Source organism: Scandinavium sp. UTDF21-P1B, from assembly GCF_040750395.1.
Taxonomy (GTDB): Bacteria; Pseudomonadota; Gammaproteobacteria; order Enterobacterales; family Enterobacteriaceae; genus Scandinavium.
The window spans coordinates 285,960-342,980 of sequence record NZ_JBFLVD010000011.1; the positions used below are offsets into that span (position 1 = coordinate 285,960).

Sequence of the window (57,021 nt, forward strand, 5' to 3'; positions counted from 1 at the left end):
ACAGCTTATTGTTGCCCATAACGCTTAGCGCGGGCTGCTCGCATTGCGGCATCACATTGCCGGGGTTGCGCAGACTGACCATCACCGAGTCACTGAATCCTGCCAGACGCTGAGCGAAAAAAGCGTTCAACTGCTGCGTTAAATCCTGCGCAAAGGCCACCGGGCTCATCAGCATCAGCGCCAGCGTGAGCGTGTTTTTCAGGTTTCGCATGCGTGACTCCGGTTTATCAGCAATGCGCAAATTTTACCTGGATGTGAAGAACATCAACGCAACAAATAGCGCTGCATTTTGCTTTTATTCCGACGATGGGGGGATGAAATTGGGATTAATCTGAACGCTGAATGAACTATTGCCATCAGCGGAGGAGACATGCTCGATAAACTCGACGCCGCGCTACGTTTTCAACAGGAAGCGTTGAACCTGCGCGCCCAGCGTCAGGAAATCCTGGCTGCCAACATTGCTAACGCCGATACCCCTGGTTATCAGGCGCGCGATGTGGATTTTGCTTCAGAACTGAAAAAAGTGATGGATCGCGGACGCGCGGAGACCACCGGCGTGTCGCTCACGCTGACCTCAGAACGCCACATTCCAGCCCAGGCGATTTCTGCCCCTTCTGTAGACCTGATGTATCGGGTCCCCGATCAGCCCTCTATGGACGGTAACACCGTGGATATGGATCGGGAGCGCACGCAATTTGCCGACAACAGCCTGCAATACCAGACCGGCCTGACCGTGCTGGGCGGGCAAATCAAAAGCATGATGACCGTGCTACAGGGGAATTAATTCATGGCTTTACTGAATATTTTCGACGTGGCGGGCTCGGCGCTGACCGCGCAGTCCAAACGTCTGAACGTGGCGGCCAGTAACCTCGCCAACGCCGACAGCGTCACCGGACCGGACGGGCAGCCTTACCGTGCCAAACAGGTCGTGTTTCAGGTGGATGCGCCCGTCGGGGCAGCCACCGGCGGCGTGAAGGTGGCCGACGTGGTGGAAAGCCAGGATCCGTTCAAGCTGGTTTACCAGCCGGGAAATCCGCTGGCGGATGCCAAAGGTTACGTGAAGATGCCTAACGTCGACGTGGTGGAAGAGATGGTCAACACCATGTCCGCCTCCCGCAGCTACCAGGCCAACGTGGAAGTGCTCAATACCGTCAAGAGCATGATGCTCAAGACGCTGACCCTTGGTCAGTAACGGAGAAAACGATGTCTATTGCCGTGAACGTCAACGATCCAACCAATACCGGTGTTCAGAAGAGCACCTCCAGTGGGGACTTAACCAGCAGCAGCGCTTCCGACCTGCAAAGCAGTTTCCTGACGCTGCTGGTGGCCCAGCTAAAAAACCAGGATCCCACCAACCCGATGGACAACGCGCAGCTGACCTCTCAGCTGGCGCAGATCAGCACCGTCAGCGGAATTGAAAAACTCAACACCACGCTCGGCTCTATTTCCGGGCAGATCGACAACAGCCAGTCTTTGCAGGCGTCGAACCTGATTGGTCACGGCGTGATGATCCCGGGCTCCGTGGTGCTCGCCGGTTCCGACACGGACGGCAAAGCCAGCACCACGCCGTTTGGCGTTGAGCTGACGCAGGCCGCCGACAAAGCGACCGCCACCATTACTGACAGCACGGGCAAAGTGGTTCGTACCCTGGATCTGGGCAGCCAGACCGCAGGGGTTCACACCTTCACCTGGGACGGTACCGCCTCCGATGGCTCTACCGTTCCGGACGGCGCATACAGCGTCTCGATTGCCGCCAGCACCAACGGCACGCAGCTGGTCGCCCAGCCGCTCCAGTTCGCACTGGTGCAAGGGGTCACGAAGGGAAGCAGCGGTAATCTGCTGGATCTCGGCACGTATGGCACCACCACGCTCGACGAAGTTCGTCAGATTATTTAACCTCATCAGGAGTTAAGACATGGCCTTTTCTCAAGCGGTCAGCGGCCTGAACGCTGCTGCCACCAATCTCGACGTGATTGGCAACAACATTGCCAACTCCGCGACCTACGGTTTCAAAGCCGGTACCGCTTCGTTCGCCGATATGTTTGCCGGCTCCAAAGTGGGTCTGGGCGTGAAAGTGGCAGGTATCACCCAGGACTTCAACGACGGCACCACGACCAGCACCGGTCGCGCGCTGGACGTGGCAATTAGCCAGAACGGCTTCTTCCGCCTGGTGGACAGCAACGGCTCCGTTTACTACAGCCGCAACGGCCAGTTCAAGCTGGACGAAAACCGTAACCTGGTGAACATGCAGGGCCTGCAGCTGACCGGCTATCCGGCCACCGGCACGCCGCCGACCATCCAGCAGGGCGCAAACCCGGTAGGGTTAAGCATTCCAAACACGCTGATGGCGGCAAAAGCCACCACCACGGGATCTATGCAGATCAACCTGAACTCCACGGACGCCGTTCCGTCGACAGCGCCGTTCGATGCTACCGATGCGGATACCTACAACAAGAAAGGCACCGTGACGGTGTTTGACTCTCAGGGTAACTCCCATGACGTCAATCTGTATTACGTAAAGACCGCAGACAATAAATGGGATGTCTATACCCAGGATTCCAGCGTAGCAGGTGCAAAGGCGGTCAAAGCCGCGCAAATGAGCTTTAGCGACAATGGAACGCTGGATACCGTTACGGGTTATACCTACCAGCTTTCCGATCCAGCAGACCCGGCCAGCGAGAAGGTACCGGTTCTGAATGCCACGGCTAATGCTCAACCCGCTTTCGATATTGCTCTGGCGGGCTTGAACGGGTCGGCAAGCGGCAGCTTCACGCTAAGCCTCGCCAACTCCATGCAGCAGAACACCGGCTCCAACGACATCGTGGCGACTAACCAGAACGGCTATAAGCCTGGCAACCTGGTGAGCTACCAGATCAACGATGACGGCACCGTGGTCGGCAACTACTCCAACGAACAGACCCAGTTGCTGGGGCAGATCACGCTCGCTAACTTTGCCAACAACGAAGGGCTGCAGTCCGAAGGCGATAACGTCTGGTCGGCAACGCAGTCTTCCGGCGTCGCGCTGCTCGGCACCGCAGGCACCGGCAACTTCGGCACCCTGACCAACGGCGCGCTGGAAGCCTCGAACGTCGATCTGAGCAAAGAACTGGTGAACATGATTGTCGCGCAGCGTAACTACCAGTCGAACGCGCAGACCATCAAGACCCAGGATCAGATCCTCAACACCCTGGTTAACCTGCGCTAAGCGCCTGACGGGACGGCTTTATGGATCACGCGATATATACCGCGATGGGCGCGGCAAGCCAGACGATGGAGATGCAGGGGGTGACCGCAAGCAACCTCGCCAACGCCTCCACGCCAGGCTTTCGCGCTCAACTGACCGCGCTGCGTGCGGTGCCGGTCAACGGCGAAACGTATCAGACCCGTACGCTGGTGACCGCCTCTACGCCGGGCGCTGACATGACGCCCGGCCAGCTGGACTACACCGGACGCCCGCTCGATGTGGCCTTACAACAGGACGGCTGGCTGGCGGTGCAAACGGCCGATGGCGCTGAAGGCTACACCCGCAACGGCGGCATTCAGGTATCGTCCACCGGGCAGCTCACCATTCAGGGCCTGCCAGTCATGGGTGACGGCGGCGGTGCGGTGACGGTTCCGGAGGGGTCACAGATAACCATCGGCGCTGACGGCACGGTGTCTGCGCTGAATCCCGGCGACCCGGCAAACACCATTTCGCCAGTGGCAAAACTGAAGCTGGTCAAAGCCGCGGATAACGAGGTGACTCGCGGTGACGACGGGATGTTCCGTCTGACTGCGGCAGCGCAGGCCACGCGTGGTCAGACGTTGCAGTCCGATCCGACTATCCGCCTGCAGTCTGGCGTGCTGGAAGGCAGCAACGTTAAACCGGTGGCGGCGATGGCGGACATGATTGCCAGCTCCCGACGTTTCGAAATGCAGATGAAGGTAATCAGCAGCGTGGATGACAACGCTTCGAAAGCCAATCAGCTGTTATCCATGAGCTAGACACAGGAAAAAACATGATCAGTTCATTATGGATTGCCAAAACCGGCCTCGACGCCCAGCAAACCAACATGGACGTTATCGCCAACAACCTGGCGAACGTCAGCACCAACGGCTTCAAGCGTCAGCGTGCGGTATTTGAAGATCTGCTGTATCAGACCGTGCGCCAGCCTGGCGCGCAGTCGTCCGAGCAGACAACGCTGCCTTCTGGCCTGCAAATCGGTACCGGTGTTCGCCCGGTAGCGACCGAGCGTATCCACACGCAGGGTAACCTGTCGCAGACCGACAACAGCAAGGACGTGGCCATCAAAGGTGAAGGTTTCTTCCAGGTGCTGCTGCCGGACGGGACTTCTGCTTACACGCGTGACGGGTCGTTCCAGGTCGATCAGAACGGCCAGCTGGTGACGGCGGGTGGCTATCAGGTGCAGCCAGCGATCACCATTCCGACGAATACCCTGAGCATTACCGTCGGGCGTGATGGCGTGGTGAGCGTTACTCAGCAGGGGCAAACTAACCCGGTACAGGTCGGTCAGCTGAACCTGACCACCTTTATGAATGATTCAGGCCTGGAGAGCATCGGTGAGAACCTCTACACCGAAACACAGGCTTCCGGCGCGCCGAACGACACGACGCCCGGACTGAACGGCGCGGGCCTGCTTTACCAGGGTTATGTTGAAACCTCTAACGTCAACGTGGCGGAAGAATTGGTCAATATGATTCAGGTACAGCGCGCGTATGAGATCAACAGCAAAGCGGTGTCCACCACCGACCAGATGCTGCAGAAACTCACTCAGCTGTAAGACGTTACCGGTGCAGATGTCCTGCACCGGTTTTTTGATTCAGAAGATAAGAGCAATGCAAAAATCCTCAGCGTTTCGTTATCCGCTTTTCGTGGTCCTGGCCCTGACTCAGGCCGGATGCGCATGGATCCCCTCAAAACCGCTGGTGGAAGGGGCGACAACCGCGCAGCCCGTACCCGGCCCGGTGCCGGTGGTCAATGGCTCGATTTTCCAGAGCGCGCAGCCCATTAACTACGGCTATCAGCCGCTGTTTGAAGACCGTCGTCCGCGCAACATTGGCGATACGCTGACCATCCAGCTGCAGGAAAACGTCAGCGCGTCGAAAAGCTCGTCGGCAAACGCCAGCCGCGATGGCAAAACGAATTTCGGCTTCGACACCGTGCCGCGCTATTTGCAGGGCCTGTTTGGCAATGCGCGCGCCGACGTGGAAGCTTCTGGCGGCAACTCCTTTAACGGTAAAGGAGGGGCCAATGCCAGCAACACCTTCAGCGGTACGCTGACGGTGACGGTCGATCAGGTACTGGCAAACGGTAACCTGCACGTGGTGGGTGAGAAGCAAATCGCCATCAACCAGGGAACCGAATTTATTCGCTTCTCCGGCGTCGTCAATCCGCGCACCATCAGCGGCAGCAACACCGTGCCGTCCACGCAGGTGGCGGATGCCCGTATCGAATATGTTGGCAACGGCTACATCAATGAAGCGCAGAACATGGGCTGGCTCCAGCGTTTCTTCCTTAACTTATCGCCGATGTAACGAGGTGGAACATGTTTAAAACACTGGCGGGCATTGCCCTGGTTCTGGTGGCGACCTTCGCCCAGGCCGACCGCATTCGCGACCTCACCAGCGTGCAGGGCGTGCGGGAAAACTCCCTGATTGGCTATGGCCTGGTGGTGGGCCTTGACGGCACCGGCGACCAGACAACCCAAACGCCGTTTACCACCCAAAGCCTGAACAACATGCTCTCGCAGCTCGGGATCACCGTGCCGGCGGGCACCAACATGCAGTTGAAAAATGTGGCGGCGGTGATGGTTACCGCCCAGCTTCCGGCGTTTGGCCGTCAGGGCCAGACCATTGACGTGGTGGTGTCATCGATGGGTAACGCCAAAAGCCTGCGCGGCGGCACGCTGTTAATGACGCCGCTGAAAGGGGTCGACAGCCAGGTCTATGCGCTGGCGCAGGGGAATATCCTGGTCGGTGGTGCCGGGGCGGCTGCAGGCGGCAGCAGCGTGCAGGTGAACCAGCTGAACGGCGGGCGCATCACCGGCGGCGCGACCATTGAACGCGAGCTGCCGAGCCAGTTCGGCGCAGGCAATACCATCAATCTGCAGCTGAACGAAGATGATTTCGGCATGGCTCAGCAGATTGCCGACACCATCAACCGCCGCGGCGGCTATGGTAACGCCACGGCGCTCGATGCGCGTACCGTGCAGATCCGCGCCTCCAGCGGCGGCAGTAATCAGGTGCGTTTGCTGGCGGATATTCAGAATCTGGAAGTGGGCGTTACGCCGCAGGATGCGAAAGTAATCATCAACTCCCGTACCGGGTCCGTGGTGATGAACCGCGAAGTGACGCTCGACAGCTGTGCGGTAGCGCAGGGTAATCTGTCGGTCACGGTCAACCGTTCCGCACAGGTGAGTCAGCCGGATACGCCGTTTGGCGGAGGTTCAACGGTGGTGACGCCACAGACGCAGATCGACCTGCGACAGAGCGGCGGCGCGATGCAGAGCATTCGTTCCAGCGCCAATCTGAACAATGTGGTCCGGGCACTGAACGCGCTGGGCGCATCGCCAATCGAGCTGATGTCGATTCTCCAGTCGATGCAGAGCGCAGGCTGCCTGCGTGCCAAAGTGGAAATTATCTGATGCTGGGCGACAGCAAGCTGATGGCGAGCGCGGCCTGGGACGCGCAGTCGCTGAACGACCTGAAGGCGAAGGCCGGGAAAGATCCACAGGCAAACTTAAGGCCAGTGGCCCGGCAGGTCGAGGGTATGTTCGTGCAGATGATGCTGAAAAGCATGCGTGAGGCGCTGCCGAAAGACGGCCTGTTCAGTAGCGATCAGACGCGGCTTTACACCAGTATGTACGATCAGCAAATTGCTCAGCAGATGACGGCGGGCAAAGGGCTTGGGCTGGCGGATGAAATGGTCCGCCAGATGACCGCAGCCCAGGGTGGGCCGAGTGATGCGCCTGCCCAGGTGCCGCTTAAGTTCGATCCTGCAACCGTCACCAGCTATCAAAATTCGGCGCTGACGCAGATGGTGCGCAAGGCGATGCCGAAAGCTCCGGATGCCAGCGATGCCGCAGACGTGCCGGGCGACAGCCACGACTTCCTCGCCCAGCTTTCCCTTCCGGCAAAACTTGCCAGTGAGCAGAGCGGGATCCCGCATCACCTGATTCTCGCCCAGGCGGCGCTGGAGTCTGGCTGGGGGCAGCGGCAGATTCGCCGGGAAAACGGCGAGCCGAGCTTCAACCTCTTCGGGGTGAAAGCGTCGTCCGACTGGAAAGGCAAGGTTACGGAGATCACCACCACCGAATATGAAAATGGGGAGATGAAGAAGGTGAAAGCCCGTTTCCGCGTTTACGGCTCTTATCTGGAAGCGTTGTCTGATTACGTCGGCCTGCTGACCCGCAACCCGCGCTATGCGGCAGTCACCTCGGCGGCAACGCCAGAGCAGGGCGCTCAGGCATTGCAAAGAGCAGGTTATGCCACTGACCCGAACTATGCCCGCAAGCTTACGGGGATGATCCAGCAGCTTAAATCAATGGGCGAAAAGGTGAGCAAAGCCTACGGCAACGATATCGAAAATCTGTTCTGAAACCGCTCAAGTTCAGCTGACCGGTGCCGATAATTCTGGTCAGGACTCGTGTCTAAAAGAATAAAGGAACCTCCATGTCCAGTTTAATGAATAGCGCAATGAGCGGCCTCGGTGCGGCTCAGGCGGCGCTGAATACCGTCAGTAACAACATCGCCAGCTATAACGTGTCCGGCTATACCCGCCAGACGACGATACTTTCGGCGGCGAACAGTACGCTGGGCGCAGGCGGCTGGGTGGGCAATGGGGTAACGGTCTCCAGCGTACAGCGCGAGTACAATGCCTTCATCACCAATCAGCTGAACGCGGCGCAGAATCAGAGCAGCGGCCTGACCACGCGCTATCAGCAGATGTCGAAAATTGACGATTTGATGTCGGACACCACCAACTCCATTTCCGCAACGTTGCAGGATTTCTACGCCAGCCTGCAAACGCTGGTCAGCAATGCTGAAGATCCGGCCGCGCGTCAGTCTGTACTCGGAAAAGCGCAGGGGCTGGTAAACCAGTTCAAGACCACCGATCAGTATCTGCGCGATCAGGACAAACAGGTTAACGGCGCGATTGCCTCGTCGGTGGCGCAGATCAACAACTACTCGCAGCAGATTGCGACGCTGAACGACAAAATATCCAAACTGACCGGCGTTGGGGCGGGAGCTTCGCCTAACGACCTGCTGGACCAGCGCGATCAGCTGGTCAGCCAGCTCAACCAGCTGGTGGGCGTGGAAGTGAACGTGCAGGACGGCGGCACGTATAACATCACCATGGCCAACGGTTACAACCTGGTGCAGGGCAGTAATGCTCACCAGCTGGCGGCTGTGCCAAGCAGCGCCGATCCGTCGCGCACCACGGTCGCGTACGTTGATAACGTCGCAGGCAATATTGAAATCCCTGAAAAATTGCTGACCACCGGTTCACTCGGCGGTCTGCTGACCTTCCGCTCCCAGGATCTCGACCAGACGCGCAATAGCCTGAATCAGATGGCGCAGGCCTTTGCCGATGCATTCAACAAACAGAATGCGCAGGGGATTGATGTCAATGGTGATGTCGGCGGGAATTTCTTCAATATTGGCGACCCGACAACGCTCAGCAACACTAAAAATACAGGTGATGCCACGCTGAGTGCGAAAATTACCGATAGCACTCAGGTCCAGGCGACCGACTACAAGGTGAGCTTCGACGGCACCAGCTGGCAGGTGACGCGTCTGTCCGATAACACCCCAGTGACGCCGACGGTCGAAAGCGACGGTAGCCTGAGTTTTGACGGTCTGAACATCAGCGTCAGCGGCTCGGCGAACAAAAACGACAGCTTCACCGTGAAGCCGGTCGCTAACGCCATCGTCAACATGAGCGTGGCGCTGAGTGATTCCGGCAAGATTGCGCTGGGCGTTGATGACGCGGAAAGTGGCGAAAGCGATAACCGTAATGGCCAGGCGCTGCTTGACCTGCAAAACAGTAAGCTGGTGGGCGGCAATAAAACCGTTAACGATGCTTATGCTTCGCTGGTCAGCGACGTGGGGAACAAAACCTCGACGCTGGAAACCAGCAGCACCACTCAGGGCAACGTTGTGACGCAGCTTACCAAACAGCAGCAGTCCATTTCCGGCGTTAACCTCGATGAAGAGTACGGCAACCTGCAGCTGTATCAGCAGTACTATCTGGCGAATGCCCAGGTAATGCAGACCGCCAGCACGCTTTTCGACGCGCTGATCAATATTCGCTAAGGAGACGTGACGGATGCGTATCAGTACCTTAATGATGTACCAGCAGACAATGGGCGGCATTACTAACTCCCAATCTTCCTGGCTGAAATATGGCGAGCAGATGTCCACCGGCCTGCGCGTGAACCGTCCTTCAGACGATCCTATTGCTGCCTCTCAGGCCGTAGTGCTGTCGCAGGCCCAGGCGCAGACCGCACAGTTTGCTTCTGCCCGCAGCTTTGCCACGCAGCGTATCTCGCAGGAAACCAACACGCTTTCTTCCGTGACGACTGCCATTCAGACGGCACAGGAAAAAATCGTCTATGCCGGGAACGGCACGCTTAGCGACGATGACCGTGCATCGCTGGCGACCGATCTACAGGGTATTCGCGATCAACTGATGAACCTGGCGAACAGCCAGGACGGTAACGGTCGCTATATGTTTGCCGGGTATAAAACGGACAGCGCGCCGTTTGACTCAGCAACCGGAGCCTATACGGGCGGCACCACTAACGTCGAGCAGCAGGTGGATTCTTCCCGTTCGATGGTCATCGGTCATACCGGCGACAAAATTTTCGACGCCGTTACGCCAAATGCGGTGAAGAACCCGGATGGCACGCTGCCGGAACAAAACCTGTTTAAGCTGCTCGATAGCGCGATTGCTGCGCTGAAAACGCCGGTGGCAGACGACGATGCCGCACAGGCGACGGCTCAGGCGACCATTGATGAAACCAACCGCGGCCTGCGTAATTCACTGAACAACGTGCTGAGCGTGCAGGCAGAAGTGGGTACGCAGCTGAACGAACTTGATAAGCTCAACGCCCTGGGCGATGACCGTAAGCTGAGTCAGACTCAGCAGATGAGCGACCTGGTCAATGTGGACTGGAACGCCACCATTTCCAACTACACCATGCAGCAGGCAGCGCTTCAGGCGTCCTACAAAGCCTTTACCGATATGCAGGGCATGTCGCTGTTCCAGTTGAATAAATAGCCCGGTTTTGAACATGCCCTGAAAAAGCCATGTTCTCTGTGCCCGCGCCACTCACCCCGGCGCGGGCTTTTTTTTATCTGATTACGGGCGACAAAACGCTGCCAGGCGGCGCTGCGCTTACCTGACCTACGGGGGATTTGTAGGCCGGATTAGCGAAGCGCCATCCGGCATCAGGGATGTCTCAGGGCATAAAAAAACCGCCCGAAGGCGGTTTAGTGAGGCTTTTGTCGCTTAGTCGTTTGACTGTGGGCGAGTAGGGCCGGCGGTTGCCGTGTGGGTGGCGCTGTGGCCACCGGCTGCGCCTTTACCTTCGAAGCCGAAGGCCGGGCGAACCCAGTCGCTGTGACGCGGTGCTTCCGGCACATATTCCGGTGCTGGTGCACGCGTCATCGGGGCGGTTGCGTGTTTGTTAGCGACCACGGCTGGTTGTTCAGCAACGGCAGCCTTGACCGGCGTTTCAACTGCCGGAGCTGGTGCGGCAACTGGCGCTGGCGCTTCTACCGCCGCTGGCTGAGCTGCAGCGATAACGCTTTCCACTTCTTCCACTGCGGCGGGCTCTGCCACGGCTGGTTTCGCTTCTTCCGCTACGGTTTCTGCGACAACAGCATCCACTTCAGCAATGATCTGCGGCGCTTCATCAACAGGCGCAGCAATCACTTCCGGATGCGTGGTTTCCACAACAGGTGCTGTTACTTCAGCTTCCACTGCCTGCGGTTCTGCCACTACAGCAGGTTCATCAGCTGCGACTGGTGCAGCTGCTTCAGCAACTGGCGCTGGCGCTTCGACCGGGGCAATTTCAATGACTGGCACAACGGTTTCCTGTTCGCGAGTCTCTTCTGCCAGGTTCTCCTGAGCGCGAGCCACCGGATAGCTGATCCACACTTTACCGGAAGCCATTTCTGGCGATGCGCAGGCAACGGTCAGCGGCATGGCGGACTGGGTCGGGTAACGCTCATCGCGGTAGCGACGACGACGCTGGCCGCTCACGCGCAGGTGGCGCGGAGAACGACGGGAGCGACGCGGCATGCCTGCGGTATCACGACCTTCTGCGTTTTCGTCTTCAGCCTGTACGTCAACGACGGCTGGCAGATCGACTTTAGCAAGCTCAGTGCTGGTAGCCGGAACAGCTTCAAGCGGGGCTGCGGTTTCACCAAAAGCTGCGGTTCTTTCCGCGGTTTCTGCGGCGGTTTCGATGCGGACTTTCTGCGCCAGGTTACGCTGCTTGCGACGCGGCATAGTCTGAACGCGTTCTTCCTGTTCGGTTTCCTGAACTGGCTGCTCGGCCTGAACTTTTACGTCCGGCTGTGCCTGACGCTTGTCATCATTACGACGACGGTTACGTTCACGGCGCGGCGGCTGCTCGTCGCGGGATTTCGCTTTATCTGCGTCTTCCACCACGTTCTGCTGGCGTGCTTCACGGGTTTCAGCGTTCTGCTGCGGCTTCTCACGACGGTTGCGGCGGTTGTCTTCGCGACCTTCGCTGTTCTCACCACGATTATCGCGGTCACCACGCTCGCCACGGTTATCGCGACGGTCGTTGCGATCACGGTCATTACGGTCGCGGCGGTTAGACTGACGAGAACGGCGACGATCCTGCTGGCGCTCTGGTTTCTCTTCTTTTTTAACCGGTTCAGGCTCAGCCACGGCTGGCGCTTCGCTGCTGAACATTGACTTCAGCGCACCGAGAATGCGGGAAACCAGACCCGGTGCAGCAGGGGCTACTGCTTTTGCTTCCGGTGCAGCGGCTTTCGCCACTTCAGCGACCGGTGCAGGAGGTGCATCCGGCATCACGAACGTTGCCAGAGCAGGCTGCTCAGGGCGTTTACGTTCAGCTGGTTCATCCTCAGATGGCATTGCCATCTCTTCTTCGTGCAGTTTCGGCAGCAGATAGCTCAGGGTCTGAGTCTCTTCGCCTTTACGAACGCGCAGTACGGAGTAGTGTGGGGTTTCCATCTGATCGTTTGGTACGACGATGCAGCGCACGCCACCCTGACGGGTTTCGATGGCGCTGATGGCCGCACGTTTTTCGTTCAGCAGGTAAGACGCTACCTGAACAGGAACGATCGCGTGGACTTCCTGGGTGTTCTCTTTCAGCGCTTCTTCTTCAATCAGACGCAGAATAGACAGCGCCAGAGATTCGTTATCACGGATGGTGCCGGTGCCGCTACAGCGTGGGCAAACGTGATGGCTGGACTCACCGAGCGACGGGCTCAGGCGCTGACGGGACATCTCCAGCAGGCCGAAGCGAGAGATGTGGCTGATCTGAATGCGCGCACGATCCTGACGGACGGCTTCACGCAGACGGTTTTCCACCGCACGCTGGTGACGAACTGGCGTCATGTCGATGAAGTCGATAACGATCAGGCCGCCGAGGTCACGCAGACGCAGCTGGCGAGCGATTTCATCGGCTGCTTCCAGGTTGGTGTTGAAAGCGGTTTCTTCGATGTCGCCACCGCGGGTTGCACGCGCGGAGTTAATGTCGATAGCGGTCAGCGCTTCGGTACTGTCGATAACGATAGAACCACCGGACGGCAGACGCACTTCGCGCTGGAACGCAGATTCAATCTGCGACTCGATTTGATAGTGGCTGAACAGCGGGATTTCACCGGTGTAGAGCTTAATTTTGCTGCTGAAATCCGGACGACCGAGCGCAGCGATGTGCTGGCGAGCCAGCTCAAGCACTTTCGGATTATCAATGAGGATTTCGCCGATGTCCTGACGCAGGTAGTCACGGAAAGCACGCACGATAACGTTACTTTCCTGGTGAATCAGGAAGGGAGCAGGGCGGCTTTCGGAGGCTTTCTGGATGGCTTCCCAGTGCTTCAGGCGGAAGCTGAGATCCCACTGCAGCGCTTCGGCAGATTTGCCGACGCCTGCGGTGCGCACGATCAGGCCCATGCCGTCCGGCAGCTGCAGGCTGGAAAGGGCTTCTTTCAGTTCGGTACGATCGTCACCTTCGATGCGACGGGAAATACCACCGGCGCGTGGGTTGTTCGGCATCAGTACCAGATAGCTGCCCGCAAGGCTGATAAAGGTAGTCAGCGCGGCGCCTTTGTTGCCACGCTCTTCTTTATCGATCTGCACAATGACTTCCTGGCCTTCACGCAGCACATCTTTGATGTTCGGGCGGCCATGAGCATTGTAGTTAGCAGGGAAGTATTCGCGGGCGATTTCTTTGAGGGGGAGGAAACCGTGACGCTCGGCACCGTAGTCAACGAATGCGGCTTCAAGGCTGGGTTCAATACGGGTAATTTTGCCTTTGTAGATGTTCGCTTTTTTCTGTTCGTGTCCTGGGCTTTCGATATCCAGATCGTACAGACGCTGCCCATCAACGAGGGCGACACGCAACTCTTCTTGCTGAGTGGCGTTGATTAACATTCTTTTCATCGTAACTTACTCATTATTCTTGCATTGACGACTAAGCTACGGGCAGAGTTTTCCTTGCCGGGGGTAAACCGATGGCCTCGTGACTGTTCACGTCGCCAACCTCACGGTTGTCGCTCGCTTAAGAGGCGCAAAGTGTCGGTAGCCTGTGTTTCAAACGGAAACACAGCGCAATTATTCAGGGGAACAGCCTGGGAAAATTCTCCAGAGAAGGTTCCTTCTATACTCATAGTCTTTCAAGTTGCAGGTGCGTTGGCTTCACCTGCTTACCCCAGCCATCTACTGGAGTAGCGCCTGGAGATCCCAGGTTTGCCGCCTTCCTGCAGCTTGAAATAGAGAGTATCAACCGGTAAGGACTGCAACCCGCAGCCCGCTAACTGTCTGAAAGATAAATACGTCTTACGCCATTGCTGCATAAAAAATCGTTCAGACAAAATGGGTCATTCCGTTTACTGCTTGTACTTACAAGGACTCAGCACGGAAAACGGCATCATTATTCCCTGCTAACCTTGTTATAGCAAGATGACTTTTACCATTTATCACCCGGTTACTCACAGTTTTTTCACTTCCCGGAACCGATTGCTCTAATAAGCAGCAATCCAGTCAGTGCATCAAAAAATGAGTACCGCAACGAAGTTAATATAAGCACAGAAAAAGGAGTGGCGCGAATGCCTGTGCCTCTTTAGAATCGCCCCCCATGAAAACTGAGACACCGACCGTAAAAATGGTTGCCATCGCCGACGATGAGGCGGGGCAACGAATTGACAACTTTTTGCGCACCCAGCTGAAGGGCGTGCCAAAAAGCATGATTTATCGCATCCTGCGTAAAGGTGAAGTGCGCGTAAATAAAAAGCGCGTGAAGCCGGAATATAAGCTGGAAGCGGGCGATGAAGTGCGTATCCCGCCGGTGCGCGTAGCCGAACGTGAAGAGGACGCGGTGTCGCCGCATCTGCAAAAAGTTGCCGCACTGAGCGACGTTATCCTTTATGAAGATGACCATATTCTGGTGCTGAATAAGCCATCAGGCACGGCGGTGCATGGCGGCAGCGGCTTGAGCTTCGGCGTGATTGAAGGGCTGCGTGCGCTGCGCCCTGAAGCGCGGTTCCTTGAACTGGTACATCGTCTTGACCGCGATACATCAGGCGTGCTGCTGGTTGCGAAGAAACGTTCTGCGCTTCGCTCATTACACGAGCAGCTGCGTGAGAAAGGTATGCAGAAAGATTATCTGGCGCTGGTTCGCGGCCAGTGGCAGTCGCATACGAAAGTGGTGCAGGCACCATTACTGAAAAACATTCTGCAAAGCGGCGAGCGCATCGTGCGCGTCAGCCAGGAAGGAAAACCTTCGGAAACCCGTTTTAAGGTTGAAGAGCGATTTGAGTTTGCGACGCTGGTGCGCTGTAGCCCGGTAACCGGACGAACCCACCAGATCCGCGTTCATACGCTTCACGCCGGTCATCCGATTGCGTTTGACGACAGATATGGCGACCGGGAGTTTGATAAGCAACTGGCAGGCACAGGATTAAATCGCCTGTTCCTGCACGCCGCCGCGCTGAAGTTTACGCATCCTGGAACCGGTGAAACGTTGCGTATCGAAGCGCCAATGGACAACGGGCTCAAGCACTGTCTGAAGGTGTTACGAAGCCAGAAGTGATACCCCAGCGCCCCGAAAGGGGCGTTCTGCTATTTGTCGGTCGGGTGAGCGCAGTCCCCCGACGTTGTTCAGTCAACGTAATAGCGGATTAAACTGCTCATTACGCAGCATTTTGCATAAGGCAATCAGCGGCAACCCTATCAGCGTGTTCGGATCGCGCCCGTCCAGACGCTCGAACAGAGAAATACCTAACCCTTCGCTCTTAAAGCTGCCGGCACAGTTCAGCGGCTGCTCTTTCTGGATGTAATGATGAATCTCAGCGTCGCTCAGATGACGAAAGTGAACGTCAAACGGCTCACATTCGGTTTGCAGGTGACCGTTAGCGCTGTTATAGAGCGCCAGTCCTGTATAGAAGGTCACGACGTGTCCGCTGGCCTCACGCAGTTGGCTACGCGCCTTTTCTTCGGTGTGCGGTTTACCGGCAATTTTCCCACCCAGCACGCAGACCTGATCGGATCCAATAATAAGATGATCGGGGAAGCGTTTTGCCAGCGCCATCGCTTTGGCCTGGGCCAGCCTTAATACGAGCTGACGCGGAGATTCGCCGGGCAGGGCAAGCTCATCAACTTCAGGAGCGGCGCACTGGAAGGGGACCTCGAGCTTTTTCAGCAGTTCGCGGCGATAAGGTGAGGTGGAGGCTAGAATAAGCTGCGGCATAATTTTTTAACCAGGATCTGGTGATTCGGATTGCGACATTTTAAACTACAGGCCGCAATGTGTGCGAATAATTGGCAAAAGGCTCCCGCGGGTGCCTTTTTCTTTGACTCTATGACGTTACAAAGTTAATATGCGCGCCCTATGCAAAAGGTAAAATTACCCCTGACTCTTGATCCGGTTCGCACCGCTCAAAAACGCCTCGACTACGAGGGTGTTTACACCCCGGAGCAGGTGGAGCGTCTTGCCGAGTCTGTAGTCAGTGTGGACAGTGATGTGGAATGCGACATGACGTTCGCCATCGACAACCAGCGTCTCGCCGTTATTAAGGGCGATGCAAAGGTGGCGGTGACTCTCGAATGCCAGCGCTGCGGGAAACCGTTCCCCCTTGCCGTTCACACAACGTATTGTTTCAGCCCGGTCAAGAATGATGAGCAGGCTGAAGCACTCCCGGAAGCGTATGAACCGATTCAGGTTAACGAATACGGTGAAATCGATCTGCGGGCTTTAGTCGAGGATGAAATTATCCTCTCTTTGCCTGTGGTTCCGGTGCATGATTCTGAACACTGTGAAGTGTCCGACGCGGACATGGTCTTTGGCGAACTGCCTGAAGAGGCACAAAAACCAAACCCATTTGCCGTATTAGCCAGCTTAAAGCGTAAGTAATTGAGGAGTAAGGTCCATGGCCGTACAACAGAATAAACCAACTCGTTCCAAACGTGGCATGCGTCGTTCCCATGACGCTCTGACTGCAGTTACCAGCCTGTCTGTAGACAAGACTTCTGGTGAGAAACACCTGCGTCACCACATCACTGCCGACGGTTTCTACCGCGGTCGCAAGGTTATCGCTAAGTAATCACGCGCAAGCGTGATGAAGCTTAGTGAGGATTTCCCCGCGCAAGCGGGGGATACACCGAACCAGGCGGCGACGAAACCTTGACACGTCTGACCTTAGCGTTGGATGTCATGGGGGGCGATTTTGGCCCTTCCGTGACGGTGCCTGCAGCCTTGCAGGCACTGCACGCTAACCCACAGCTCTCGCTTCTTCTCGTCGGTGACCCCGACACCATAACGCCATTACTTGCCAAAGCTGACTTCGAACAACGTTCACGTCTGCAGATTATCCCTGCCCAGTCAGTTATTGCCAGTGATGTCCGCCCGGCTCAGGCGATTCGCAACAGCCGGGGAAGCTCGATGCGTATTGCGCTTGAGTTGGTGAAAGAAGGAAGGGCCCAGGCCTGCGTCAGCGCTGGCAATACCGGTGCGCTGATGGGGCTGGCAAAACTACTGCTTAAACCTATTGAAGGGATTGAGCGCCCGGCGCTGGTGACGATTTTGCCGCATCAGCAAAAAGGCAAAACGGTGGTGCTGGATTTAGGTGCCAACGTCGATTGCGACAGTACCATGCTGGTGCAGTTTGCGGTGATGGGCGCCGTGATGGCCGAAGAAGTGGCTGGCATCTCGAAACCGCGCGTTGCGCTACTGAACATTGGCGAAGAAGAGACCAAGGGGCTTGACAGCATTCGCGATGCTTCTGCGATGCTGAAAAATGTCGAATCCCTCAACTATATTGGTTATCTCGAAGCCAACGAATTATTAACCGGCAAAACTGATGTGCTGGTTTGTGACGGTTTTACGGGAAACGTCACATTAAAAACGATGGAAGGCGTTGTCAGGATGTTTCTTTCCCTGCTGAAATCTCAGGGCGAGGGGAAAAAACGACCGTGGTGGCTGAAAATTTTGAAGCATTGGTTACAAAAAAGCCTCTCAAGGCGATTCAGTCACCTCAACCCCGACCAGTATAATGGCGCCTGTCTGTTAGGATTGCGCGGCACGGTGATTAAGAGTCATGGTGCAGCCAATCAGCGCGCGTTTAGCGTGGCGATTGAACAGGCAGTGCAGGCGGTGCAGCGTGAGGTCCCACAGCGGATCGCCGCTCGCCTCGAATCTGTATTACCACCAAAAGACTGAGCGTACATGTATACGAAGATTGTAGGTACCGGCAGCTATCTGCCTGAACAAGTGCGTACGAACGCCGATCTGGAAAAAATGGTGGATACGTCTGACGAGTGGATTGTCACCCGCACAGGTATCCGTGAGCGTCGTATCGCCGCGCCAGATGAAACTGTCTCAACCATGGGCTATGAAGCCGCTAAGCGCGCGCTGGACATGGCGGGTATCGATGCTGAACAGATTGGCCTGATTATAGTGGCAACCACATCTGCGACCCATGCTTTCCCAAGTGCCGCATGCCAAATCCAGTCCATGCTGGGGATTAAAGGTTGCCCGGCGTTTGACGTTGCGGCCGCCTGCGCAGGCTTTACCTACGCGCTGAGCATTGCCGATCAGTATGTGAAGTCTGGTGCCGTGAAGCACGCGCTGGTTATCGGTGCCGACGTGCTGGCTCGCACCTGCGATCCAACCGATCGCGGCACGATCATTATTTTTGGCGATGGCGCAGGAGCCGTCGTACTCAGTGCTTCAGAAGAGCCAGGGATCATCTCCACGCACCTGCATGCGGATGGTAACTACGGCGAGCTGCTGACGCTGCCGAACGCAGACCGCGTTCATCCGGAAAACTCGATTCACCTGACCATGGCAGGGAATGAAGTCTTCAAGGTCGCGGTGAAAGAGCTGGCTAACATCGTTGAAGAGACGTTGGCGGCTAATCATCTTGAGCGTACTGCCCTCGACTGGCTGGTGCCGCATCAGGCTAACCTGCGCATCATCAGCGCGACGGCGAAAAAGCTGGGCATGCCGATGGAGAACGTGGTTGTCACGCTCGATCGTCATGGCAACACTTCCGCTGCATCCGTGCCGTGCGCGTTTGATGAAGCCGTACGCGATGGCCGCATTAAGCGCGGTCAGCTTGTGCTGCTCGAAGCCTTCGGCGGTGGTTTCACCTGGGGCTCTGCACTGGTTCGTTTCTAATTAAGGATTATAAGATGACGCAATTTGCATTTGTGTTTCCGGGACAGGGGTCTCAGACCGTTGGCATGTTAGCCGATATGGCTGCGAGCTATCCGGTTATCGAAGAAACCTTCGCAGAAGCCTCTGCGGCGCTCGGCTATGACCTGTGGGCATTGACCCAGCAGGGCCCGGCAGAAGAACTGAACAAAACCTGGCAGACTCAGCCTGCGCTGCTGACTGCCTCCGTCGCACTGTATCGTGTCTGGCAGCAGCAGGGCGGTAAAGCGCCTGCGCTGATGGCCGGTCACAGCCTTGGTGAATACTCAGCGCTGGTTTGTGCTGGCGTGATTGCCTTCGCTGATGCGGTGAAGCTGGTCGAACTTCGTGGAAAATTCATGCAGGAAGCCGTGCCTGAAGGTACGGGTGGCATGTCTGCGATCATCGGTCTGGACGATGCAGCTATCGCCAAAGCATGCGAAGAGTCTGCTGAAGGGCAGGTGGTTTCCCCGGTAAACTTCAACTCTCCAGGCCAGGTGGTTATCGCCGGGCACAAAGAAGCCGTTGAGCGTGCTGGTGCCGCCTGTAAAGCTGCGGGCGCTAAGCGTGCGCTGCCTCTGCCGGTGAGCGTTCCTTCACACTGTGCGCTAATGAAGCCTGCCGCTGAGAAGCTGGCTGTTGAACTCGCAAAAATCACCTTTAATGCACCGCAGATCCCGGTTATCAATAACGTGGATGTGAAGTGTGAAGCGGCCGCAGACGCGATTCGTGATGCGCTGGTTCGCCAGCTCTACAGCCCGGTACAGTGGACCAAAACCGTTGAGTTTATGGCTACCCAGGGCGTTGAACACCTGTATGAAGTGGGCCCGGGTAAAGTCCTCACCGGGCTGACAAAACGTATTGTTGACACCCTGACTGCCTCGGCCATTAACGAGCCGGCGGCGATGTCAGCGGCGCTTGAGCAATAAGAAGAGGAAAAGCAAAACCATGAGTTTTGAAGGAAAAGTTGCGCTGGTTACCGGTGCAAGCCGCGGCATTGGCCGTGCTATCGCTGAAACGCTCGTTGCCCGTGGCGCGAAAGTTGTCGGAACCGCTACCAGCGAAAATGGTGCTCAGGCCATCAGCGATTATCTGGGTGCAAACGGTAAAGGTCTGATGTTGAATGTGACCGATCCGGCATCTATCGAATCTGTTCTGGAAAATATTCGCGCAGAGTTTGGCGAAGTGGATATTCTGGTCAATAATGCCGGAATCACTCGCGATAACCTGTTAATGCGAATGAAAGATGATGAGTGGAACGACATTCTCGAAACCAACCTGTCATCAGTTTTCCGTCTGTCAAAAGCGGTAATGCGAGCTATGATGAAAAAGCGTCATGGTCGTATTATCACTATCGGTTCTGTGGTTGGTACCATGGGAAATGCTGGTCAGGCCAACTACGCTGCGGCGAAAGCGGGCTTGATCGGCTTCAGTAAATCGCTGGCGCGCGAAGTTGCGTCCCGCGGTATTACGGTGAACGTTGTTGCTCCGGGCTTCATTGAAACGGACATGACGCGTGCGCTGTCAGACGATCAGCGTGCGGGTATTCTGGCGCAAGTTCCAGCGGGTCGCCTCGGCGATGCAAAAGAAATCGCCAGTGCGGTTGCATTCTTAGCGTCTGACGAAGCAGGTTACATCTCTGGTGAAACCCTGCACGTCAACGGCGGGATGTACATGGTCTGACCGTAGTTTGCACAAAATGCTCAGGAACCGCGCACTCTGTGCGATTCTGAGCAGTAATATGTGCAAAATGATTTGCGTTATGAGGGCAAACACCCGCAAAATAGCGTAAAATCGTGGTAAGACCTGCCGGGATTTAGTTGCAAATTTTTCAACATTTTATACACTACGAAAACCATCGCGAAAGCGAGTTTTGATAGGAAATTTAAGAGTATGAGCACTATCGAAGAACGCGTTAAGAAAATTATCGGCGAACAGCTGGGCGTTAAGCAGGAAGAAGTTGTTAACTCCGCATCTTTCGTTGAAGACCTGGGCGCTGATTCTCTTGACACCGTTGAGCTGGTAATGGCTCTGGAAGAAGAGTTTGATACTGAGATTCCGGACGAAGAAGCTGAGAAAATCACCACCGTTCAGGCTGCCATTGATTACATCAACGGCCACCAGGCGTAAGTGAACATCTCCAGGCGGTCACTCGACCGCCTGAGTTTTATCTGTTGCCCCTTTTTTTCTCTTTTTTATCATCCCTCCCTGGAGGACAAGCGTGTCTAAGCGTCGTGTAGTTGTGACCGGACTTGGCATGTTGTCTCCTGTCGGCAATACCGTAGAGTCCACCTGGAAATCTCTTCTTGCCGGTCAGAGCGGCATCAGCCTAATCGACCATTTCGATACTAGCGCCTATGCAACCAAATTTGCTGGCTTAGTAAAGGATTTTAACTGTGAAGAATTTATCTCGCGTAAAGATCAGCGCAAGATGGATGCCTTCATTCAATATGGAATTGTCGCTGGCATTCAGGCCATGCAGGATTCTGGCTTTGAAGTGACGGAAGAGAACGCCTCACGTATCGGTGCCGCAATCGGCTCGGGTATCGGCGGTCTTGGCTTAATCGAAGAAAACCACAGTTCGCTGGTTAACGGCGGTCCACGTAAGATTAGCCCCTTCTTCGTCCCGTCCACGATTGTTAACATGGTGGCCGGTCACCTGACCATCATGTTTGGTTTACGTGGCCCTAGCATTTCTATTGCCACGGCGTGTACCTCCGGTGTGCATAACATCGGCCATGCGGCACGCATGATTGCCTACGGCGACGCAGATGCGATGCTGGCTGGCGGTGCTGAAAAAGCCAGCACCCCGCTCGGCGTGGGTGGCTTTGGTGCGGCGCGCGCGCTGTCAACCCGTAACGATAATCCTCAGGCGGCGAGCCGGCCGTGGGATAAAGACCGTGATGGGTTCGTACTGGGCGACGGGGCAGGTATCCTGATGCTCGAAGAGTATGAGCACGCGAAAAAGCGCGGCGCGAAAATCTATGCTGAACTCGTTGGTTTTGGCATGAGCAGCGATGCCTATCACATGACGTCACCGCCGGAAAATGGCGCAGGTGCAGCGCAGGCGATGGTGAATGCCATTCGTGATGCGGGCATTGAGCCTGGCCAGATTGGCTACGTGAACGCCCACGGTACATCCACCCCTGCGGGTGACATTGCTGAAGCACAGGCCGTTAAATCTGTGTTTGGTGATGTAGCCAGCCGCGTAATGGTCAGCTCCACCAAATCCATGACCGGCCACCTGCTGGGTGCTGCGGGTGCGGTTGAGTCGATCTACTCGATTCTGGCCCTGCGCGACCAGGCCGTTCCGCCTACCATCAACCTGGATAACCAGGAAGAGGGGATTGACCTCGACTTCGTTCCTCACGAAGCACGCCAGGTCAGCGGCATGGAGTACACCCTGTGTAACTCCTTCGGCTTTGGTGGCACCAACGGATCGCTGATCTTCAAAAAGGTCTGATGATTCGCCCTGATGATAAAGGCCTGCCATGCAGGCCTTTTCTTTGCGTTTTTTCCGCTTGAGATCCCGTGTTCCCCCTGCCAGACTTACGGGCCACTGATAAGGAGCTGCGATGGTCTTGATTAATGGTGTGGAACAGGATTCACTTGCCGCGAGTGACCGCGGCGTCCAGTTTGGTGATGGCTGTTTTACCACGGTCCGCATCTCGCGTGGCGTTCCCGAGTTTTTAGAGCAACACCTGCAAAGGTTGCAGAATACCTGCCGCGCACTCCTGATCCCTTTTTCTGAGTGGCCCACGCTTAGCCAGGAAATGCGCGCGCTTGCGCAGACACAGCAGGATGGCGTGCTGAAAGTCATTATCACCCGTGGAAAAGGGGGCCGGGGCTACAGCCCTTCGGCGTGTTATTCCCCAACGCGTATTCTTAGCCTCTCTCCCGCACCGGCACATTATCCCCGGTGGCAGCAGCAAGGTATTACACTTGCGCTAAGCCCGGTCAGACTCGGGCGTAACCCGATGCTGGCTGGCCTCAAGCATCTCAACCGCCTGGAGCAGGTGCTGATTCGCGCGCAACTTGAGCAGACGCAGGCCGATGAGGCGCTGGTGCTTGACAGCGAAGGCTGGGTTACGGAATGCTGTGCGGCTAATTTATTCTGGCGAGCCGGGAATACCGTATTTACTCCTCGCCTGGAGCACGCTGGCGTTAACGGTATCATGCGGCAGCATTGTCTCTCCGTACTGGCACAAAGTCGTTTTCACGTTGTCGAAGTCAGTGCCCGGGAGGATGCCGTTCGTCAGGCTGATGAAGTGCTGATCTGCAATGCGCTGATGCCCGTTGTGCCCGTAAACCAGTTTGCTGAGGCTCGCTATCTGTCGCGCGAGCTGTTTGAATTTTTGGCCCCCCTTTGTGAGCAGTCGAAGAAGTCATGAAGAAAATGTTTCGGTTTGTCCTCCTGCTGTTGGTTGCGTTTGTCCTTGCCGCTGGCGTCGGAATGTGGAAAGTTCGCGAGTTTGCGACAAGCAAAATTCTGATTAAAGAAGACACTATTTTTACCCTCAAGGCCGGTACTGGTCGTATGGCGTTGGGGGATTCCCTTTATGTGGAAAAAATCATTAATCGTCCGCGCGTATTTCAGTGGTTGCTTCGCGTTGAGCCAGAGCTCTCTCACTTTAAAGCCGGTACTTATCGCCTGACGCCAGGGATGAGCGTGCGCGATATGCTGCAGCTTCTGGCCAGCGGCAAAGAGGCTCAGTTCCCGTTGCGCTTTATCGAAGGAATGCGCGTCAGCGATTACCTTAAACAGCTGCGAGAAGCGCCTTACGTCAGGCACACGCTGAAAGACGACAGCTATGCCACCGTTGCCGAAGCGCTGAAGCTGGAGCATGCCGACTGGGTGGAAGGCTGGTTCTGGCCAGATACCTGGATGTACACGGCCAACACCACGGATATCCAGATCCTCAAGCGCGCGCATCAGAAAATGGTGAAGGCAGTTGATGAGGCCTGGGAAGGACGGACGGACAACCTGCCGTATCAGGATAAAAACCAGCTGATGACCATGGCTTCGATCGTCGAAAAAGAGACTGCCGTTGCCGCTGAGCGCGACAAAGTCGCGTCTGTGTTCATCAACCGCCTGCGTATCGGCATGCGTCTGCAAACCGACCCGACCGTGATCTACGGCATGGGTGAAAGCTATAATGGCAAACTGAACCGCAAGGATCTCGAGACGCCAACGGCGTACAATACCTACGTCATTGCCGGAATGCCGCCAGGTCCGATTGCCACGCCGGGTGAGGCCTCATTGAATGCTGCCGCGCATCCGGCAAAAACGCCGTATCTCTATTTTGTGGCCGACGGCAAAGGCGGGCACACTTTTAATACCAATCTCGCGAGCCATAACCGCTCGGTGCAGGATTACCTGAAAGTACTTAAGGAAAAAAATGCGCAGTAAATATATCGTCATCGAAGGCCTGGAAGGCGCAGGGAAAACCACCGCGCGTAATCTGGTAGTGGAAACCCTCGAGCAGATGGGCATCCGTGAGCTGGTGTTCACCCGCGAACCTGGTGGCACCGTGCTGGCGGAAAAACTGCGTAGCCTGGTGCTGGATATCAAATCCGTCGGCGATGAAGTCATTACTGATAAAGCGGAAGTGCTGATGTTCTATGCCGCTCGTGTACAGCTTGTTGAAACAGTCATTAAACCGGCGCTGGCTGAAGGCAAATGGGTGATTGGCGATCGCCACGATCTCTCAACGCAGGCGTATCAGGGCGGCGGACGTGGTATCGATCAGCACTTGCTCACCACGCTGCGTGATGCGGTACTCGGTGATTTCCGCCCGGACCTTACGCTCTACCTCGACGTTACGCCGGAAGTGGGTCTAAAGCGTGCCCGAGCTCGCGGCGATCTCGATCGTATTGAGCAGGAATCCTTCAACTTCTTCCATCGCACCCGCGCCCGTTATCTGGAGCTGGCTGCGCAGGATCCGACTATTCGTACCATTGACGCGACGCAGCCGCTTGAAACAGTGATGCAGGATATTCGCAGCATGCTGGCCGCCTGGGTTGAGGAGCAGGGCGCATGAAATGGTATCCGTGGCTGCGCCCGCCGTTTGAACAGCTGGTCACCTGCTACCAGTCCGGTCGTGGTCACCACGCGCTGTTAGTGCAGGCGTTGCCCGGCCTGGGTGCGGAGGCGCTGGTCTATGCGCTGGTGCGCTTCCAGATGTGCCACACACCGGAAGGCCAAAAAAGCTGCGGGAAATGTCACAGCTGCCAGCTAATGCAGGCGGGCACGCATCCCGACTACTATCAGCTTGAGCCTGAAAAAGGTAAGAGTACGCTTGGCATCGACGCGGTACGTGACGTTACCGAAAAATTGTATGAGCGTGCCCGGCTTGGTGGGGCGAAGGTCGTTTGGTTGAGCGATGCGGCCTTGCTGACAGAGGCCGCAGCGAATGCTCTGCTGAAAACCCTGGAAGAACCGCCGGAAAACACCTGGTTCTTCCTGCAATGTGAAGAGCCCGCCCGGCTGCTTGCCACCTTGCGTAGCCGCTGTCGCCATTTCCATCTCGCCCCGCCGGCTGAAAATTACGGTCTGGCCTGGCTCGGTCGGGAAGTGACAATGTCACAAGAGAGCCTGCTGACGGCCTTACGCTTAACCGCCGGTGCGCCTGCAGCAGCGCTCGAACTGCTTGAGGAAAAACATTCTGCTGCCCGTCAGCAGCTCTGCGCTGCGCTGGATGGCGCGCTGCAAAGCGGTGACTGGCTTTCGCTGCTGCCGGTGCTTAATAACGACAACGTAGCGGAGCGGCTTTACTGGCTGACTTCGCTGCTGCTGGATGCGCAAAAAATGCAGCAGGGCATTACATTGTTAACCAATGTGGATGCCGGGCCGCTGATTCAGCGAGTGGCGGGTCAGGTTTCCGCAGCGCGCTTGCAGGCAATGGCCCGCGACGCCTGCGAGTGTCGGGAGCAGCTCCAGAGCGTTACCGGACTCAACCGGGAGCTCATGCTCAACGATCGCCTGCTGCGCTGGGAACACTGGCTCCATGCTACGAGCCCGCTGCCGACGCCATTCCATTAAACATCACCTGTATAAAGACAATATTAAGAGAGACATCATGTTCTTAGTCGACTCGCACTGCCATCTCGATGGCCTCGATTATCAGTCCCTGCACAAAGACGTGGACGACGTGCTGGCGAAAGCCGCGGCGCGCGACGTGAAGTTCTGTCTGGCGGTTGCAACCACTTTGCCGGGATACCGCGGGATGCGCGATCTGGTCGGCTCACGGAACAATGTTGTGTTTTCCTGCGGCGTTCACCCGCTGAACCAGGATGAAAGCTATGATGTTGCAGACCTTCGCCGGATGGCGGCGGAAGAGGGCGTAGTCGCGTTGGGGGAAACGGGCCTCGATTATTATTACACGCCGGAAACTAAACTCCGCCAGCAGGAGTCTTTCGCGCATCATATCCGTATTGGTCGTGAGCTGAACAAACCGGTCATCGTTCATACGCGGGATGCACGGGAAGACACGCTGGCGATCCTGCGCGATGAAAAAGTGACGGATTGCGGAGGCGTACTACACTGTTTCACAGAGGACAAAGAGACGGCGGGCAAGCTGCTCGATCTGGGCTTCTATATCTCGTTTTCCGGCATCGTGACGTTCCGCAATGCTGAGCAACTGCGCGATGCGGCACGTTATGTGCCTCTCGACAGGATTCTGGTGGAAACGGATTCACCGTACCTGGCACCGGTACCGCACCGTGGGAAAGAGAACCAGCCGGCGATGACTCGCGATGTTGCAGAGTACATGGCCGTGCTGAAAGGGGTGTCGCTTGAGCAACTGGCGCAACAGACCACCGAAAACTTCGCCGCGCTCTTCCATATCGACCCCGCCCGCCTGCAATCTGCCTGATTCGTCAGCTTATTTTAAAGCTCGTAATTAATATTTAAAGCGAGTAAAGTTCACCGCCTCAAAAAGGGCGGTGTACGTCCCGTTTGTAACGCTCAGAAACAACTTTTGTAAAATAGTGCAAGGATTTCTGCGATTGCTGGCTGAAACGTGATGGCTGTCAAACAAAAATAATCCGAATTATTTTACTCTGCGTAATAAATAAAAGGACGCTCAGATGTCCTGTACACGGCGAAGTTCTCCCCCTTCGCCAATGCGTGAAAGCGTAAAAAAAGCACAAATACTCAGGAGCACTCTCAATTATGTTCAAGAATGCATTTGCTAACCTGCAGAAGGTCGGTAAATCGCTGATGCTGCCAGTATCCGTTCTTCCTATCGCAGGTATCCTGCTGGGCGTCGGTTCTGCAAACTTCAGCTGGCTGCCAGCCGTCGTTTCCCATGTTATGGCGGAAGCGGGCGGTTCTGTCTTCGCCAACATGCCGCTTATCTTCGCTATCGGTGTGGCGCTGGGCTTTACCAATAACGACGGCGTATCTGCGCTGGCATCGGTTGTTGCTTATGGCATCATGGTGAAAACCATGGCCGTGGTTGCACCGCTGGTTCTGCATTTACCTGCAGAAGAGATCGCAGCGAAACACCTGGCCGATACTGGTGTTCTCGGCGGTATCATCGCTGGTGCTATTGCTGCCTACATGTTCAACCGTTTCTACCGCATCAAGCTGCCAGAGTACCTGGGCTTCTTTGCGGGCAAACGCTTTGTTCCGATTATCTCCGGCCTGACGGCTATCTTCCTGGGTGTTGTTCTGTCCTTCATCTGGCCACCAATTGGTACGGCTATTCAGGAATTCTCTCAGTGGGCTGCGTACCAGAACCCGGTTGTTGCGTTCGGTATCTATGGCTTCATTGAGCGTTGCCTGGTGCCATTTGGTCTGCACCATATCTGGAACGTTCCATTCCAGATGCAGATTGGTGAATACACCAACGCCGCAGGCCAGGTGTTCCACGGTGACATCCCACGCTACATGGCTGGTGACCCGACTGCAGGTAAACTGTCTGGCGGCTTCCTGTTCAAAATGTACGGTCTGCCTGCTGCCGCTATCGCTATCTGGCACTCTGCTAAACCAGAGAACCGCGCGAAAGTGGGCGGGATCATGATCTCCGCTGCGCTGACCTCATTCCTGACCGGTATCACCGAGCCAATCGAATTCTCCTTCATGTTCGTGGCTCCGATCCTGTACATCATTCACGCGATTCTGGCGGGTCTGGCGTTCCCAATCTGTATCCTGCTGGGTATGCGTGACGGTACGTCCTTCTCCCACGGTCTGATCGACTTCATCGTTCTGTCCGGCAACAGCAGCAAGCTGTGGCTGTTCCCGATCGTTGGTCTGTGCTATGCAGCGGTGTACTACACCGTGTTCCGCGTGCTGATTAAAGCGCTGGATCTGAAGACCCCGGGTCGTGAAGATGCAACCGAAGAGTCCAAAGCAGGCGCAGCCGGCGGTGAAATGGCCCCAGCTCTGATTGCGGCATTCGGCGGCAAAGAAAACATCACTAACCTCGACGCGTGTATCACTCGTCTGCGTGTCAGCGTTGCCGACGTGGCAAAAGTTGACCAGGCTGGCCTGAAGAAACTGGGCGCGGCAGGTGTGGTTGTTGCAGGTTCCGGCGTTCAGGCTATTTTCGGCACCAAGTCCGATAACCTGAAAACCGAAATGGATGATTACATCCGCAACAACTAAGGTGTGATTTGGGGAGAAAAGAAAAGGCAGCCATCTGGCTGCCTTTTTTACGAGGTAAACTGCAAAACCTTCTCTTCAGAGAAGGTTTTTAGTGTTTGCACCCTCTCCACGTGGGAGAGGGACGGGGTGAGGGCATCAGACCGCTCGGAGCTGGTGTAAATCTCAGAAGTCGTAGCTGGCAGATACCGAGAAGTTCAGCGGTGCGCCATACACGAGATAGGACCCAACGTAGTCGTAGTACTCTTTGTCGAACAGGTTATTGACGTTAGCCTGCAGGGCAAAGTTTTTCGTCACCTGATAGCGGCTAAAGAGGTTAACCAGGCCGTAGCTGCCCTGATCGATGTAGTCACGGCCGTTTGGCCCGCCGTCGACCTTCGCCCAGGTTTTGTTCTGCCAGTTCATACCACCGCCGACAGAGAGCTCAGGCAGCATCGGCAGCTGGTAGCGGGTGAACAATTTGAACGTCGTGCGTGGCTGATCGGAGCTGACCGCATTACCTTCTTTGTCTTCCGCCACGTAGCGGGTCGCGCCGAAGGTGAGCTGCCAGTTGTCCGTCAGCGCGCCGTTCAGTTCAAACTCCACCCCTTTACTTACCACGCCATCGAGCGATTCATAGATGGATTCACCGCTGGGCAAATAGGTGTAAGTATTGTTCGCCACGTGATCCTGCTCGATACGGAACACCGCCAGCGAGGTTGTCAGACGAGTGTTGAACCAGTCGGCTTTAACCCCAGCTTCGTAGCTTTTACCGGTGGTCGGATCGAGATAGCGTCCGTTGGCGTCGCGTTTGTCCTGCGGCTGGAAGATATTGGTATAACTGGCATACGCTGACCAGTCCTCGTTGATGTCATAGACCAGGCCTGCATACGGCGTTACGTCATCTTTGGTGCTTTCCAGACGGGTATCCGGTGCGCCAGCCGGATTGTACTTGATGTTGTAGTTGGTATAGCGAGCACCCAGGATCAGGTGCAGCGGATCGAGCAGCGAGAAGCGCGCGGAGGTATACGCCGAAGACTGGTTGATATCATCTTTGCTGTAGAGCTTCCACGCAGTCCACTGCGGATCGGCAATATTACTGTTCCAGTTTTTGAAGCTGCCGATATCGACCATGCCGTAGAGGGCGTCGGGCATTGAGTTGTCGTAATGGTTACGCTGGTGGCTGAGGCTGCCGCCGACCATCATTTCATGCTGGCGACCAAACAGCTCGAAGCCGCCGCGCAGGAAGGCATCCACCGCATCCTGTTTACGTTCGCCGCGGTTCCAGCCGCCGTAGCCCACCATTCCGCCGCCGGTGTCTTTGTCCGGGTAGCCGGACATGTACATCAGTTTGGTATCGAAATTAGTTTCAGCGTGCATGCCGTTAACGTGCGCTTCCCAGCCGTTGTCGAAGCGCTGGGTGAAGTTGGCAAAGACTTTGGTGCTGTCTTTGTCGGAGTATGCCCAGTCCGGTGCCACGGTGTCGCTTCGGGTGTAATGGGTTTTGCTGCCGTCCGCATACCACGTTGGCAGGCCGCCCCATGTTGGATTGGCGGTGCTGCTTTCCTGATATTCATAGCCGAGCGACAGCGTGGTGCTGTCGGTTATGTCGGCATCCACAACACCGTAAAGAAACTTTTTGCGGTAGTGATAGTTGTCCATCCAGGAGTCGTTGTCCTGATAGCCTGCAATTACGCGCCCGCGCACGTTCCCGGACTCCACGAGAGGGGCCTGTAAATCGAGCACGTAGCGCTGTTTGTCCCAGCTGCCGTAGCTTACGGTGGCGTTGCCCTGAAAATCACGGCTGTCGGCGTGCTTGCGCACCATATTGACGTAGGCCGCCGGGTTGCCGGTGCCGCTCATCAGGCCCGTTGCCCCGCGTACCACTTCGATGCGGTCATAAATGGCGGTGTCGGTGGCGGTGTCGCCGAAGTTCCACACTTCACTGATGGAGGTTGGCAAATCGTCGTAGGCATAGTTGCTGACGAAGAAGCCGCGTGAATAAAACACCGTACGGTCGCTGTCCTGAACCTGTGCCGTGACGCCGGTCGTATTGGTCAGAACCTGGCCGATGGTCTGGAGATTCTGATCTTTCATGCGCTGCTGGCTGATCACGCTCACGGACTGTGGAATGTCGCGCGGCACTAATAAAAGTTTGGTGCCAGTGGTGGTGGTCTTGACGCTGTAATCCTGATCCTGAGCGTTATCGGATACGTTATCTGCTGTGCCTTCAACCACCACCGTTTCTTTTTTACTGTTATCTGCCGCATAAACGGCGGCAGGCAACAGTGCGAACGCTATGCAGGCGGCGAGGCGGGAAGGCGACGTGGACAGTTTTTGCGGCTTCTCTCTGGTGTCAAAAGTGAAAGACATCGATAAACCCTTATGTTGGCTGTGTTATAGGTGTGATGCTGCATGAAAATGCAAATGCGAAATATACGCATTCATATTACTGGTGTAAACAAATGTAAGCGTGCACCTGAAACTTTGTTTTGAAATCTGCTGAGAGATGAAATAAAGGAGGAGTGTTCAAGCAACCAGCAGCCAATCCAGGAATGGGGAAGAAAAAAGCGGGTACGGCTTGAAAGAGATGAAGTAAGTCGCTCATACTCTTACGTTGTCAGTAAAAGACCCAAGACGAAACGGTCATCTACAAAAAGGAACAGACCATGGCAGAAGAAACGATTTTCAGCAAAATCATTCGTCGTGAAATTCCGGCGAATATTGTTTATCAGGATGAACTGGTGACGGCTTTTCGTGATATCTCGCCTCAGGCACCAAGCCATATTCTGATCGTCCCTAACGTGCTGATTCCCACGGTTAACGACGTCACGGCTGAACATGAACTGGCCTTAGGACGCATGATGACGGTGGCGGCGAAAATCGCTGAAGCGGAAGGTATTGCTGAAGAGGGCTATCGTCTGATTGTGAACTGCAACCGCCACGGCGGTCAGGAAGTCTACCACATTCATATGCACCTGCTGGGTGGCCGTCCGCTGGGCCCTATGCTTGCGCACAAAGGATAAGACAATGAAAGGTGGCCGAATTGCTGTCCTGTTGACGGCGGCGTTGCTGGCGGGCTGCGGCTCGCACCCGGAAATCCCTGTGGGAGAGCAGCAAACGCTGGTGATGGAAGCGAACGTGCTGGCGGCCGGGATCAGTGCCGAAAACCCGGACTTAACCACATCAGAAATTCAGGCAACAGCGTCCTCTCGGCTTTATAACGAACGCGCCACGCCGGTCACCGTTCACTATCGTTTTTACTGGTATGACGCTCGAGGGCTGGAAATGCATCCGCTGGAAGCACCGCGTACGGTGACAATCCCGGCTCACTCTTCGGTCACACTTTACGGCAGCGCAAACAGTCTGGGTGCGCATAAAGTCCGGCTTTATCTTTATCTTTGAGGGGTAAAAAGTAATGAGCAAACTGAGTCGCTATGCGTTTATCGCGGCGGTGGCCATTTTTCTGTCAGGGTGCGTGGGGCAACGAGAGCAGCCTGCGCCGGTAGAGGAAGCAAAACCGACGCCGGAACAACCCCAGACGCCGCCAACCACGGTGCCGACGGTGCCGACGATTCCCACTCAGCCAGGCCCGATTGAAAACGGCGCCACGCAGCCTGAACAGCCTGCTCCGCGCGTACGTCACTACGACTGGAACGGTGCAGCACAGCCGCTGGTGGCGAAAATGCTGAAGGCCGACGGCGTCACCGCGGGCAGCGTGCTGCTGGTGGACAGCGTGAATAACCGCACCAACGGTTCGCTGAATACGGCGGAAGCGACCGGCGTGCTGGCCAGTGCGCTGAAAGGCAATACGACGTTTACGCTTGTGTCGCCACAGCAACTGGCCGTCGCGAAACAGCAGCTGGGTCTTTCCCCGCAGGACAGCCTGGGCTCCCGCAATAAAGCAATGGGCCTGGCCCGTACCGTTGGCGCGCAGTATGTGCTTTATTCAAATGCCACGGGCAACGTCAATTCGCCGGTGCTTTCCATGCAGTTGATGATGGTCCAGACGGGCGAGATCCTTTGGTCAGGTAAAGGTGCGGTTGCGCAACAGTAAGCTTACGCGTGACAAATGCCTGTCACGCTACTTTCCCGGCTTTCATCCTCTGGCTCGCTCCGCCACGGCGGGGCTGAGTGGAGCAAGCTGCATCATCGAACGTCAGGGGCAGCGGATCGTACTGCGACAGCATCACGATCCGTCAGCCCCTGATTTTCATTTTCTGCGCCAGTATCGTGCGCTCCACGCGCTGCCAGCCTCACTTGCCCCAAGGCCGCTCGGCTACTTTTCTGGCTGGATGGCGGTGGAATACCTTGAAGGTGCGATCCCTTCCACGCTTCCGGATGCCGACGCCACGGCGGCGCTGTTGTATCATCTGCATCAGCAAAAGCCCTTTGGCTGGCGAGTCGCGATTCTGCCTTTGCTTGAACGCTACTGGCAGGGCGCAAGTCCGGCACGCCGCACGCCGCACTGGCTTCGTTTGCTTAAAAAACTACGAAAGCGGGGCGAGCCGCAGCCGTTACGGCTGGCGCCGCTGCACATGGATATCCATGCCGGGAATATTATCGACACGCCCGCAGGGCTAAGGCTCATTGACTGGGAATACGCCGCAGACGGCGATATTGCCCTCGAACTGGCGGCGGTCTGGGCGGAAGACAAAACGGCGCTCATCGCCGCTTATGCAAAGCAGGCGCATCTGGATCAAACGCTGTTAATACGGCAGATCGGAAGATGGCGGCCCTGGACGCAGATGCTGATGACCACCTGGTATGAGTACCGCTGGCAGCAGACCGGCGACCAACAATTTATTGCGCTGGCCGATGAGGGCTGGCGTCAGATGACGAATAAAGGACAGGAGAGAGAACTGTGGGCCCAGTGATGTTGGATGTAGAAGGCTACGAACTGGATGCAGAAGAGCGGGAAATTCTGGCGCATCCTTTGGTTGGCGGGCTGATTTTATTCACTCGTAACTACCACGACCCGGCGCAGCTTCGGGAGCTGGTGCGCCAGATCCGTGCGGCATCGAAAAACCATCTGGTTGTCGCAGTGGATCAGGAGGGGGGACGCGTTCAGCGTTTCCGTGAAGGATTCACCCGCTTACCGGCTGCACAATCCTTCGCTGAGCTGCTGGGTATGGAGCAGGGCGGCGAAATGGCCAGAGCCGCAGGCTGGCTGATGGCCTCCGAGATGATCGCCATGGATATCGATATCAGCTTTGCGCCGGTGCTGGACGTCGGTCATATCAGCGCTGCCATTGGCGAACGTTCTTATCATGCCGATCCGCATAAAGCGCTGGCGATGGCGCGCCATTTCATTGACGGCATGCACGATGCAGGGATGAAAACCACGGGAAAACACTTCCCGGGACACGGCGCAGTCAGCGCCGATTCTCATAAAGAAACACCGCGTGACCCGCGTGATGAAGCGGAAATTCGCGAGAAAGATATGGCTGTTTTCAAGACGCTGATTACCGAAAATCGTCTCGATGCGATTATGCCTGCGCACGTCATTTACAGCGACGTCGACCCACGTCCGGCAAGCGGATCGCCACACTGGCTGAAAACCGTTCTCCGCGGCGAGCTGGGCTTTGATGGTGTGATTTTCTCAGACGATTTGTCGATGGAAGGTGCGGCGATCATGGGCAGCTATGCGGAGCGCGGCCAGGCGTCTCTGGATGCAGGTTGCGATATGATCCTGGTCTGCAATAATCGTAAAGGCGCGGTCAGCGTGCTGGATAACCTGTCGCCGATCAAAGCTGAACGTGTTACGAAATTGTATCATAAAGGTTCATTTACCCGTCAGGAGCTGATGGATTCCGCTCGCTGGAAGACGGTCAGCGCGCAGCTGAATGAACTGCACGAACGCTGGCAGGCCCACAAAGCCGCTCCTTAATCTCCCGCTACGGGATTAGCAGTGTTGTGAGGATGTATGATTATTTATTTGCACGGTTTTGACTCAAACAGTCCGGGAAACCACGAGAAAGTGCTGCAGCTGCAGTTTATTGACCCGGACGTTCGCCTGATAAGCTACAGCACGCGCCATCCGAAGCATGATATGCAGCACTTGCTCAAGGAAGTGGACAAAATGCTGCAGCTCAACGCCGACGACAGGCCGCTTATCTGCGGCGTCGGGCTCGGCGGCTACTGGGCTGAGCGCATTGGTTTTCTGTGTGATATTCGACAGGTTATCTTTAACCCGAACCTGTTCCCGAATGAGAACATGGAAGGGAAGATCGACCGTCCGGAAGAATACAGCGACATCGCCACTAAATGCGTGAGCAACTTCCGTGAAAAAAACCGCGATCGCTGCCTGGTGGTGCTCTCCCGCCAGGATGAAGCCCTGAACAGCCAACGTTCGGCGGATCTGCTGCATCATTACTACGAAATCATCTGGGACGAAGTGCAGACGCACAAGTTCAAGAACATTTCCCCGCACCTGCAGCGTATCAAAGCGTTCAAAACCCTCGGCTAATCCCGCTCTGCGCCTGGTGGCATTCGGCTTCCAGGCGCAAAAACCTCTCCCGATCGACTACACTTGCTCAACTTTTCAGCGAGAAAACTTGATTCATATCAATTTTGGTATGACCAATGCACCTCGCGTGATATTCTTCACATTAATGTCAGGTTTCAGGTCGGTAACTTGTTGTTAATTAAGGGCTATTTTAATAACTTTTAGTTAACAATTGGTTAATAATTTAGGGGGTCACGTTGACTACGCCATTGAAAAAGATTGTGATTGTGGGTGGTGGTGCCGGCGGGCTGGAGCTGGCTACTCAATTGGGTAGAAAGCTTGGCCGCGGCAAAAAAGCGAAAATCACGCTTGTAGACCGGAACCACAGCCATCTGTGGAAACCACTGCTGCATGAAGTGGCGACCGGATCGCTGGACGAAGGCGTGGACGCGCTGAGCTACCTGGCGCACGCCCGTAACCACAACTTCCAGTTCCAGCTGGGGTCGGTAATGGACATCAATCGCGAAGCCAAAACGATCACTCTGGCCGAACTGCGCGATGAGAAGGGTGAGCTGCTGGTGCCGGAGCGCAAGCTGCCGTATGACACGCTGGTGATGGCGCTCGGCAGTACCTCCAACGACTTCAATACGCCGGGCGTGAAGGAAAACTGCATTTTCCTTGATAACCCACATCAGGCGCGTCGTTTCCACCAGGAGATGCTCAACCTGTTCCTGAAGCACTCCAGCAACCTGGGCGCGAACGGCAAGGTCAATATTGCTATCGTCGGCGGCGGGGCGACGGGGGTAGAACTCTCGGCTGAACTGCACAACGCCGTGAAGCAGCTGCACAGCTACGGCTACAAAGGCCTGACCAACGATGCACTGAACGTGACGCTGGTGGAAGCCGGGGAGCGCATTCTCCCTGCGCTGCCGCCGCGTATCTCCGGTGCGGCGCATAGCGAGCTTACCAAAATGGGCGTGCGTGTGCTGACCCAGACTATGGTCACCAGCGCCGATGCGGGCGGGCTGCATACCAAGGAAGGCGAGTATATCAACGCCGATCTGATGGTGTGGGCAGCAGGGATTAAAGCGCCGGACTTTATGAAAGAGATTGGCGGGCTGGAAACTAACCGCATCAATCAGCTGGTGGTGGAACCTACGTTGCAGACTACCCGTGACGCAGACATCTACGCCATTGGTGACTGCGCTTCCTGCGCGCGCCCTGAAGGCGGATTTGTGCCACCGCGCGCTCAGGCGGCGCACCAGATGGCAAGCCTGGCGCTGAGCAACATCCTGGCGCAGATCAAAGGCAAACCGCTGAAAGCGTATACCTATAAAGATCACGGTTCGCTGGTGTCGCTGTCGAACTACTCAACCGTCGGTAGCCTGATGGGCAACCTGATGCGTGGCTCGATGATGGTGGAAGGGCGCATTGCGCGCTTCGTTTATATCTCTCTCTACCGTATGCACCAGATTGCGCTACACGGCTACTTCAAAACCGGGCTGATGATGCTGGTAGGCAGCATCAACCGGGTGATTCGTCCTCGCCTGAAGCTGCACTAACGGATGAAGACCCGGCTGAGTCCGGGTCTTTTTTTGGTGATATCTGCTGCCAGTTTCTCATACAGCCTTCGGACTTCTCTGAATCACATTCACCAGCAGAATAAGCGGCAATTTTTCATCCCTTTTCTTATATCCACCTCGTCCTTATGGTTGCAAAATTGTTACCAACAGCAACAAAGGAGGAACTCCCGTGAATAAATCAATGTTAGCGGGTATAGGGATTGGCGTAGCTGCTGCGCTGGGTGTGGCAGCGGTGGCCAGTCTGAACGTATTAGATCGTGGCCCGCAGTATGCACAAGTTATTTCCGCCACCCCGATTAAAGAGACCGTCAAAACACCTCGTCAGGAGTGCCGTAACGTCTCCGTAACGCACCGTCGTCCGGTGCAGGATGAAAACCGTATCGCCGGTTCAGTGCTGGGTGCGGTAGCCGGTGGGGTGATAGGCCATCAGTTTGGCGGCGGGCGTGGTAAGGACGTCGCGACCATTGCCGGTGCGCTGGGTGGCGGTTACGCAGGTAACCAGATCCAGGGCTCTATGCAGGATAGCGACACCTACACCACCACGCAGCAGCGCTGTAAAACGGTGTACGACAAGTCGGATAAAATGCTGGGTTACGATGTAACCTACAAAATTGGCGATCAGCAGGGGAAAATCCGTATGGATAAGGACCCGGGCACCCAGATCCCACTCGACAGCAATGGTCAGCTTGTTCTGAATAACAAAGCGTAAAAAAGCATTGCCCTTACGTGTTAATTGGCCCCTCATTCGCTCAGGCTGAGGGGCCTTTTTTATGGCGCGGGATCAGACTTTGAGTATCTGCGGCCACAGACGAAGCGTGGTGTTGGTGATTTGCATCAGCGTCTCAAAGCTTGCGCCTTCGCGGGCGCTGATCGACATTCCTTGCAGGATACAGCTCAGAAATTGTGCCAGCTCATCAGTACTTTTACCCGCCGGAATTTCGCCCTTAGCCTGGCGCTGGTGCAAAAATTGTCTCAGCGTCTTTTCCTGCATGGCATGACGTGACTTGATCGTATGGGCGATCTCTTTCGACGAAGCCGCAAGAGTGGCGGAGGTGTTGATCATAAAACATCCCGCCGGGGTATCTTTGCTGGTAAAGCAGGTCGCGACGGCGGTGAAATAGTCACGCAGCGCGGTTTCGACCGACTTCTCTTCGCAAAACAGCTGCGCTTCGTGCTTATCTGCAAAGCGAGAAATGTACCTGTCCAGTACGGCCCGGAACAGGCCTTCTTTATTTACAAACTCTGCATACAGCGTGGGGGCTTTTGCCCCGGTGGCTTCGACTAAATCCGCGAGGGATGTTGCCTCATACCCATGCTGCCAGAAGAGCGTCATGGCCTTATCAAGCGCCACTTCCCTGTCGAACACTTTTGGTCGGCCACGGCTTTTTTTTGTGCAACTTGCAACGTCAGTTGTCATGGTGCCGCTGGTCCTCTGTGGTTGTGTTAAGCCTCCATTATAAAAACAAACTCCGGGCATAACCAGCGGCCTGTTGCACAAAATAAAATAATCCTATTGATATGAAAAATAAGGCATTATTAATTTATATAGTAATCGTTATGAAAATAATTTGACGTGTGACCTGGATCACATTATGATTTCTGTATCGATCGTTAAGTTAATAATAACGACCAGCCAAAATTCATCTGCATAGGTATAAGAATATGAAAAGCATCAAAACCCTGGCCATCGCAGCCGTACTGAGTTCTCTGTCGTTCGCAAGCTTTGCTGCTGTAGAAGTGCAGTCCACCCCTGTAGACCAGCATAAAGTGGGTGTGATTTCTGCTGATGCGGGCACCAATCTGGGCTCTCTGGAAGACCAGCTGGCGCAAAAAGCGGATGCAATGGGTGCCAAATCCTACCGTATTACCTCTGTTACCGGCCCGAACACCCTGCACGGGACGGCGGTAATTTATAAATAAGGTTCGCCTTATTTTAAAACCCTCGGCAATGCCACTGCCTTAAAAGAGCACCGCGACATAAGTCGCGGTGTTTTTTTTACATATTTTGCAGCGGAGATTCGCCGTGTCGGGTGACATCCACCGGCATCCCGGATCGCACCTCCATCACATGATCCATCACCTGAGCGTCTGTCTGTGGCGCATTCCTGAACGTTGTCAACGCGGCGTTGAGTGAAATCGGTAATACCTGCGGGTCGTCATCGATATGCTTCGATAAAGGCTGATGTACCTCCACAAGATGCACGCCGCCCGGCTCAACGGAGGCCTTAATCGGTGTATTAAGGATGTTCACTTTAGTGCCCGGCGTGACTTGTTTAAACAGCGTTTCGATATCGCCATCGCGCAGGCGAATACAGCCGGAGCTCACTCGCATGCCGATACCAAAGTCCGCATTAGTGCCGTGCAGCAGGTAAACGCCGCCAAAAGCGGCCAGTCGAATCGCATGATGCCCCATCGGGTTATCCGGCCCTGCGGGCACAACCGCAGGTAAATCAATACCGTTAGCCTTATAGCGCGCCCGAATGTTGGCCGTTGGCGTCCAGGTCGGGTTGGCGCGTTTATCGGATACCGTGGTAACCATGGTTGGCGTAAGCGTATCACCGCCCAGTTGGCCGATGCCAATAGGGTAGACCGTCACGCTATTGGTGCCCGGCTTGTAGTAGTAAAGGCGCAGTTCGGCAAGGTTAATGACGATGCCTTCGCGCGGTGCATCTGGCAGCAGAGTTTGCAGCGGAATGGTCAGCACGCTGCCCGGTCGTGGTACGTAAGGATCGACACCCGGATTCGCCTGAAGCAGCGCAAGGAAGCCAACATTGTATTTTTTGGCAATAGCCTCAAGTGAACCGCCATTATTTTCAACGACGTGAACCCGATTCTCGCCCACCAGACGGCTGCCGGGTGGGGGGAGAGGCCAGGTATTGGCTTGCGCAGGCTGCGCCGCGATAGCGGTCATGAAGACAGCGAACAGGGCAAGCGAGCGCAGAAAACGCGATTGAATCATCATCACAGCACTTCCATAACGGCGATTGAGCAGGAAAACGCTCATTATGGTGTCAGTCCGTGTCTTGATGTTTCAGTGCTTTGCAAAGAGTGTGTAAATTCAGGGGAGAAACCCGGCGACGAGCGCCGCCGGGTGAGAGAAGATTATGCGATGGCGTTCTCTTCCAGCTGCTGCATGAAGTTGCGCACCCAGTCCATGCGGTTTTTACGCTCGGTCAGATCCTGGAAGAACTTCAGGCGCGTTGGCCCGTCCAGGCGATAGTGCTGCGGCTGCTTTTGCAACAGTCCGATAAGCCAGGCCGGATTGACGTGGTTTTTCTCGTTGAACTCCACCACGCCGCCTTTTTCGTTGCCTTCCAGTTTGCGGATCCCAAGCTTCTGCGCCTGCTGGCGGAGTCGGGCGATATCCAGCAGGTTGCGGGCCGCATCCGGTAGCAGGCCGAAGCGGTCGATCAGCTCCACTTTCAGCTCATCCAGCGCCGCTTCGCCTTTGGCGCTGGCGATGCGTTTGTAGAACGACAGACGAGTGTTGACGTCGGGGATGAAATCATCCGGCAGCAACGATGACATCCGCAGCTCGACTTCCGTCTGCTGGCTGGTCAGATCCTCCAGCGACGGCTCGCGCCCGGCTTTCAGCGCGTCGACGGCGTTTTCCAGCAGCTCCATATACAGCGAGAAGCCAATAGTTTCCATTGAACCGCTCTGATCTTCGCCCAGCAGCTCGCCTGCACCGCGAATCTCCAGATCGTGCGTTGCCAGCGCAAAGCCCGCGCCCAGATCTTCGAGCGACGCAATGGCTTCCAGACGCTTCTGCGCGTCGGTGGTCATCGCTTTCGGATGCGGTGTCAGCAGCCAGGCATAGGCCTGATGATGTGAACGCCCGACGCGCCCGCGAAGCTGATGAAGCTGCGCCAGACCGAAGTGGTCGGCCCGTTCGATAATAATGGTGTTGGCGGTTGGAATGTCGATCCCGGTCTCGATAATGGTGGTACACACCAGCACGTTGAAACGCTGGTGGTGGAAGTCATTCATTACCCTTTCCAGTTCGCGCTCGCGCATCTGGCCGTGTCCGATAGCAATCCGCGCTTCCGGCACCAGCTCCGCCAGCCTGTCCGCCGCCTTCTGAATGTTTTCTACGTCGTTGTAGAGATAGTAAACCTGCCCGCCGCGCAGCACTTCACGCAGGATGGCCTCGCGCACGACTAAATTGTCGTACTCGCGAACGAAGGTTTTCACCGCCAGCCGTCGCGCAGGCGGCGTGGCAATAATCGACAGGTCACGCATGCCGCTCATTGCCATGTTCAGCGTGCGCGGGATCGGCGTGGCGGTCAGGGTCAGAATATCGACGTCGGCGCGCATCGCTTTAATGCGCTCCTTGTGACGCACGCCAAAGCGGTGCTCTTCATCGACAATCAGCAGGCCGAGATCTTTCCACTTCACGTCGCTTTGCAGCAGCTTATGGGTACCAATCAGAATGTCGATTTTGCCCTCACTGGCTGCTTCCAGTATCTGCGTTTGCTCTTTGGCGCTGCGGAAACGAGAGAGCATTTCGATACGCACCGGCCAGTTGGCGAAACGGTCGCGGAAGTTATCGAAGTGCTGTTGTGCCAACAGCGTTGTTGGCACCAGTACGGCGACCTGTTTATTGTTCTCAACCGCCAGGAACGCAGCCCGCATCGCAACTTCCGTTTTCCCGAAGCCCACGTCGCCGCATACCAGCCTGTCCATCGCCAGCGGCTGACACATATCGCTCAGCACGGCGTTGATGGCCTGGGCCTGGTCCGGGGTGGTTTCGAACGGGAAGCTGTCGCAGAACAGCTGGTATTGTTCGCGATCGTGCTTAAAGGCAAAGCCTGATTTCGCGGCACGTTGGGCATAAATGTCGAGCAATTCGGCAGCTACGTCGCGCACTTTCTCCGCGGCTTTCTGCCGCGCACGCGCCCAGGCGTCGCCGCCCAGCTTATGCAAAGGAGCATTATCCTCTGCACCGCCCGCATAGCGACTAATCAGGTGCAGCGACGAGACCGGCACATAGAGTTTGGCGTCGTTGGCATAAATGAGCATCAGGTACTCAGCGGTGATGCCACCGGCTTCCAGCGTCGTCATCCCGGCGTAGCGGCCTACGCCGTGTTCCAGATGCACCACTGGCTGGCCCTCATGTAGCTCCGCCAGGTTGCGGATCAGCGTGTCCGGGTTAATGGTGCGCCGGGAATCCTGGCGACGACGCGCCACGCGTTCACCCAGCAGATCGCTTTCGCAGATCAGCGCCCGGTTGCGCAGCGTGTCGATATAGCCATGCTCGGCAGAGCCAATCATCAGATAGCGGCCCGCACCCTCGCACTCATCGAGGCGCTGGATGCGTTTTGGCGAAAGCTTAATGCGTGAGAGCAGCTCGCCTAACGCTTCGCGACGACCTTCGCTTTCCACCGAGAAAATGACCGGCCCGTCGAAGGCCTCCAGGAAGCGACGCAGGTTATCAAGCGGCGCTTTCTGCTGCGCTTGTACTGCCAGATCCGGCAGCGTCTGATAACCGAGATTGACGTTGGCGGCTTTATCGGCCAGCTGTTCGGTTTTGAGCTGCACGCGCGGCCATTTTTTCAGCTCGCTGAACAGTTCGTCAGTGCGCAGCCAGAGCGTTTCCGGCGGCAGTAATGGACGCATCGGATCCACGCCGCGATTTTCAAAGCGGGCATGCGTATCGGCCTCAAAACGCTTCGCGCTGGCTTCCGGATCGCCGGTATTCACCAGCAGCGTATTGGCCGGAAAATAGCTGAACAGCGTCGTGAGAGGCTCGCTGAAGAACAGCGGCTGCCAGTATTCGATCCCGGCGGGGAGGGTGCCTTTGCTTACCTGCTGATAGATATGTTCGGCGTCTCGCTTAACGTCGAATTTATCGCGCCACTGGCTGCGGAACAGCTCAATGGCGTTTTTGTCGGTCGGAAATTCGTGCGCGGGCAGCAGGTTGATAGCCTCGACTTCCTCCAGCGTACGCTGGGTATCGGCATCAAACAGGCGCAGGCTGTCGATTTCATCATCGAAAAAGTCGAGGCGGTAAGGACGGTCGCTGCCCATCGGGAACAGATCCAGCAGCGCGCCGCGGGTGGCATATTCACCGTGCTCCATGACCTGATCGACGTGGCGATACCCGGCGCTGTCAAGCTGAGCCCGCAGCGCATCACGCGACAGACGCTGGCCTTTTTTCATCACTAACGCGTGACCGTGCAGATAGCTATGCGGGCACACGCGCTGCATCAGCGTATTCACCGGCACAATCAGCACGCCACGCTGCATGGTCGGCAACTGATACAGCGTAGACAGGCGCGAGGAGATGATTTCCTGATGCGGCGAGAAGCTGTCATACGGCAGCGTTTCCCAGTCGGCGAGGTTAATGACCAGTTCATCGGTGAACTGACTGATTTCATCTTGCAGACGCAGGGCGTTTTGCATGTCCGGGGCAATAAGCGCCACCGGGCCGGAATGACGTTCAGCAATCTGCGCCACTTCCGTTGCGCAGGCGGCGCCGGTTAACTCTCCCAGCAGACGTTGTTCGCCCGCTTTAACGGGCAGGGCGTATCGTTGTTGTGCTTCAGGCATAGATAATGTCGGGGTCCCGTAAAGGTTTACCCCTGATTATGGGGGCAAACCGCCGCTCTTCAATGAAGGTTATTATCCTCGATCGACCGACATTAGCAAATGAGCCCTCGAGCGCTACCGGTTCAGCGCAACCGTCGGGGGAGAAAAGAGAATATCACCCGCCACTCGCTGAGAGAGTCGACGGGCGAGCATTCCGGTCGCGACGCACAGCAGCAGGCTCAGGAACGGATAAAACAGCAGAATGCTCAACTCAACCGACGGCGAGCGGGGTTGTGCGCTGAGCCAGCCGAGCAGCAGCAGGCTGAAAATTTCCACCAGAATGCGGTGAGTGGTGTAAATCGCGATGGTGTTTGAGCCGACAACGTTCAGCAGCGAATTTTCCGACGGCGGGAAGCGCCGTCCGACCGCATAAAATACCTTCATAATGATGAAAATCGACAACAGCGAAAGCAGCAATGGCGTGCGCATAAACCACAGGACCACGGCGGCAAACGCAAAGATCCCCAGCGGCAGCCAGCGGCGGCGAATATCAAACGTTTTCATCCACGTCATCAGCGGCGTGCCGAACCAGGCGCCCAGCGCATAATAAATAACGTTACGCAGCACGCTGTTCATGCCCCACCACGGCGTTGGCAGGAAATTGATGACGACGCTGAGCAGGGCCAGCCCGGCGAGCATGGGTATTTTTGCACGTGAAGTCAGCTTGCAGAATACGAAGTAGGCGATCAGCGCATACAGATACCAGAGGCTGGTACTGGCGGTGAGCATTGCCTGTACAAATTCTCCGGGGCTGCCCGCGTAGGCCGCGTTTGCGCTGCTACTGACATCCCGCTCCGGTGCGAGCCAATGGGTAATGTGGCTTAACGCCTGCCATTGGATAAAGCCCCACAGCGCCAGTACCCACAGAATGTTGCCGACGCGCTTGCCTAAGCTGTCACGCCAGGAGACGCCGTCGATGTAGCGCTGAATCAGAAATCCGGAGATAAAAAAGAAGACCGGCATTCGAAAAGGGGCAAGGTAAAGATTGAAGTAGACCCAGCACTTTGCCAGCGTTTCCGACCACGGGTGTTGCCAGGCGTGAAGGTGTGGATAAAAGGTGATCACCGAGTGGTAAAACACCACAAGGCAGATACATAGCCCCTTGATTTGATTGATCCATAGTGCTTTTTCTTTCATAACGGTCCGGGTTCCTGATTGCCATAAACAGGGGACCATCCTAAGAAGTTCATCGCAGGTGTAACGGGTAACATTCTGTATTTCATTCATTTTCAGATAAAGGTCAGGCTGCACGGATCCGCGTTCTGCCGTTTACGCTCTGGTCTTTCGCTTATATACTCGTGCGATTGCCAACCGCAACCAGACGGAATACATGTACCAACCTGTCGCACTATTTATTGGCCTGCGTTATATGCGTGGGCGCGCAGCGGACCGCTTCGGTCGCTTTGTTTCCTGGCTGTCGACTATCGGCATTACCCTTGGGGTGATGGCGCTGGTGACCGTGCTTTCGGTCATGAACGGGTTTGAACGCGAGCTGCAAAACAACATTCTCGGGCTGATGCCGCAGGCGGTGCTCAGCGCGCAGCAGGGATCGCTCGATCCGCAGAAAATCCCCGAAAATGACGCGAAATTGCAGGGTGTGACGCGCGTTGCGCCGTTGACGACGGGTGACGTGGTGATTCAGAGCCCGCGCAGCGTTGCGGTCGGCGTGATGCTGGGCATTGACCCGGCGCAAAACGATCCGCTGACGCCATATCTCGTTAACGTCAAACAGACCGCGCTGGAAACCGGCCAGTACAACGTCATTCTCGGCGAGCAGCTTGCCGGGCAGCTGGGCGTTAAGCGCGGCGATCAAATCCGCATTATGGTGCCGTCGGCAAGCCAGTTCACGCCGATGGGCCGCGTGCCAAGCCAGCGCCTGTTTAACGTGATCGGCACCTTTGCCGCTAACAGCGAAGTCGACGGTTACCAGATGCTGGTCAATATTCAGGACGGTTCACGCCTGATGCGCTACCCGCTCGGCAATATTACCGGCTGGCGTCTGTGGCTCGATAAGCCGCTGGAAGTGGACACGCTCAGCGCGCAAAAGTTACCTGAAGGTACCAAATGGCAGGACTGGCGCGAGCGTAAAGGCGAGCTGTTCCAGGCCGTGCGCATGGAAAAAAACATGATGGGCCTGCTGTTGAGCCTGATCGTAGCCGTGGCCGCCTTTAACATTATTACCTCGCTCGGCCTGATGGTGATGGAGAAGCAGGGCGAAGTCGCCATTCTGCAAACCCAGGGCCTGACGCCGCGCCAGATTATGGCGGTGTTTATGGTGCAGGGCGCCAGCGCAGGCGTGATTGGCGCGCTGCTCGGCGCGCTGCTCGGCCTGCTGCTGGCAAGCCAGCTCAACAATTTAATGCCGATTATCGGCGCGTTCGTTGATGGCGGTGCGCTGCCGGTGGCGATTGAACCCGTCCAGGTGATCGTCATTGCGCTGGTGGCGATGCTGCTGGCGCTGCTTTCTACGCTTTATCCTTCCTGGCGCGCTGCCGCCACCCAACCCGCTGAGGCTTTACGTTATGAATAAGATCCTGTTGCAATGCGACAACCTGTGCAAACGCTATCAGGAAGGCACCGTGCAGACCGACGTGCTGCACAACGTCAGCTTCAGCATCGGGGAAGGGGAAATGATGGCGATTGTCGGCAGCTCAGGCTCCGGTAAAAGTACGCTCCTGCACCTGCTCGGCGGGCTGGATACGCCAACGTCCGGCGACGTGGTGTTCAGTGGTCAGCCGCTGTCGAAAATGTCGCTGGCGGCAAAGGCCGATCTGCGCAACCGCGAGCTGGGTTTTATCTATCAGTTCCACCATCTGTTACCGGATTTCACCGCCGAAGAGAACGTGGCGATGCCGCTGCTCATTGGTAAAAAGAAACCGGCTGAAATTCAGGAACGCGCCCGTGCAATGCTGGCGGCTGTGGGCCTCGATCATCGCCGCAGCCACCGCCCTTCCGAACTTTCCGGCGGTGAGCGTCAGCGCGTGGCGATTGCCCGTGCGCTGGTGAATAACCCGCGTCTGGTGATGGCGGATGAACCCACGGGCAACCTTGATGCCCGCAACGCCGACAGCATTTTCCAGCTGCTCGGTGAGCTGAACAAACAGCAGGGTACTGCGTTTCTGGTGGTCACCCACGATTTACAGCTGGCGAAGCGTATGAGCCGCCAACTGGAGATGCGTGACGGTCACCTGAACGCCGAACTGACCCTGATGGGAGCGGAGTAAGATGGCGTCTCCGTTATCCCTGCTGATTGGTTTGCGCTTTAGCCGCGGGCGTCGTCGCGGCGGCATGGTCTCGCTGATTTCAGTCATCTCCACCGTCGGTATTGCGCTGGGCGTGGCGGTACTGATCGTGGGATTAAGCGCCATGAACGGCTTTGAGCGCGAACTCAATAACCGCATTCTGGCGGTGGTGCCGCACGGTGAAATCGAACCGGTTAACCAGCCATGGACCAACTGGAACGAAGCGCTGAGCAACGTTGAGAAAGTTAAGGGTATTGCCGCGGCTGCTCCTTACATCAACTTTACCGGGCTGATTGAGAGCGGCAGCAATCTGCGTGCGATCCAGATTAAAGGCGTCGATCCACGGCAGGAAAGCAGGCTCAGCGCGCTGCCGAACTACGTGCAGAACAACGCCTGGGCGGGCTTTAAAGCGGGGGATCAGCAGATTATTCTTGGCAAAGGCGTGGCCGATGCGCTGAAGGTGAAGCAGGGCGACTGGGTCTCCATCATGATCCCCAACTCTGATAAAGAGCATCAGCTGCTGCAGCCTAAGCGCGTGCGCGTGCACGTGACCGGCATTCTGCAGCTTAGCGGTCAGCTCGATCACAGCTTTGCCATGATCCCAATGCCGGATGCCCAGCAGTATCTCGATATGGGCAGCAGCGTGACCGGCATAGCCATCAAAGTGAACGACGTGTTCAACGCCAACAAGCTGGTGCGTGATGCGGGCGAAGTGACCAACAGCTATGTGTACATCAAGAGCTGGATAGGGACTTATGGCTATATGTACCGCGACATTCAGATGATCCGCGCGATTATGTACCTGGCGATGATCCTGGTGATCGGCGTGGCCTGCTTTAACATCGTCTCGACGCTGGTGATGGCGGTGAAAGACAAAAGCAGCGATATCGCCGTGCTGCGTACGCTCGGCGCCAAAGATGGCCTGATCCGCGCCATTTTCGTCTGGTATGGCCTGCTGGCCGGACTGCTCGGCAGCGTACTTGGTGTGGTGATTGGCGTGCTGTGCGCGCTCAATCTGACGGTCATCATCAACGGCATTGAAAAGCTTATCGGTCACCAGTTCCTGTCCGGTGACATCTATTTTATCGACTTCCTGCCGTCTGAACTGCACTGGCTGGATGTCTTTTATGTGCTGGTCACGGCACTGCTGCTGAGCCTGCTGGCGAGCTGGTATCCTGCCCGTCGCGCCAGCCGGATTGATCCTGCTCGAGTGTTAAGTGGCCAGTAATTCAGTGGATTGCGGGAGATGAACTTGTAGGTCGGGTAAGGCGAAGCCGCCACCCGACATTGAGCCCGGCGGCGCTTCGCTTGCGCGGGCCTACGAAGCGCTTTCGCAATCCACTCTTTACGTCCTGACCTTTTTGGTCAGTAAAGAGGAATGGCTATGTACTACGGATTTGACATCGGCGGCAGCAAAATCGCCCTTGGGGTGTTTGACGGACAGCGTCGGCTTCAGTGGGAAAAACGCACGGCCACGCCGCGCGACAGCTATGAATCCTTCCTGAAAGCCGTGTGCGATCTGGTGGCGGAAGCCGACGAGCGCTTTGGCGTCAAAGGCAGCGTCGGCATTGGTATTCCGGGCATGCCGGAAACCGCCGACGGTACGCTCTACGCTGCCAACGTACCTGCCGCCAGCGGTAAACCGTTGCGCAAAGACCTTTCCACGCGCCTTGAACGTGACGTGCGCCTCGACAACGACGCCAACTGTTTTGCCCTCTCTGAAGCCTGGGATGATGAATTCACGCAGTACCCGTTGGTGATGGGGCTCATCCTCGGCACCGGCGTGGGCGGTGGCGTGGTGCTTAACGGTAAATCGATAACCGGTCACAGCTATATCACCGGAGAGTTTGGCCATATTCGTTTGCCCGTTGACGCTCTTGACGTGGTTGGGCGCGATTTCCCGCTCACGCGCTGCGGCTGCGGCCAGCTGGGCTGCATCGAAAATTACCTCTCCGGACGCGGCTTTGCGTGGCTGTATGAGCATTATTATCAGCAGCCTCTGAGTTCGCCGGAGATCGTCGCGCTCTGGGAGCAGGGCGATGCCAAAGCCCGCGAGCACGTGGAGCGCTACCTGGATTTGCTTGCGGTGTGCCTCGGAAATATTATGACCATTGTCGATCCGGATTTGCTGGTGATCGGCGGTGGATTGTCTAACTTTAGTGCGATAACAGACGGAGTGGCGGCACGCCTGCCGCGTCATCTGTTGCCGGTGGCTCGCGTGCCACGCATTGAGCGTGCGCGTCACGGCGATGCCGGAGGAATGCGCGGTGCCGCATTCCTGCATCTTACGGATTAATACAGGGGTTACTATGCAGTCGCGTCGCTTTCATCGACTTAGTCGTTTTCGCCTCAGCAAACGCCGGCTGCATGACAGGCTGCGTCAGCGAGTATTCTTCAGAGACCGGGCTACGCCGGAGGAGATGGACAAACCGAGAGTGGTGGTGCTGACGGGCGCAGGGATCTCGGCGGAATCCGGGATCCGCACCTTCCGTGCCACTGACGGCTTATGGGAAGAACATCGCGTAGAGGATGTGGCAACGCCTGAAGGTTTTGCCCGCGACCCGGCGCTGGTGCAGGCATTTTATAACGACCGTCGTCGACAGCTCCAGCAGCCTGACATTCAGCCGAATGCAGCCCATCTGGCGCTGGCAAAGCTGGAAGAAGCGCTGGGCGACAGATTTCTGCTGGTCACGCAAAACATCGACAACCTGCATGAACGTGCGGGCAACACGCGCGTGCTGCACATGCACGGCGAGCTGTTAAAAGTGCGCTGCCCCTGGAGCGGTCAGGTGCTGGAGTGGACGGGTGACGTCACCGTTGATGATAAGTGCCACTGCTGCCAGTTCCCGCAGCCGCTGCGCCCGCACGTGGTGTGGTTCGGAGAGATGCCGCTCGGCATGGATGATATCTATGAAGCGCTGGCGATGGCCGATGTTTTCATTGCTATCGGCACGTCCGGCCATGTTTATCCGGCGGCGGGGTTTGTCCATGAGGCCAAATTGCAGGGTGCACACACCGTTGAGCTTAACCTCGAACCGAGCCAGGTTGGCAGCGAGTTTGAGGAAAAGCGCTACGGGCTGGCAAGCTCGGTGGTGCCTGAGTTTGTCGAGAAGTTGCTGAAAGGGCTTTGAAAAAATTGCCCGGTGCGCTGTCGCTTACCAGGCCTACGGGTTCGTTGCAGGTTGATGTTTTGTAGGCCGGATAAGCGCAGCGCATCCGGCACACAATAGCTGACTTAACGTCCCGCTTTCAGCTTCTGGTAATAGTCTTCGTAAAGACGGCTGGCATCGCCGACGTCGTTTTGCCATTCGCCGTGTTTAATGGTGTCCGCGTCCGGATAGAGCGATTTGTCGTTGGCGACTTTCGGATCCAGCAGCTTACGTGCGGCGAGGTTTGGCGTCGGATAACCGATAGTTTCGGCAACCTCTTTTGCCACGTCCGGACGCAGCAGGAAGTTAATCAGCTTCAGCGCACCGTCGACGTTTTTGGCGTTTGCCGGAATAGCGAGGCTGTCCATCCAGAAAATGCCGCCTTCTTTTGGCCATACCACTTCCAGCGGCGTACCCGCCTGACGGGCAACGTACGCTGAGCCGTTCCATACCATCCCCAGATTCACTTCGCCTTCCATGTACGGGTTTGCCGGGTTATCAGAGTTAAACGCCGCGACGTTTGGCATCAGTTTTTGCAGCTCTTTGTACGCCGCTTCAATCTCTTTCGGGTCGGTGGTGTTGCCGGAAAGACCAAGCTTGCGCAGTGCAATCTGGAAAACCTCGCGCGCGTCGTCGGTCAGCAGCAGGCTGCCTTTGTATTCCGGCTTCCACAGGTCGGCCCAGCTGGTAACCGTTTTCGGGTCGATGCTGTCGCTGTTGACGCCAATCGCCGTCGCGCCCCAGATGTAAGGAATGGAGTAGTCGTTATTCGGGTCAAACGGCTTGTTGAGCATCTCCGGGTCGAGGTTGCTGAAGTTATTCAGCTTCGACTTATCTATCTTCTGGATCATTCCTTCTTTGCGCATTTTGTCGACGAAATAGGTCGATGGCACCACCAGATCGTACGCGCCGTCCTTGTAGGTTTTCAGCTTGGCGTACATGGTTTCATTCGATTCATAGGTCGAATAGATAACCTTGATGCCGGTCTCTTTGGTGAACTGTTCCAGCAGGCCCGGCGGCACGTATTCGGTCCAGTTGTAGAAATAGAGCGTTTTGCTGTCATCGGCGTGCGCGGCACCCATTCCAAGCACCAGCGCCGCGGCGGCAAGCATTTTTTTCATTTCGATGTCCCCTGAGATTTCGTTTTATCACGAGCAACAACCTGGCTGGCAACCACCATAACCAGAGAAAGCACTAACAGAATGGTCGCCAGCGCGTTCACCTCCGGTGAGACGCCCACTTTGACCATTGAGTAAATCTTGAGCGGCAAAATTTCATATCCCGGGCCGGTGACGAACGAGGAAACCACCACGTCATCCATCGACAGGGTAAAGCTGAGCAGCCAGCCCGCGGCTACAGCAGGCATCGCCAGCGGCAGAATAATTTTACGCAAAATGGTGATTTCGCTGGCGCCCAGATCTTTTGCCGCTTCCAGCATTCTCACGTCAAACCCTTTGAGGCGGGAATAGACGGTGACCACCACAAACGGCAGACAGAAGGTGATATGCGAGAACAGCAGCGACCAGAATCCGAGCTGAATACCTATCAGCATAAACAGCACCAGCAGGGAAATCGCCATCACGATGTCCGGAGACATCATCACCACAAACAGCATCCCGCTGACAAACGGCTTACCGCGGAAACGGTAGCGATAGAGCGCCACCGCCGTCAGTGAGCCAATCAGCGTGGCGAAGGTGGCGGAAAAGACCGCCATCGTCAGCGAGTGCTGTGCCGCCTGCAGCAGGCTGTCGTTGTTCATCAGCAGGCTGTACCATTTGGTGGTAAAGCCCTGCCAGCTGATGCCAAAGCGCGAACTGTTAAAGGAATTCACGATCAGAATGATGATCGGAATATAGAGGTAAGCATAGATGGCGGTCATAAAGCCGCCGCGCAGCAGTCGACCGATCATTCGAGTTCCACCTTCCTGTTCAGCAGGCGCGCCGCGCGCCAGTAAACCAGCAGCATCAGGCCCATTACCAGCGTCAGCGTGATGCTGGTGGCCGCGCCAAACGGCCAGTCGCGAATGTTCAGGAACTGGCTCTTAATGACGTTACCGATGAGCAGGTTCTTCGCGCCGCCCATCAGATCAGAGACGTAGAACAGCCCCATTGCCGGCAGCATCACCAGCAGGCAGCCGGCGATAATCCCCGGCATGGTCAGCGGCAGAATAATGCGGAGAAACGTCTGGAATTTGTTGGCCCCCAGATCTTTGGCGGCTTCCAGCAGCGGCTTATCGAGTTTCTCTATGCTGGAGTAGAGCGGCATCACCATGAACGGCAGCAGGATGTAGACGAGACCAATAATCACCGCCGAAGGGGTAAACATAATGCGAATCGGCGTGTCGATGAGCCCAGCCCACAGCAGGAATTCATTGAGATAGCCTTTGGTGCTGAGGAAAATTTTCAGGCCATAGATGCGGATCAGCGAGTTGGTCCAGAACGGTACGATCAGCAGAAACAGCAGCAGCGGGCGCACGCTTTGCGGCAGCCGGGCGAGAAACCAGGCGAACGGATAGCCGAGGATCAGACACGCCAGGGTGGCGAGAAACGCCATGTTCAGCGAGTGCAGCAGAACGTCAAAATAGAGCGGGTCGAGCAGACGGGTGTAGTTGTCCAGCGTAAAGACCATTTTGACGAAGCTGGCGTCATCGCGGGTCAGGAAGCTGGTGGCGATAATCATCAGGTTGGGCAGGAACACAAAAACAACCAGCCACCCGACAATGGTGGCGATCGCCACCTTCTGGAATTTACTGGTGTTCTTCATCGGCCAGCACCACCTCCCAGCTTTCGACCCAGTTTATGGCCATTTTTTGATCCAGAGAGTGGTCGAAGTCCGGGTCATCTTCGTTGAAGAACTCGCTGACCATCACCATTTTGCCGTTTTCCAGCTCGACGACGGATTCCAGGGTCATGCCTTTGTAGTTGCGTTCGCGGACGTAGCCAATCAGCCCTTCCACGTGGTTATCGTCGTTGATTTCGTCGACGCGCAAATCTTCCGGGCGCAGCAGGACGTGCAGCTTCTGGCCTTTCTCAACCGCAAAGTTGACGTAGATATTGCACTCGCGACCTTCGACGCTGGCGCGAACGCGTTGCTCATCCAGACGCTCGATGACGGTGGCGTTGAACATATTGATTTCGCCAATGAATCCGGCGACGAACAGGTTCTTCGGCTCTTCGTAAATTTCACGCGGCGTGCCGTCCTGCTCGATTTTACCGTCACGCATCACCACGATGCGATCCGACATGGTCAGCGCTTCTTCCTGATCGTGGGTGACGAACACAAAGGTGATGCCGAGCTTGCGCTGCAGGGCCTTCAGCTCGTTCTGCATCTGCTTACGCAGCTTGTAATCGAGGGCCGAGAGCGATTCGTCCAGCAGCAGTAAACGAGGTTTGTTCACCACCGCCCTGGCAATTGCCACACGCTGCTGCTGGCCGCCGGAAAGCTGATTCGGCTTACGCTGGGCAAACGCTTCGAGCTGTACCATGCGCAGGGCTTCCGTCACGCGGGCGGTGATTTGGTCGGTGGGCGTTTTTTGCATTCTCAGGCCAAACGCGACGTTTTCAAACACCGTCATATGCGGGAAAAGGGCGTAGCTCTGGAACACGGTATTAACGTGGCGGTTTTCCGCAGGGACGTCGGTGATATCGACATCTTCAAGATGAATACGACCTTTATCGACGCTTTCTAGTCCGGCAATCAGGCGTAATACGGTGGTTTTGCCGCAGCCAGAGGGGCCAAGCAGTGTCAGGAACTCACCGTTATTAATGGTGAGATTGAGATTGGAAATGACTGTTTTACCTTCAAAGCCTTTGCAAATCCCCGCCAGTTCGACCAGCGGCGAAAGCGAACGCGATTGTGTATTCAATTTTTTACGCTGTCCCATGTAAACGTAGCGAAAAGCGGTCGCTACGGGGTGTGTGGTTAACCACCTTAGAGGTTTGGCACATAATTAAGGGCTGGCATTCTACGGCAATCCTCTGAAATCGCCAATCATTCTGCGCCCTTGTGGGCTACCTTTAAACCATTCGCGTACGTGACTGAAAAAAAATCGTAATTGCCGGGCCAAAAGTGACCTGACGCAATATCCGGCCCCCGGCGCTTACTGATAATGTGGTCACAAAAAATGAGGGCGACGACATGGATAAATTACTTGAGCGGTTTTTGCAGTATGTTTCTCTGGACACCCAGTCGAAGCCTGGCGTGCGTCAGGTGCCCAGCACCGAAGGGCAATGGAAATTATTACGTCTGCTTCAGACGCAGCTTGAAGAAATGGGGCTGGTCAACGTCACCCTGAGCGAGAAGGGTACGGTGATGGCAACGCTGCCCGCCAACGTGCCCGGCGATATTCCGGCCATCGGATTCATCTCTCACGTGGATACTTCTCCCGATTTTAGCGGCAAAAACGTGAATCCGCAGATCGTGGAGAACTATCGCGGTGGCGATATTGCGCTGGGCATAGGCGATGAAGTGCTCTCGCCGGTGATGTTTCCTGTGCTGCATCAGCTGCTGGGGCAAACGCTGATCACCACCGACGGTAAAACGCTGCTCGGTGCCGATGACAAAGCGGGCGTGGCGGAAATCATGACCGCGCTGTCCGTCATGAAAGCCAACAACGTGCCGCACGGCGACATTCGCGTGGCCTTTACGCCAGACGAAGAAGTCGGCAAAGGTGCCAAACATTTTGACGTGGCGGCATTTGATGCCCGCTGGGCGTACACCGTCGACGGCGGCGGCGTGGGTGAACTGGAGTATGAGAACTTCAACGCCGCGTCCGTGACTATCAAAATCGTGGGGAACAACGTGCATCCGGGCACCGCCAAAGGCGTGATGGTCAATGCGCTGTCGCTTGCTTCGCGCATTCATGCTGAAGTGCCTGCCGAAGAGAGCCCGGAACAAACCGAAGGCTACGAAGGCTTCTACCATCTCACCAGCATCAAGGGCAGCGTAGATTCCGCGCAGATGCATTACATCATCCGCGACTTTGACCGCAAGCAGTTTGAGGCCCGCAAGCGCAAGATGATGGAGATCGCCAGGAAGGTCGGCAAAGGGCTGCATCCGGATTGCTACATCGAACTCATCATCGAAGACAGCTACTACAATATGCACGAGAAGGTGATGGAGCACCCACACATCATTGAGATCGCACAGCAGGCGATGCGCGACTGCGATATCGAACCCGATATGAAGCCGATTCGTGGCGGCACCGACGGCTCGCAGCTTTCGTTTATGGGGCTGCCGTGCCCGAACATTTTCACCGGCGGCTACAACTACCACGGCAAGCATGAATTTGTGACGCTGGAGGGAATGGAGAGGGCGGTCAAAGTGATTGTGCGGATTGCGGAGCTGACCGCGAAAGCGAAGTAAACGCAGAAGTGCCGGGTGGCGGCGCTTGCCTTACCCGGCCTACAATAACAGCGTCGTTTCATCGTCCGTAGGCCCGGTAAGCGTCAGCGCCACCGGGCAGCAATTAAAATCAGTCCTCAAAGAACCAGTAGCCGCTGTTGACCAGCGCAGAAAGCATGGCGAGGAACGAAGGGTCTTCCAGCGCGTCGCCAAACTGTTCAGCGGTCAGCACGATATGGCTTGCCAGTGCTTCCAGCGCCGGGCGGTGCGGCGAATCAATTTTCTCTCCGTTGACAAACACTTCACCGTCGATGCGCAGTACACGCAGGCCACCGAGGCGGACGAGCTTGTCACCCTGCTGTAGCGCATCGTAGATCTCATCGGCCTGATACGGCGGCTCCGGCGGGGAGACGTCCAGCTCGTGACGGGTCTGACTGATAAATTCACCAAACCACTGTTTGAAATGCTCCGGTTGGTTGATCATGCCGAGCATCATGTCGCGCAGCTTATCGATTTCCTGCGGCAGAATATCTGCCGGATGCTCGCGTGCGGGCACGTCCGGATCGGTAAAACGGTGCGTGCCAAGCTCTCGCTGGAGCACGTAGTCAGCAAAGCCGCTGATAAGCTCTTTCCCGCTTGGCGCACGGAAGCCGACGGAATAGTTCAGCGAGTTTTCCAGGGAATAACCTTCGTGCGGGAAGCCTGGTGGAATATAGAGGATATCACCCGGTTCCATCTCTTCGTCGATGATGGCGTCGAACGGATCGACCTGCAGCAGATCCGGATGCGGGCAGTGCTGCTTCATTGGCACTTTTTCACCCACGCGCCAGCGACGGCGGCCGGTGCCCTGAATGATAAATACGTCGTACTGATCGAGATGTGGGCCCACGCCGCCGCCGGGAACGGAGAACGAAATCATCAGGTCATCGATGCGCCAGTCGGGCAGGGCGCGGAACGGAAGCATCAGCGCTGCCGTTGGCTCGTGCCAATGATTCACCGCCTGCACCAGCAGCGACCAGTTGTTTTCACTGAGGTGATCGTAACTTTCAAACGGCCCGTGGCTGACCTGCCATTTACCTTCGTTGTGGCTGACGAGGCGGCTGTCCACTTCGTCTTCCATGGCTAGGCCCGCCAGTTCGTCCGGTGAAATGGGATCGACAAAGTTCGTGAAGCCGCGCTTCAGCACCACCGGGCGTTTTTGCCAGTAGCGTTCGATAAAGTCGGACCAGTTAAGCGATAAGTTATATTCCATGATGTTTTATTCCACAGGCAGGTTTCTGTTTGGGAGTATAACGGAAGCCGTTGCCCGACGATGCAGGCTATGGCAAATAAATGACTTATCCTTCTTTGCTTTCCGGATGCTGGTGGCCAAACACTACGTCCATTTTTGCGCCGCCGAGCGGGCTGTCTTCGGCGATGATTTTGCCGTCGTACTGCTCGACGATCTCTCTTGCGACCGACAATCCCACGCCCTGGCCCGGGCGCAGCGTGTCGGCGCGCTGGCCGCGGTCAAATACCAAATCGCGTTTGCTCTGTGGAATGCCGGGGCCGTCGTCTTCCACGAAAATGTGCAGATGGTCGTCGGTCTGGCGAGCGGACACTTCAACAAACTCCAGACAGTACTTGCAGGCGTTATCCAGCACGTTGCCGAGCACTTCCATAAAGTCGTTTTGCTCGCCGACAAAGGTGATTTCTGGCGAGATATCGAGCGCGATGTTAACGCCTTTGCGCTGATAAACCTTGTTCAGCGCTGAGGTCAGATTATCCAGCAGCGGCGCGACCGCATGCAGTTCGCGACTCAGCAGGATATTGCCGCTGCGCATGCTGGCGCGGTGCAGGTAATAGCCAATCTGCTGCGAGATACGGCTGATCTGTTCAAGCATCACCGGTTCGGCGTCTTCAACGCTGAGCTTGTTGCCGCGCAGCGATCGCAGGGTACTTTGCAGCACGGCCAGCGGTGTTTTCAGGCTGTGGGTGAGATCAGTGAGCGTTGTGCGGTATTTGTCGTAACGCTCGCGCTCACTCTTCAGCAGGCGGTTAAGGTTCTGCACCAGGCTGGTTAATTCGCGAGTGGTTTCCGGGTTAAGCGTATCACGATGGTGTTCTTCAAGCTCACGCACCTCTTTCGCCAGCGACTCAATGGGCCGAAGGCTCCACCAGGC

General features: G+C 56.2%; 55 protein-coding genes (2 of these 55 running past the window's edge). 41 read left to right on the top strand and 14 right to left on the bottom strand.

Annotation, left to right across the window (positions count from 1 at the left end):
* A protein-coding gene (flgA, locus tag AB1287_RS07930) for a flagellar basal body P-ring formation chaperone FlgA (protein ID WP_435617441.1) crosses the window boundary here: on the bottom strand, window positions 1–211 show its start. Its footprint begins 449 nt before the window's first position; 211 of the gene's 660 nt are visible here — the first part of the coding sequence; the start codon lies at window positions 209–211; its stop codon lies off the left edge, out of view.
* Window positions 212–370: 159 nt separating this feature from the next.
* Here flgA and flgB point away from each other — a divergent pair, with 159 nt between their 5' ends.
* The 11 genes from flgB to flgL all read left to right on the top strand — a co-directional run bounded on the left by flgB (window position 371) and on the right by flgL (window position 10,282).
* Window positions 371–784 (top strand): flagellar basal body rod protein FlgB, encoded by a 414-nt coding sequence (gene flgB, locus AB1287_RS07935; protein ID WP_312628198.1) that lies wholly within the window; start codon window positions 371–373, stop codon window positions 782–784.
* A gap of 3 nt (window positions 785–787) precedes the next feature.
* Entirely contained in the window at window positions 788–1,192 is a 405-nt protein-coding gene (gene flgC, locus AB1287_RS07940) for a flagellar basal body rod protein FlgC (protein ID WP_097161258.1), read from the top strand.
* An 11-nt stretch (window positions 1,193–1,203) separates the two neighbouring features.
* Complete coding sequence (gene flgD / locus AB1287_RS07945; protein ID WP_312628202.1) at window positions 1,204–1,896, top strand: flagellar hook assembly protein FlgD; 693 nt, start codon at window positions 1,204–1,206, stop codon at window positions 1,894–1,896.
* Window positions 1,897–1,915: 19 nt separating this feature from the next.
* Window positions 1,916–3,205 carry a flagellar hook protein FlgE gene (gene flgE / locus AB1287_RS07950; RefSeq protein WP_435617442.1) on the top strand — a complete coding sequence of 430 codons (1,290 nt, stop codon included), beginning with the start codon at window positions 1,916–1,918 and terminating at the stop codon, window positions 3,203–3,205.
* A 20-nt stretch (window positions 3,206–3,225) separates the two neighbouring features.
* Window positions 3,226–3,984: a flagellar basal body rod protein FlgF gene (gene flgF / locus AB1287_RS07955; protein ID WP_435617443.1), complete on the top strand. Its 759-nt coding sequence runs from the start codon at window positions 3,226–3,228 to the stop codon at window positions 3,982–3,984.
* Between the two features lie 14 nt (window positions 3,985–3,998).
* On the top strand, window positions 3,999–4,781 hold the full coding sequence (gene flgG, locus AB1287_RS07960) for a flagellar basal-body rod protein FlgG (protein ID WP_312628208.1): 783 nt from the start codon (window positions 3,999–4,001) through the stop codon (window positions 4,779–4,781).
* A 55-nt stretch (window positions 4,782–4,836) separates the two neighbouring features.
* Window positions 4,837–5,535 carry a flagellar basal body L-ring protein FlgH gene (gene flgH / locus AB1287_RS07965; protein WP_097161253.1) on the top strand — a complete coding sequence of 233 codons (699 nt, stop codon included), beginning with the start codon at window positions 4,837–4,839 and terminating at the stop codon, window positions 5,533–5,535.
* A gap of 11 nt (window positions 5,536–5,546) precedes the next feature.
* Entirely contained in the window at window positions 5,547–6,644 is a 1,098-nt protein-coding gene (locus tag AB1287_RS07970; protein ID WP_312628211.1) for a flagellar basal body P-ring protein FlgI, read from the top strand.
* A complete protein-coding gene (gene flgJ, locus AB1287_RS07975) occupies window positions 6,644–7,597 on the top strand; it encodes a flagellar assembly peptidoglycan hydrolase FlgJ (protein WP_312628212.1) in 954 nt (317 codons plus the stop codon). Before AB1287_RS07970 ends, flgJ begins: the two co-directional genes overlap by 1 nt.
* A gap of 74 nt (window positions 7,598–7,671) precedes the next feature.
* Window positions 7,672–9,315, top strand: a complete 1,644-nt coding sequence (gene flgK, locus AB1287_RS07980; RefSeq protein ID WP_435617444.1) for a flagellar hook-associated protein FlgK — start codon at window positions 7,672–7,674, stop codon at window positions 9,313–9,315.
* Between the two features lie 13 nt (window positions 9,316–9,328).
* Window positions 9,329–10,282 (top strand): flagellar hook-associated protein FlgL, encoded by a 954-nt coding sequence (gene flgL / locus AB1287_RS07985; RefSeq protein ID WP_312628215.1) that lies wholly within the window; start codon window positions 9,329–9,331, stop codon window positions 10,280–10,282.
* A gap of 231 nt (window positions 10,283–10,513) precedes the next feature.
* Here the strand turns inward: flgL and rne are convergent, their stop codons facing one another.
* Complete coding sequence (gene rne, locus AB1287_RS07990) at window positions 10,514–13,669, bottom strand: ribonuclease E (protein ID WP_435617445.1); 3,156 nt, start codon at window positions 13,667–13,669, stop codon at window positions 10,514–10,516.
* A gap of 694 nt (window positions 13,670–14,363) precedes the next feature.
* Here rne and rluC point away from each other — a divergent pair.
* Window positions 14,364–15,317, top strand: coding sequence for a 23S rRNA pseudouridine(955/2504/2580) synthase RluC (rluC, locus tag AB1287_RS07995; protein ID WP_312628217.1), 954 nt, complete (start codon window positions 14,364–14,366; stop codon window positions 15,315–15,317).
* 72 nt (window positions 15,318–15,389) lie between these two features.
* On the opposite strand, the gene AB1287_RS08000 is transcribed toward rluC, so the two are convergent.
* Window positions 15,390–15,974, bottom strand: a complete 585-nt coding sequence (locus AB1287_RS08000) for a Maf family protein (RefSeq protein ID WP_312628218.1) — start codon at window positions 15,972–15,974, stop codon at window positions 15,390–15,392.
* A 141-nt stretch (window positions 15,975–16,115) separates the two neighbouring features.
* On the opposite strand from AB1287_RS08000, the gene yceD reads away from it, so the two are divergent.
* The 14 genes from yceD (at window position 16,116) to ptsG (ending at window position 28,527) form a co-directional block, all read left to right on the top strand.
* A complete protein-coding gene (gene yceD / locus AB1287_RS08005; protein WP_312628219.1) occupies window positions 16,116–16,637 on the top strand; it encodes a 23S rRNA accumulation protein YceD in 522 nt (173 codons plus the stop codon).
* Window positions 16,638–16,653: 16 nt separating this feature from the next.
* Window positions 16,654–16,827 carry a 50S ribosomal protein L32 gene (gene rpmF, locus AB1287_RS08010; protein WP_000290724.1) on the top strand — a complete coding sequence of 58 codons (174 nt, stop codon included), beginning with the start codon at window positions 16,654–16,656 and terminating at the stop codon, window positions 16,825–16,827.
* Between the two features lie 80 nt (window positions 16,828–16,907).
* Window positions 16,908–17,942, top strand: a complete 1,035-nt coding sequence (gene plsX / locus AB1287_RS08015) for a phosphate acyltransferase PlsX (RefSeq protein WP_312628222.1) — start codon at window positions 16,908–16,910, stop codon at window positions 17,940–17,942.
* Window positions 17,943–17,948: 6 nt separating this feature from the next.
* Window positions 17,949–18,902: a beta-ketoacyl-ACP synthase III gene (locus tag AB1287_RS08020; protein ID WP_312628224.1), complete on the top strand. Its 954-nt coding sequence runs from the start codon at window positions 17,949–17,951 to the stop codon at window positions 18,900–18,902.
* A gap of 14 nt (window positions 18,903–18,916) precedes the next feature.
* The gene (gene fabD / locus AB1287_RS08025; RefSeq protein ID WP_435617446.1) at window positions 18,917–19,846 is read left to right on the top strand and encodes an ACP S-malonyltransferase; all 930 of its coding nucleotides are present in this window, start codon (window positions 18,917–18,919) and stop codon (window positions 19,844–19,846) included.
* A 19-nt stretch (window positions 19,847–19,865) separates the two neighbouring features.
* Window positions 19,866–20,600 (top strand): 3-oxoacyl-ACP reductase FabG, encoded by a 735-nt coding sequence (gene fabG / locus AB1287_RS08030; RefSeq protein WP_312628227.1) that lies wholly within the window; start codon window positions 19,866–19,868, stop codon window positions 20,598–20,600.
* Between the two features lie 210 nt (window positions 20,601–20,810).
* Entirely contained in the window at window positions 20,811–21,047 is a 237-nt protein-coding gene (gene acpP, locus AB1287_RS08035; protein ID WP_003857954.1) for an acyl carrier protein, read from the top strand.
* Between the two features lie 91 nt (window positions 21,048–21,138).
* Window positions 21,139–22,380 carry a beta-ketoacyl-ACP synthase II gene (gene fabF / locus AB1287_RS08040; protein ID WP_312628228.1) on the top strand — a complete coding sequence of 414 codons (1,242 nt, stop codon included), beginning with the start codon at window positions 21,139–21,141 and terminating at the stop codon, window positions 22,378–22,380.
* A gap of 112 nt (window positions 22,381–22,492) precedes the next feature.
* Window positions 22,493–23,308 (top strand): aminodeoxychorismate lyase, encoded by an 816-nt coding sequence (gene pabC, locus AB1287_RS08045; RefSeq protein ID WP_435617447.1) that lies wholly within the window; start codon window positions 22,493–22,495, stop codon window positions 23,306–23,308.
* Window positions 23,305–24,327 carry a cell division protein YceG gene (yceG, locus tag AB1287_RS08050; RefSeq protein ID WP_312628230.1) on the top strand — a complete coding sequence of 341 codons (1,023 nt, stop codon included), beginning with the start codon at window positions 23,305–23,307 and terminating at the stop codon, window positions 24,325–24,327. Before pabC ends, yceG begins: the two co-directional genes overlap by 4 nt.
* Window positions 24,317–24,958, top strand: coding sequence for a dTMP kinase (tmk, locus tag AB1287_RS08055; protein ID WP_312628231.1), 642 nt, complete (start codon window positions 24,317–24,319; stop codon window positions 24,956–24,958). Before yceG ends, tmk begins: the two co-directional genes overlap by 11 nt.
* Window positions 24,955–25,959, top strand: a complete 1,005-nt coding sequence (holB, locus tag AB1287_RS08060; RefSeq protein ID WP_435617448.1) for a DNA polymerase III subunit delta' — start codon at window positions 24,955–24,957, stop codon at window positions 25,957–25,959. The genes tmk and holB overlap by 4 nt, the downstream gene beginning before the upstream one ends.
* A 37-nt stretch (window positions 25,960–25,996) precedes the next feature.
* Complete coding sequence (locus tag AB1287_RS08065; RefSeq protein ID WP_435617449.1) at window positions 25,997–26,791, top strand: metal-dependent hydrolase; 795 nt, start codon at window positions 25,997–25,999, stop codon at window positions 26,789–26,791.
* A 299-nt stretch (window positions 26,792–27,090) separates the two neighbouring features.
* Complete coding sequence (gene ptsG / locus AB1287_RS08070) at window positions 27,091–28,527, top strand: PTS glucose transporter subunit IIBC (RefSeq protein ID WP_312628236.1); 1,437 nt, start codon at window positions 27,091–27,093, stop codon at window positions 28,525–28,527.
* Between the two features lie 162 nt (window positions 28,528–28,689).
* On the opposite strand, the gene fhuE is transcribed toward ptsG, so the two are convergent.
* Entirely contained in the window at window positions 28,690–30,876 is a 2,187-nt protein-coding gene (gene fhuE / locus AB1287_RS08075) for a ferric-rhodotorulic acid/ferric-coprogen receptor FhuE (RefSeq protein WP_435617450.1), read from the bottom strand.
* Between the two features lie 296 nt (window positions 30,877–31,172).
* On the opposite strand from fhuE, the gene hinT reads away from it, so the two are divergent.
* The 8 genes from hinT to AB1287_RS08115 all read left to right on the top strand — a co-directional run bounded on the left by hinT (window position 31,173) and on the right by AB1287_RS08115 (window position 37,243).
* Window positions 31,173–31,529, top strand: a complete 357-nt coding sequence (gene hinT, locus AB1287_RS08080) for a purine nucleoside phosphoramidase (protein ID WP_312628240.1) — start codon at window positions 31,173–31,175, stop codon at window positions 31,527–31,529.
* A gap of 4 nt (window positions 31,530–31,533) precedes the next feature.
* Window positions 31,534–31,908, top strand: coding sequence for a YcfL family protein (locus tag AB1287_RS08085; protein WP_312628242.1), 375 nt, complete (start codon window positions 31,534–31,536; stop codon window positions 31,906–31,908).
* A 22-nt stretch (window positions 31,909–31,930) separates the two neighbouring features.
* Entirely contained in the window at window positions 31,931–32,560 is a 630-nt protein-coding gene (gene lpoB, locus AB1287_RS08090) for a penicillin-binding protein activator LpoB (protein ID WP_312628288.1), read from the top strand.
* Entirely contained in the window at window positions 32,541–33,380 is an 840-nt protein-coding gene (gene thiK, locus AB1287_RS08095) for a thiamine kinase (protein WP_435617451.1), read from the top strand. Before lpoB ends, thiK begins: the two co-directional genes overlap by 20 nt.
* Complete coding sequence (nagZ, locus tag AB1287_RS08100) at window positions 33,368–34,393, top strand: beta-N-acetylhexosaminidase (RefSeq protein ID WP_312628245.1); 1,026 nt, start codon at window positions 33,368–33,370, stop codon at window positions 34,391–34,393. Before thiK ends, nagZ begins: the two co-directional genes overlap by 13 nt.
* A 36-nt stretch (window positions 34,394–34,429) precedes the next feature.
* Window positions 34,430–34,972 (top strand): alpha/beta hydrolase YcfP, encoded by a 543-nt coding sequence (gene ycfP / locus AB1287_RS08105; RefSeq protein WP_312628247.1) that lies wholly within the window; start codon window positions 34,430–34,432, stop codon window positions 34,970–34,972.
* Window positions 34,973–35,208: 236 nt separating this feature from the next.
* A complete protein-coding gene (locus tag AB1287_RS08110) occupies window positions 35,209–36,513 on the top strand; it encodes an NAD(P)/FAD-dependent oxidoreductase (protein ID WP_312628249.1) in 1,305 nt (434 codons plus the stop codon).
* 190 nt (window positions 36,514–36,703) lie between these two features.
* A complete protein-coding gene (locus AB1287_RS08115; protein ID WP_435617452.1) occupies window positions 36,704–37,243 on the top strand; it encodes a glycine zipper 2TM domain-containing protein in 540 nt (179 codons plus the stop codon).
* Window positions 37,244–37,315: 72 nt separating this feature from the next.
* On the opposite strand, the gene AB1287_RS08120 is transcribed toward AB1287_RS08115, so the two are convergent.
* A complete protein-coding gene (locus AB1287_RS08120; protein ID WP_435617453.1) occupies window positions 37,316–37,951 on the bottom strand; it encodes a TetR/AcrR family transcriptional regulator in 636 nt (211 codons plus the stop codon).
* Between the two features lie 245 nt (window positions 37,952–38,196).
* On the opposite strand from AB1287_RS08120, the gene bhsA reads away from it, so the two are divergent.
* Entirely contained in the window at window positions 38,197–38,454 is a 258-nt protein-coding gene (gene bhsA, locus AB1287_RS08125; protein WP_312628255.1) for a multiple stress resistance protein BhsA, read from the top strand.
* A 76-nt stretch (window positions 38,455–38,530) separates the two neighbouring features.
* Here bhsA and ldtC read toward each other — a convergent pair whose 3' ends face one another.
* The 3 genes from ldtC to AB1287_RS08140 all read right to left on the bottom strand — a co-directional run bounded on the left by ldtC (window position 38,531) and on the right by AB1287_RS08140 (window position 44,262).
* Window positions 38,531–39,496 (bottom strand): L,D-transpeptidase LdtC, encoded by a 966-nt coding sequence (ldtC, locus tag AB1287_RS08130; protein ID WP_436799825.1) that lies wholly within the window; start codon window positions 39,494–39,496, stop codon window positions 38,531–38,533.
* A 140-nt stretch (window positions 39,497–39,636) separates the two neighbouring features.
* Window positions 39,637–43,086 (bottom strand): transcription-repair coupling factor, encoded by a 3,450-nt coding sequence (gene mfd / locus AB1287_RS08135; RefSeq protein ID WP_435617454.1) that lies wholly within the window; start codon window positions 43,084–43,086, stop codon window positions 39,637–39,639.
* Between the two features lie 114 nt (window positions 43,087–43,200).
* The gene (locus tag AB1287_RS08140; protein ID WP_435617455.1) at window positions 43,201–44,262 is read right to left on the bottom strand and encodes an acyltransferase family protein; all 1,062 of its coding nucleotides are present in this window, start codon (window positions 44,260–44,262) and stop codon (window positions 43,201–43,203) included.
* A 193-nt stretch (window positions 44,263–44,455) separates the two neighbouring features.
* Between AB1287_RS08140 and lolC the strand changes: the two genes are divergently transcribed.
* From lolC to cobB, 5 genes are all read left to right on the top strand, one after another.
* A complete protein-coding gene (gene lolC, locus AB1287_RS08145; protein ID WP_435617456.1) occupies window positions 44,456–45,655 on the top strand; it encodes a lipoprotein-releasing ABC transporter permease subunit LolC in 1,200 nt (399 codons plus the stop codon).
* On the top strand, window positions 45,648–46,349 hold the full coding sequence (lolD, locus tag AB1287_RS08150) for a lipoprotein-releasing ABC transporter ATP-binding protein LolD (RefSeq protein WP_312628262.1): 702 nt from the start codon (window positions 45,648–45,650) through the stop codon (window positions 46,347–46,349). Before lolC ends, lolD begins: the two co-directional genes overlap by 8 nt.
* A 1-nt stretch (window position 46,350) precedes the next feature.
* On the top strand, window positions 46,351–47,595 hold the full coding sequence (lolE, locus tag AB1287_RS08155) for a lipoprotein-releasing ABC transporter permease subunit LolE (protein ID WP_435617457.1): 1,245 nt from the start codon (window positions 46,351–46,353) through the stop codon (window positions 47,593–47,595).
* Window positions 47,596–47,751: 156 nt separating this feature from the next.
* Window positions 47,752–48,663 carry an N-acetylglucosamine kinase gene (gene nagK / locus AB1287_RS08160; RefSeq protein ID WP_312628265.1) on the top strand — a complete coding sequence of 304 codons (912 nt, stop codon included), beginning with the start codon at window positions 47,752–47,754 and terminating at the stop codon, window positions 48,661–48,663.
* Window positions 48,664–48,676: 13 nt separating this feature from the next.
* Entirely contained in the window at window positions 48,677–49,498 is an 822-nt protein-coding gene (cobB, locus tag AB1287_RS08165) for a Sir2 family NAD+-dependent deacetylase (RefSeq protein ID WP_435617458.1), read from the top strand.
* 104 nt (window positions 49,499–49,602) lie between these two features.
* Here the strand turns inward: cobB and potD are convergent, their stop codons facing one another.
* Genes potD through potA form a run of 4 tightly spaced genes read right to left on the bottom strand, consistent with a single transcriptional unit; the run spans window position 49,603 to window position 53,399 of the window.
* Window positions 49,603–50,637: a spermidine/putrescine ABC transporter substrate-binding protein PotD gene (gene potD / locus AB1287_RS08170; RefSeq protein WP_435617459.1), complete on the bottom strand. Its 1,035-nt coding sequence runs from the start codon at window positions 50,635–50,637 to the stop codon at window positions 49,603–49,605.
* The gene (gene potC / locus AB1287_RS08175; protein WP_312628269.1) at window positions 50,634–51,425 is read right to left on the bottom strand and encodes a spermidine/putrescine ABC transporter permease PotC; all 792 of its coding nucleotides are present in this window, start codon (window positions 51,423–51,425) and stop codon (window positions 50,634–50,636) included. Before potC ends, potD begins: the two co-directional genes overlap by 4 nt.
* Entirely contained in the window at window positions 51,422–52,279 is an 858-nt protein-coding gene (gene potB / locus AB1287_RS08180) for a spermidine/putrescine ABC transporter permease PotB (protein WP_312628270.1), read from the bottom strand. The genes potC and potB overlap by 4 nt, the downstream gene beginning before the upstream one ends.
* A complete protein-coding gene (gene potA, locus AB1287_RS08185; RefSeq protein ID WP_435617460.1) occupies window positions 52,263–53,399 on the bottom strand; it encodes a spermidine/putrescine ABC transporter ATP-binding protein PotA in 1,137 nt (378 codons plus the stop codon). The genes potB and potA overlap by 17 nt, the downstream gene beginning before the upstream one ends.
* Window positions 53,400–53,653: 254 nt before the next feature.
* On the opposite strand from potA, the gene pepT reads away from it, so the two are divergent.
* The gene (gene pepT / locus AB1287_RS08190) at window positions 53,654–54,880 is read left to right on the top strand and encodes a peptidase T (protein WP_435617461.1); all 1,227 of its coding nucleotides are present in this window, start codon (window positions 53,654–53,656) and stop codon (window positions 54,878–54,880) included.
* Between the two features lie 109 nt (window positions 54,881–54,989).
* On the opposite strand, the gene AB1287_RS08195 is transcribed toward pepT, so the two are convergent.
* On the bottom strand, window positions 54,990–56,111 hold the full coding sequence (locus tag AB1287_RS08195; protein WP_435617462.1) for a JmjC domain-containing protein: 1,122 nt from the start codon (window positions 56,109–56,111) through the stop codon (window positions 54,990–54,992).
* Window positions 56,112–56,196: 85 nt separating this feature from the next.
* Window positions 56,197–57,021, bottom strand: partial view of a two-component system sensor histidine kinase PhoQ gene (gene phoQ / locus AB1287_RS08200; protein ID WP_435617463.1) — the 3' portion only. The gene runs 639 nt beyond the window's last position; 825 of the gene's 1,464 nt are visible here — the last part of the coding sequence; the start codon falls outside the window, past its right edge; it ends in the stop codon at window positions 56,197–56,199.

What these genes read in the sequence shown, in the direction of transcription:
- bhsA (WP_312628255.1), top strand. Translation starts at nt 38,197, where the DNA reads ATGAAAAGCATCAAAACCCTGGCCATCGCAGCCGTACTGAGTTCTCTG.
- rluC (WP_312628217.1), top strand. Translation starts at nt 14,364, where the DNA reads ATGAAAACTGAGACACCGACCGTAAAAATGGTTGCCATCGCCGACGAT.
- lolD (WP_312628262.1), top strand. Translation starts at nt 45,648, where the DNA reads ATGAATAAGATCCTGTTGCAATGCGACAACCTGTGCAAACGCTATCAG.
- cobB (WP_435617458.1), top strand. Translation starts at nt 48,677, where the DNA reads ATGCAGTCGCGTCGCTTTCATCGACTTAGTCGTTTTCGCCTCAGCAAA.
- rne (WP_435617445.1), bottom strand. Translation starts at nt 13,669, where the DNA reads ATGAAAAGAATGTTAATCAACGCCACTCAGCAAGAAGAGTTGCGTGTC.
- flgH (WP_097161253.1), top strand. Translation starts at nt 4,837, where the DNA reads ATGCAAAAATCCTCAGCGTTTCGTTATCCGCTTTTCGTGGTCCTGGCC.
- potC (WP_312628269.1), bottom strand. Translation starts at nt 51,425, where the DNA reads ATGATCGGTCGACTGCTGCGCGGCGGCTTTATGACCGCCATCTATGCT.
- pabC (WP_435617447.1), top strand. Translation starts at nt 22,493, where the DNA reads ATGGTCTTGATTAATGGTGTGGAACAGGATTCACTTGCCGCGAGTGAC.
- flgJ (WP_312628212.1), top strand. Translation starts at nt 6,644, where the DNA reads ATGCTGGGCGACAGCAAGCTGATGGCGAGCGCGGCCTGGGACGCGCAG.
- flgE (WP_435617442.1), top strand. Translation starts at nt 1,916, where the DNA reads ATGGCCTTTTCTCAAGCGGTCAGCGGCCTGAACGCTGCTGCCACCAAT.
- pepT (WP_435617461.1), top strand. Translation starts at nt 53,654, where the DNA reads ATGGATAAATTACTTGAGCGGTTTTTGCAGTATGTTTCTCTGGACACC.
- ldtC (WP_436799825.1), bottom strand. Translation starts at nt 39,496, where the DNA reads ATGATGATTCAATCGCGTTTTCTGCGCTCGCTTGCCCTGTTCGCTGTC.
- potA (WP_435617460.1), bottom strand. Translation starts at nt 53,399, where the DNA reads ATGGGACAGCGTAAAAAATTGAATACACAATCGCGTTCGCTTTCGCCG.
- potD (WP_435617459.1), bottom strand. Translation starts at nt 50,637, where the DNA reads ATGAAAAAAATGCTTGCCGCCGCGGCGCTGGTGCTTGGAATGGGTGCC.
- fabD (WP_435617446.1), top strand. Translation starts at nt 18,917, where the DNA reads ATGACGCAATTTGCATTTGTGTTTCCGGGACAGGGGTCTCAGACCGTT.
- hinT (WP_312628240.1), top strand. Translation starts at nt 31,173, where the DNA reads ATGGCAGAAGAAACGATTTTCAGCAAAATCATTCGTCGTGAAATTCCG.
- AB1287_RS08140 (WP_435617455.1), bottom strand. Translation starts at nt 44,262, where the DNA reads ATGAAAGAAAAAGCACTATGGATCAATCAAATCAAGGGGCTATGTATC.
- flgC (WP_097161258.1), top strand. Translation starts at nt 788, where the DNA reads ATGGCTTTACTGAATATTTTCGACGTGGCGGGCTCGGCGCTGACCGCG.
- AB1287_RS08000 (WP_312628218.1), bottom strand. Translation starts at nt 15,974, where the DNA reads ATGCCGCAGCTTATTCTAGCCTCCACCTCACCTTATCGCCGCGAACTG.
- AB1287_RS08195 (WP_435617462.1), bottom strand. Translation starts at nt 56,111, where the DNA reads ATGGAATATAACTTATCGCTTAACTGGTCCGACTTTATCGAACGCTAC.
- flgK (WP_435617444.1), top strand. Translation starts at nt 7,672, where the DNA reads ATGTCCAGTTTAATGAATAGCGCAATGAGCGGCCTCGGTGCGGCTCAG.
- lolE (WP_435617457.1), top strand. Translation starts at nt 46,351, where the DNA reads ATGGCGTCTCCGTTATCCCTGCTGATTGGTTTGCGCTTTAGCCGCGGG.
- fhuE (WP_435617450.1), bottom strand. Translation starts at nt 30,876, where the DNA reads ATGTCTTTCACTTTTGACACCAGAGAGAAGCCGCAAAAACTGTCCACG.
- AB1287_RS08120 (WP_435617453.1), bottom strand. Translation starts at nt 37,951, where the DNA reads ATGACAACTGACGTTGCAAGTTGCACAAAAAAAAGCCGTGGCCGACCA.
- AB1287_RS08085 (WP_312628242.1), top strand. Translation starts at nt 31,534, where the DNA reads ATGAAAGGTGGCCGAATTGCTGTCCTGTTGACGGCGGCGTTGCTGGCG.
- fabG (WP_312628227.1), top strand. Translation starts at nt 19,866, where the DNA reads ATGAGTTTTGAAGGAAAAGTTGCGCTGGTTACCGGTGCAAGCCGCGGC.
- rpmF (WP_000290724.1), top strand. Translation starts at nt 16,654, where the DNA reads ATGGCCGTACAACAGAATAAACCAACTCGTTCCAAACGTGGCATGCGT.
- potB (WP_312628270.1), bottom strand. Translation starts at nt 52,279, where the DNA reads ATGAAGAACACCAGTAAATTCCAGAAGGTGGCGATCGCCACCATTGTC.
- AB1287_RS08020 (WP_312628224.1), top strand. Translation starts at nt 17,949, where the DNA reads ATGTATACGAAGATTGTAGGTACCGGCAGCTATCTGCCTGAACAAGTG.
- holB (WP_435617448.1), top strand. Translation starts at nt 24,955, where the DNA reads ATGAAATGGTATCCGTGGCTGCGCCCGCCGTTTGAACAGCTGGTCACC.
- AB1287_RS07970 (WP_312628211.1), top strand. Translation starts at nt 5,547, where the DNA reads ATGTTTAAAACACTGGCGGGCATTGCCCTGGTTCTGGTGGCGACCTTC.
- flgB (WP_312628198.1), top strand. Translation starts at nt 371, where the DNA reads ATGCTCGATAAACTCGACGCCGCGCTACGTTTTCAACAGGAAGCGTTG.
- AB1287_RS08065 (WP_435617449.1), top strand. Translation starts at nt 25,997, where the DNA reads ATGTTCTTAGTCGACTCGCACTGCCATCTCGATGGCCTCGATTATCAG.
- nagK (WP_312628265.1), top strand. Translation starts at nt 47,752, where the DNA reads ATGTACTACGGATTTGACATCGGCGGCAGCAAAATCGCCCTTGGGGTG.
- flgG (WP_312628208.1), top strand. Translation starts at nt 3,999, where the DNA reads ATGATCAGTTCATTATGGATTGCCAAAACCGGCCTCGACGCCCAGCAA.
- flgD (WP_312628202.1), top strand. Translation starts at nt 1,204, where the DNA reads ATGTCTATTGCCGTGAACGTCAACGATCCAACCAATACCGGTGTTCAG.
- lolC (WP_435617456.1), top strand. Translation starts at nt 44,456, where the DNA reads ATGTACCAACCTGTCGCACTATTTATTGGCCTGCGTTATATGCGTGGG.
- flgL (WP_312628215.1), top strand. Translation starts at nt 9,329, where the DNA reads ATGCGTATCAGTACCTTAATGATGTACCAGCAGACAATGGGCGGCATT.
- ptsG (WP_312628236.1), top strand. Translation starts at nt 27,091, where the DNA reads ATGTTCAAGAATGCATTTGCTAACCTGCAGAAGGTCGGTAAATCGCTG.
- yceD (WP_312628219.1), top strand. Translation starts at nt 16,116, where the DNA reads ATGCAAAAGGTAAAATTACCCCTGACTCTTGATCCGGTTCGCACCGCT.
- flgF (WP_435617443.1), top strand. Translation starts at nt 3,226, where the DNA reads ATGGATCACGCGATATATACCGCGATGGGCGCGGCAAGCCAGACGATG.
- mfd (WP_435617454.1), bottom strand. Translation starts at nt 43,086, where the DNA reads ATGCCTGAAGCACAACAACGATACGCCCTGCCCGTTAAAGCGGGCGAA.
- ycfP (WP_312628247.1), top strand. Translation starts at nt 34,430, where the DNA reads ATGATTATTTATTTGCACGGTTTTGACTCAAACAGTCCGGGAAACCAC.
- yceG (WP_312628230.1), top strand. Translation starts at nt 23,305, where the DNA reads ATGAAGAAAATGTTTCGGTTTGTCCTCCTGCTGTTGGTTGCGTTTGTC.
- acpP (WP_003857954.1), top strand. Translation starts at nt 20,811, where the DNA reads ATGAGCACTATCGAAGAACGCGTTAAGAAAATTATCGGCGAACAGCTG.
- tmk (WP_312628231.1), top strand. Translation starts at nt 24,317, where the DNA reads ATGCGCAGTAAATATATCGTCATCGAAGGCCTGGAAGGCGCAGGGAAA.